Source organism: Aliivibrio sp. 1S175, assembly GCF_001690985.1.
Lineage (GTDB): Bacteria > Pseudomonadota > Gammaproteobacteria > Enterobacterales > Vibrionaceae > Aliivibrio.
Genome location: NZ_MAJS01000005.1, coordinates 1 through 57,671 on the forward strand (window position 1 = coordinate 1; position 57,671 = coordinate 57,671).

The following is a 57,671-nucleotide window of genomic DNA, read 5'->3' on the forward strand; positions in this document are numbered from 1 at the left end:
ACGCCACCGTAAATTTTAGCAAGTGTAGTACAGATAGCAGCAGTTAGAGTTGTTTTACCGTGGTCAACGTGGCCGATAGTACCAACGTTTACGTGCGGTTTCGTACGTTCAAATTTTTCTTTAGACACGATCGTGTTCCTTCCTAGTTATGATTCGCCTTATCGAACAGTGATAAGGCGCGCCAGAATTTGCTATTTTATGCGTCAATTGCTCTTGACGCAAGGATATTGAGTGTTTTATCCGCGTTCAGCGATGATTCTATCAGCAACATTCTTCGAAACTTCACCGTATTCGGAAAATTCCATAGAGTAAGATGCTCGACCTTGAGTCGCAGAACGTAGAGATGTTGCATAACCAAACATTTCGGAAAGTGGAACTTGAGCACGGATTATTTTCAAACCAGCGATGCCATCGTCCATACCTTCAATCATGCCGCGGCGACGGTTTAAATCACCAACAACATCACCCATCCAGTCTTCTGGAGTGGTTACTTCAACTTTCATCATTGGTTCAAGAATAACAGGTTGCGCTTCTAGTGCACCTTTCTTGAAAGCCATTGAACCCGCGATTCTGAACGCCATTTCATTGGAGTCCACATCGTGGTATGAGCCATCAAAAAGCGTCGCTTTAACGTCGAGTACAGGATAACCTGCCAGCACGCCGTTATTCATTTGCTCTTCGATACCTTTTGCTACTGAGCTGATGAATTCACGAGGAACTGCACCACCTACAATTTCGTCGACAAAAACGAAACCTGCATCATGTTCAGCTGGTTCAATTCTTAGCCATACATGACCGTATTGACCACGACCACCAGATTGACGAATGAATTTACCTTCCACTTCCGCGCTACCACGAATAGTTTCACGATATGCCACTTGAGGCTTACCAACGTTACATTCAACACTGAATTCACGCTTCATTCGATCAACGATAATATCTAAGTGTAGTTCACCCATACCAGAAATCAGTGTTTGTCCTGATTCTTTATCGGTTTCAACTTTAAAAGATGGATCTTCAGCTGCTAGTTTACCTAGCGCGACGCCCATTTTTTCTTGATCTGCTAATGTTCTTGGTTCAACTGCTATCTGAATAACCGGTTCAGGAAATTCCATACGCTCAAGAATTACTTTCGCGTTTTGATCACACAGTGTATCACCTGTAGTTACATCTTTAAGGCCAATCGCCGCTGCGATATCACCGGCACGTATTTCTTTCACTTCTTCACGCTTATTAGCATGAAGCTGAACAATACGACCAAAACGTTCACGCTTTTGTTTTACTGAGTTATAAACACCGTCACCAGTATTAACAACACCTGAATAAACACGCATGAAAGTCAACGTACCTACGAATGGGTCTGTTGCAATTTTAAACGCTAACGCTGCAAATGGTTCGTTGTCGTCTGCATGACGTTCAACTTCATTGTCGTTTTCATCAACGCCCTTAATTGCAGGAACATCGATAGGCGCAGGTAGGAACTCAACAACAGCATCAAGTACCGCTTGAACCCCTTTATTCTTAAATGCAGAGCCACATGTCGCAAGAACAATCTCATTATTGATAGTTCGTGTGCGTAATGCGTTTTTAATTTCAGCTTCTGTCAGTTCTTCACCTTCAAGATATTTATCCATCAGTTCTTCTGACGCTTCCGCTGCCGCTTCAACTAAGTTTAGGCGCCATTCGTCTGCAAGCTCTTGCATATCAGCTGGAATATCTTCATACGTGAAGGTCATGCCTTGATCGGCTTCATTCCAATTGATTGTCTTCATCTTAATAAGGTCGATAACACCTCTAAAATCTTCTTCTGCACCAATATTTAATTGGATAGGAACAGGATTTGCACCAAGACGATTTTTAATTTGTTCTACAACACGTAAGAAATCAGCACCTGCACGGTCCATCTTATTTACGAAGACAATACGAGGAACGCCGTACTTATTCGCTTGACGCCATACAGTTTCAGATTGAGGTTCTACACCAGATGAACCACAGAAAACAACAACCGCACCATCAAGTACACGCAAAGAACGTTCTACTTCGATAGTAAAGTCAACGTGTCCAGGGGTATCAATGATATTAATACGATGATCATCAAATTGTGCATCCATACCACGCCAAAAAGTCGTAGTTGCCGCAGAGGTAATGGTAATACCGCGCTCTTGCTCTTGTTCCATCCAGTCCATGGTAGCAGCACCATCGTGAACTTCACCGATTTTATGAGAAAGGCCAGTATAGAATAGAATACGCTCAGTAGTAGTAGTTTTACCTGCATCTACGTGAGCACAGATACCGATATTACGGTAGCGCTCAATAGGTGTATTTCGAGCCACGGTTGTATCCTCTTATCTTAGGGATTATTGCTATTTCCCAACGCAAATGCATTGAAATAGCGATAATGGCTAAGTGTTTTACTAAATGGGAAAGAAAGAAGTAAGGTGCAGCAAGGACTGCTGCACCTTCGGTATTACCAGCGGTAATGAGCGAATGCTTTGTTAGCATCAGCCATACGGTGAACGTCTTCACGTTTCTTAACCGCAGTACCTTTGTTCTCAGACGCGTCTAACATTTCGTTAGCAAGACGTTGAGCCATAGATTTTTCACCACGCTTACGCGCAGCTTCAACTAACCAACGCATAGCAAGTGCGTTACGGCGAACCGGACGTACTTCTACAGGAACTTGGTAAGTAGAACCACCCACACGGCGAGATTTAACTTCTACCGATGGACGAATGTTTTCAAGAGCTTCTTCGAATACAGCTAAGTGATCTTTACCAGATTTCTCAGCCATTAATTCTAGTGCACCGTAAACGATTTTTTCAGCAGTTGATTTCTTACCGTCAACCATTACGATGTTTACAAATTTTGCCAACAGCTCAGATTTGAACTTAGGATCTGGAAGGATCTTACGTTGGCCTATTACGCGACGACGTGGCATGGAATATCTCCGTTGTTGTCTTCAGGTTATCCAAAACTTTTCAGTTTCTTCAAATTACAAATATATAGTGTTTGGCCTTACTTAACGGATTCCATTAAGACTTAGGACGTTTCACACCGTACTTAGAACGACCTTTCTTACGATCGTTTACGCCTGCACAGTCAAGTGCACCACGAACAGTGTGGTAACGCACACCTGGTAAATCTTTAACACGACCACCACGGATAAGAACAACTGAGTGCTCCTGAAGGTTGTGACCTTCGCCGCCGATGTATGAAGTAACTTCAAAGCCGTTAGTTAAACGAACACGACATACTTTACGTAACGCTGAGTTCGGTTTTTTTGGAGTAGTAGTATATACGCGAGTACATACACCACGTTTTTGTGGACACGCTTCTAGCGCAGGCACGTTGCTTTTAACAACTTGCTTTGCACGTGGCTTGCGTACCAACTGATTAATAGTTGCCATTAAAATAGCTCCTGATTAGAGGTTCGAAAACTTTTGAAAAATCTATATCCCTATGGAAATAGGGACGCGAAATTCTAAGGCTGAACGTGATATGTGTCAAGAAATATACAGCACTATTAATAAACAATTTAAAAATAATTTAAGTTTCTCGAACATAACACACGATTACCAAGTAACTATAGGTGAGTTAACTTGGGTTAGAGTTACAAATAAGTCATAGCTAACCAGTTGAATTTTATTATCAATTAATAATTTAACCCCCCTAGCTTCTACATCTTCTTGTAGGATATAGCATTGTTTAAATGGAAGGATCAATAAATGATCCTTATGATCCGATATAGCTGCATAAACGCAATCTTGCGTGAGTAAAAGGACATCTTTCTCAACATTGACTGGTAATTCTTGATTACGGAGTGCTTGAAGGCTATCTGTTTTAGTTAAGACATGCAGCATAATTTAAAACACCATCACCTGATCACATTGCGATAACTGCTCATTAATTTGTTGATTAGAGATAACATCAACATCAATTAATAAATGACTTTTCTTGATACCACGATTTAATAAAGCTGTATTGCACACAAAGATTTCTTCAAGATCATACAGTGCTAACATTTTAAATCCTGCAATATAATCACGTGATAATACTTTCTCAGGCCGTTGATTTTCCAATAACTGTAATACCCCATCGCCAATAAAGAATATATGAATATCTTCACTGTACGCAGAAGCTGCAAGAATCGCATCTAATCCTTCCCTACCTTTTGTCGTAGAATGAGGTGAACTTTGAAATACAAATCCAATTCGATTCATAACTTACCTTTTAATTAAAAATCAATTTATTAAAACTGGATTACTCGGTCAAATGTTAATAATGCAGTAGCTAAACCACCTAAACCTGCTTGCTGAAATTCGGAAGCCAGATTATGTTGGTTCCGCTTATTTTGTTCCGCTTCCTCTTTCCCTATAACGCCACGACGTAATGCTGCAGCCACGCACGTTTCTAATTCAACATCATGTGCTTTTGCAAATTCTTGCCATGCTTTTGTTATATCAAATTCATCATTCGCAGGTAAGATTAATGACGAGGCGTTAAGTACTCCATCTTGATAGAAAAATACTTTTTTGAGCGTATGACCTTGCTCTATCAGTGCTTGGGCAAATTGAAATGCCTGTCTCGATGCTTGAGTTCCGTAAGCTGGCCCATTAACGACAAGCCCATAACATAAACTCACTTTTCACCATCCTCAATTTTTCTCTGGCGAATATAAAGATACACTGTATGTTTTGAAATATTTAACTGATCAGCTACACGATTAATTGCGTCTTTAATATCAAAGATACCTTTGTCGTATAAATCCATTACTATCTGTTTATTCTTAGCATTATTGCCTACTTCTTTATCTGCATTCACTTCATCAATAGTACGCTTTACTGTTTGATCAACTAATTCATCAACATCGCTAGCAAAGTTAACGCTTGATGCCGCTTCATTTGCTTCTTCACTTGGCATAAATGAATGTAATACTTGAGAAAAAGGCGCATCTAGATTGATGTTAATACATAACAAACCAATAATTCTTTCATTGCCATTACGAATTGCGACAGTAATCGACTTCATTAATACCCCACCCTTAGCTCGAGTGAAATATGAACGTGAAAAGTTACGCTCTGATCGCTGAATATCTTTCAACATTTGCAGAGCTAAATCCGTAATAGGCGACCCCACTTTACGCCCGGTATTTTCACCATTAGCAATTCGGATTGCCGATTTATTAATGTCTTCTAATGAATGCAGAACAATTTCACAATAGCTACCAATTAAACTCGCAATCCCATCAACTACCGCTTCATAAGAACGTAAGATGTGATGATCAAATTCAGTAAATGGCACTACCTCAGATAAGCTTTCTTCTGCGGCATTTTCAATATTCATATACACCAACTCAATATCCATTTATCCAACGAGCAGCAAAAGCCAGTTGCTTAAAATAATTCCATCAAGTTTATCAGAATATTTGCATGAAAATAAAAAACCCCAGCAAGTGCCGGGGCTAATTCAGTGATCTAAAACAAAGTTTAGATTATTTAATCTTCGTTAAGATTATTTTGCAGGTTTTGCTGCATCTTTGATTTCAAGCAATTCAACATCGAATACTAATGTTGAGTTTGCAGGGATCGCTTGGTTACCTTGAGCACCGTAACCTAATTCTGCAGGAATAACGAACTTGTACTTAGAACCTACGTTCATAAGTTGAACACCTTCAGTCCAACCAGGAATGACTGCATTTAATGGGAACGTTGCAGGTTGGTTGCGATCATAAGAGCTATCAAACTTAGTACCATCAATTAGTGTACCTGAGTAATGAACAACTACTGTATCTGTGTCTTTAGGCTTAGGGCCATCAGCAGGAGTAATTACTTTGTATAAAAGACCTGATTCAGTCTTCATTACACCGTCTTGTTTTTCAAACTCTGCACGATAATCAGCACCCGCTTTGATATTTGCTTCTGATTCAGCCGCTGCTTTTTGTTTTGCAATTTCAGCAACACGTTGATCCAGAGCTTGTAAAGCACCTTGAATTTCTTCGTCAGTTAGACGCTCTTTACCGTTAAATACATCTGTAACACCAGCCAGCACATCGGTTTTTTTCAGGTCTAAGCCAAGCTCTGTCTGTTTCTCTAGATTTGAGTTTAGGTATTTAGCCAATGATGCGCCGATTGCATAACCTGCTTTTTCATCTTCAGATGCAAATGTTGCTGCCGTAGCATTTTCTGCAGATGCTTCAATCTTAGCTGGCAACGTTGTAGCTTCTGTTTTTGGTGCTTCTTCTTTTTGACAACCAACAACAAATGCAACAGTTGCAGCAAGTAACGACACTTTAAAGATAGATTTCATTTCAAAACTCCGGTTATTTGAGGTCTTGCCTCAATTTCTTATTCAATTTTTTAGATAAAGATGTGAAATACTGTTCATCACAATATACTAGTACTTATAGACACATTACAAACGAGTAGTTCAATTTGATGCGCCTTATCTCTCAATACATTGTAATTTTTGTCATTACGTTGACATTAGTAGGTTGTTTCTTGAATAACTCTGACGTTCAACGATGGGAAATTGCCACACAAGGAACAACCAGTTTTGCTTTAAGTCGTGATGCTCGTTTTGGTCTTTTTTTTGTTAAAGAGGGATCCAATGCTGTAAATACTAATAGCAAAATAAAAAGCGGATTGCATTTTTGGGATTTAGTCGACAATAAAGAATTAACCTATTTTGGTGCTCAAGATCAGCATGACTCAACGGTTTCGCATATAACCATTTCTGATAATTCACGCTTTGCCATTACTGCTACCAAAACCAATTTCGCCGTGTGGGATTTAGGTATGGGTATCTCTGAAGGATTATGGTCTATTTCTGATGGCATTATTCGTGGTGTCGATATATCAAGTAATGGTCAACAAGTCTTGCTTGGCTTATCTAATGGTAAGGCTATTTATATTAATTTAGCAACAGGACGCAGGCTTGAATTTCTCGCTCATCGAGAAAAAGTAAATTCAGTTGCCCTATCAGCTAATGGAAAGTTTGCACTCTCTGGTGGTAATGATCACTTTGCTTATTTTTGGGACACACAGACAGGACAAATATTACACACCTTTGAACATGAGAAGCGCGTAAGTCGCATTGCACTGCAACGAGATGGCAAATACGCATTAACTGCCGACGGTGGTAATGAAGCTTTTATCTGGGATTTAAAAACGGGTGATAAAATTACAGAGTTAAGCACTTTCGCTCGTCAGCAAGTTTTCTCTAGTGCTCGCTTTAGTGATGACGGTTCTTATCTTATGACTGGTTCTCCATCAGGTACTATTATGTTGTGGGATACGCTCTCAGGTAAGAAAAAAGAACAATGGCGCGCCGAGCCATTAAAAGATGCACGCCCACCAACAGCGGTAGTGTATGATGTTGCCATTGATAAAAAACAACGAGTCATTTCAGCCACCTCAGCCGGAATAGCTCAAGCTTGGTTGATAGAATAATGACAACAGAAATTAAAAGATTAGAAGATAAAATTAGTGATTTAGAGTGCCAAATGGCGTTCCAAGAACAAACAATTGAAGAGTTAAACGATGCGTTATCTCAGCAACAATTACTGATCACTAATATGCAAGTTCAAATAAAGTTCATGGTGGGTAAAGTGAAAACCATGGATACGTCGAGCATGGCTGATCCATCAGAAGAGACACCACCACCGCATTACTAGAGGCTATACACTTCGCTAACTAGAGACTAGTAAGAGCGTGTATCACTGATGAAGTAAATAGAACTGCCAATTCCTAATACTTTTGCTTTTATAGACTCTAGCTAGCGCAGCGTATAGTTTCTAGTTAAAAAAACCGCAGATGCTTTCACACCTGCGGTTTCAAATTTATCATAGAACTCAAGCTCGTCCTCGCCCCTAAACTCTCGAGCGAAGCGTCTTCGTTCCTGCTCTTAAAAGATTACTTAGAACAGTTGCCTTTACCACAACATACATGCTCTTCTTCATGCTCGTGATCGTGAGAATGGCCTTCGCCACCACAACAACCGCCTTCATGATCATGGTCGTGTCCGTGGTCGTGACCACAGCCGCCTTCTTGATGTACATGACCGTGTGCTAGCTCTTCTTCAGTTGCAGCACGAACAGCAACAACTTCAACGTCAAAACCTAGAGTTTGGCCAGCAAGCATGTGGTTACCATCAACAACAACTTCGTCGCCATCAACTTCTGTTACTTCTACAGGGATTGGACCTTGGTCTGTATCAGCAAGGAAACGCATACCAACTTCAATTTGTTCAACACCTTGGAATACGTTTGCAGGAACACGTTGAACCATCTCATCCATGTGCTCGCCGTATGCATCTTCAGGAGTCACTGTGATGCTGAATTTATCGCCAGCGATTTTGCCTTCAAGTGCTTTTTCAAGACCTACGATTAGATTATCGTTACCGTGTAGGTAATCAAGAGGAGCTTCTACTGTTGATTGGTCAACAACTACGCCTTCTTCTGTTTTCACTTGGTAAGCAAGACTTACAACAACATTCTTTTCAATTTTCATTTTAACTCCGGATGCACTTAGCATTAGTGGATGGTATTCAGTATTGCAACATAATACTATTCAGGCTTAAAAACACCAATAACATCATCTTGCGCATGTTTGGTTTTTTCTATCGATTTTGGTGTTTTACGGTCTGTATGACCACATTCCACGCATTCGACATGTTCAATATTACTTTCTTCCCACCAGCGTAGCGTATCGGTTGTACTACACGATGGGCAAACCGCACCTGCAATAAATCGTTTTTTCACGGTTATTATCCTTGTGCTAATGATACTAATCCCAATGGTGTTGGGTTGATCGTTCGTTTTCCATCTCTAAGCCAAAGATCTCTTCTAACTCTATGCGAGCCGCTTTCGCTTTTGAAGCTAATGCTTTGTCATCTGAGTGCAATGGTAACAATTCTTTGAGCATAGCAACATCTAACTTTTTAAAATGAGATTCTGCACGCTTGGCTTGGTACGGGTGCATACCTAAAGATGTAAGGGTTTGTCGGCCTAAATCAAGGGCCCCATAAAAAGTTTCTCGTGAAAAATGATCAACGCCCTCACTTAACAACTCATACGCTTCTACTCGGCTACGAGCACGAGCTAATATTTTCAAATGAGGAAAATGCTGCTTACACAATGCCACCACATCCATGACTTTTTGAGGGTCCGTCTTACAAACCACTATTGCCTCTGCCTTCTCTGCACCAGCAGCTCGCAATAATTCAACTTGAGTTGCATCGCCGTAATACACTTTATAACCAAATTTTCTTAATAAATGAATTTGGCTTGGATCACTCTCTAAAATAGTTAGCTTAATCTTATTCGCAAACAATAAACGCCCAACAATCTGACCAAATCGACCAAAACCTGCGATGATCACCTGTGGTTGAGTGGCATGAGTAAAATCTGATTGTGGCATTTCTTCTTCGCTGTTCAGCGTTCTACCAAACCACCAATCTTGAGCAATCAAGAGTAAAGGAGTAGTCATCATTGATAAACTGACCACAACCAATAAGAATGCCGTTAATTCTCGACTCAACAATCCTTCCATTTGTGCGGCTGTAAATAATACAAACGCAAACTCACCACCTTGGCTTAATATCATTGCCATCTGGCTGCGAGCTTTTGCTCTTGTTCCAAATAAGCGAGCCAGACCATAAAGTAGAAACCCTTTTGAACTCACTAATAAAGTAACGGCGGCTAATATCTCTAATGGATATTGCAATAATAAACCTAGGTTGACCGACATTCCTACCGCAATAAAAAACAGACCCAGTAATAATCCTTTAAAGGGTTCTATTGCCACCTCTAATTCATGGCGAAATTCACTCTCCGCCAGCAAGACTCCAGCCAGAAAAGCACCTAGTGCCATTGATAATCCCAACTGTTTCATCGCAGCAGAAACACCAATAACCAAAAGAAGGGCAGCCACAGTAAATAGCTCTCGCGCCCCACTCTTCACTACATAGCTAAATAATGGACGAAGTAAAAAATGGCCTAACGTGAAAATGCCTACCACACCAACCAATATCCATAACCCATCAAGCCAATGACCACTTGCCCCACCAGCCAGTACTGGCAATATCGCAAGCATAGGAATAACCGCGATATCTTGAAACAGCAATACTGCGAAACCAGACTGCCCGCTTTCTGAACCCGACAATTTACGTTCTTCAATCACTCGTAATGCTATCGCAGTAGATGACAACGCTAATCCCATACCAATAACAACGCTCACTTGCCACGTTAAGCCATAAAACATCATAGCCGCAGTAATAACACATGATGTAAATACAACTTGGCTGCCGCCTAATCCTATTATTGGTTTTCTCATCTTCCATAATTTATTCGGGTTTAATTCTAAACCGATGAGAAATAACAGTAGCACCACTCCAAATTCTGAAAAGTGTAAAATAGCATCAACATCAGAAATCAATTTCAATCCCCATGGCCCGATCGCGATTCCTGCTAATAAATACCCAAGTACTGCACCTAATCCAAATCGCTGAGCTAAAGGAACCGTCACAACAGCAGCCGCTAAAAATATCGAACTGGTATGTAGCCAATCACCCGCCATTAGATCTCTCCTCTAGGATTTAATAACCATTCTTTATAGTCATCAATAAACTGCTGACGCTTTTCTAACGTGATTTTTCTAGCCCAATATTGCACCGATGGCGTAAGCCATTCCATCTGACATAAGGCCGCCGTGATCTTAAATGGGACTAATATTTCATCCATCGAATGTTGGTTATATCCGTTTACTGAAAAGGCTTCTTCAATACCTCCCGCAGTAATAACACTACGCCATTTTTTACCTTTTAGAGCATTGCCTTCACCATAGGCAAAGCCCTTTCCTAGTACACAATCCATCCATTCTTTTAATAACGAAGGGCACGAATAAAGATAAAGAGGATGCTGAAAAACAATAATGTCATGCTGAGCAAGCAGTTCATGCTCATAAATAACATCAATAAAAAATTCAGGATATTGAGCATAAAGATCATGCACAGTGACATGAGATAACCCTTGATAGGCAGATAATATCGCCTTATTGGCAATAGAACTCTCAGGGTCAGGATGAGTGAGGATTACTAATATTTTAGGCAACTGAGTCATAAATTCCTTTCTAGACTTCTCTTCTTATTCTCTTAGATTAGGGAGGATCGGCCTTTCATAATTAAAAATCATCACAAAATATCAACACACCCTACTATCCTCTCATCATACAGACTATTTCTATATCGACAATCTTCGCTCTTCCGCCTACTATGCTCCCCGTATTCTACATTTTGCCAACAAGAGAAGAACACCACAGCATGATTACGTTTTCAGACATTCAATTACTTCGTGGCGGAAAGCCATTACTGGAACAAGCCTCTGCCACTATACATCCTGGTGATAAAGTCGGCTTGGTAGGAAAAAATGGCTGTGGTAAATCCACTCTTTTTGCCTTAATTAAAGGTGAGTTAAGTGTTGATGCCGGTTCAAACCGCGTTCCCCACAACTGGGAAATGGCGTGGGTCGCACAAGAGACCCCAGCGTTAGAGCGTAAAGCTCTCGATTATGTTATTGATGGTGACCGTGAATACCGCAACTTAGAAGCTCAACTTATCGAAGCCGAAAAAGCAGATAACGGCACGTTAGTGGCTGAATTACACAGTAAGATCGACATCGTAGGCGGCTACACCATTAACTCCCGCGCGGCTGAATTATTAAATGGTTTAGGCTTTTCACAACAACAGATGGATTGGAACTTAACCCAATTCTCTGGTGGTTGGCGTATGCGTTTAAACTTAGCACAAGCATTACTTTGTCGCTCAGACCTATTATTACTCGATGAACCTACCAACCACTTAGATTTAGATGCGGTAATGTGGCTAGAGCGTTGGTTACAAAACTACCCTGGCACTTTAATGCTTATCTCTCATGACCGTGATTTTTTGGATCCAGTAATTAATCGCATCATTCATGTAGAAAATCAGAAATTAAACGAATACACCGGTAACTACTCATCATTTGAAGTGCAACGTTCTGAGAAATTAGTGCTGCAACAAGCGAAATACCAAAAGCAGCAAAAGAACATGTCGCACATGCAGTCATACATTGACCGCTTCCGCTACAAAGCATCAAAAGCACGTCAAGCACAAAGCCGTATTAAAGCGTTAGAGAAGATGGAGAAAGTGCTACCTGCACAATTAGATAACCCATTCAGCTTTAATTTTAGAGAACCAGACGCATTACCAAATCCAATTCTAATGATGGATGAAGTAAGTGCCGGTTACGAAAATAATACGATCCTTGAGCAAATCCGTTTAAATTTGGTTCCTGGAAGTCGTATTGGTCTATTAGGTCGAAATGGTGCGGGTAAATCAACCTTAATCAAATTACTATCCGGCGAATTAGCACCACAAAGTGGCGTGTTCAACTACTCTCAAGGTGTGAAAATTGGTTATTTTGCACAACATCAATTAGAAACGCTGCACATAGAAGAAACGCCACTACAGCATCTAATGCAAATTGCCCCTAATCACACAGAACAACAACTGCGAGATTACTTAGGCAGCTTTGGTTTCCAAGGTGAAAAAGCCTTAGACAAAGTAGGCCCATTCTCGGGTGGTGAAAAAGCCCGTTTAGTATTAGCACTTGTTGTGTGGCAAAAACCAAACATGTTGCTACTCGATGAACCAACCAACCACCTTGATTTGGATATGCGCCAAGCCTTAACCATGGCACTACAAACCTTTGAAGGCGCAATGGTTATTGTAAGTCACGATAGATATTTACTTCGTGCGACTACTGATGATCTGTATTTAGTTCATGATCGCCAAGTGGTTCCTTTTGATGGTGACTTAACGGATTACTACAAATGGCTAACAGAACAAAACAAGAACGAACGAAAAGAACAACTGCAACAAGATAAACAAGACAGCCCAAGCACCTCTACCAGTTTAAGTGCCGCTGATAAAAAAGAGCAGAAACGTAAAGAAGCAGAATTCAGAAAACAAATAGCACCGCTGCGTAAAGAAGTAACGAAGCTTGAAAAGAAAATGGATAAGCTCAATGAAGCACTAAGCCAATCAGAAGAAGAACTTGGTGACGTTTCTTTATATGAGGCAGAAAACAAAAAACGTTTAACTGAAGTCTTGGCCATTCAAGCCTCTTCTAAATCAGAACTAGAAGACGTTGAGATGGAATGGATGGATCTGCAAGAACAGATTGAAGAAAAAGAGAATGCAGCTCAACTGTAACGCTCCTCTTAATCAACAACAAAAGGCTTTGCTGACTTGCGAAGCCTTTTGGGCCTTCTCACTAGAACACTACAAAAAATCGGAAGTACAACAAGCTGCTCTCATCTTACAAGATAAGCATAATGGTAACGTTAATCTTGCCATGCTGTTAATTTGGCTTGATTCTCTCGAGATTCGATTCTCTCAACTACACCTTCACACTCTTAAGCTCGCCCTATCACCGACTGATACCTTACTATTTTCTTACCGAGCACTAAGAAAAAAAATCAAACAAACGAATGATCGTCCTCTTTATCAACACGCCCTTAATTTTGAGCTCCAATTAGAAAAACAGCAGCAAGCTGATCTTATCGATACACTATCACGTATTGAATTGTTATCAGTCGCTAATAATATCGATGGCTTATTATACTCTTACTGCTGCTCGCTCAATGCCGAATCATTACTCTTTTCTCTACAAATAAAAAAGGGATCCTAATTCATGATGGACTCATTTATTCCTGCCTCAGGATTATCAAACGCACATATTCAAACGTTATTGCCGCGCTTACTGCGTAGAAACCCTTTATTTAATGGGTATTGGCAGCGGCTTGAATTACCTGATGGGGATTTTGTTGATTTAACATGGAGTGAAAGCCCAAATAAGGCCGGGGACAAACCGATCTTTATTTTATTTCATGGATTAGAAGGCAGTTTTGAAAGTCCATATGCAAATGGACTACTCGCCGCAGCCAAAGAACAAGGTTGGCTTGGGGTCATGATGCATTTTCGTGGTTGTAGCGATGTACCAAACCGCCTAGCCAGAGCGTATCATTCAGGTGAAACCGAAGACGCTCGTTTCTTTATTGAAATGCTCGATAACCGCTTTCCAAATCGAATTAAAGTCGCTACAGGGATCTCCCTCGGTGGCAATATGTTAGTCAATTATCTCGCTAAATACCGTACAAATACATTATTAAAGGCGACAACCGTTATTTCTGCCCCCTTAGATTTAGGGGCTTGTTCTGAACGTATTCAACAAGGGTTTTCTCGTGTTTATCAGACGTATTTATTACGGTCATTGAAAGCCAGTAGTATCCAAAAAATCAATAACAACAGAAAAGCGATTGTCGGTTTAGATAAGGCAATGATTGCAGCTATTCCTGATTTACTACAATTTGATAATTTACTCACCGCCCCTATGCACGGTTATGAAAACGCACACGATTATTATAAACAATGCAGCGGTTTACAGTTTTTAGACAGCATCGACATACCAACACGGATCCTTCATTCTAAAGACGATCCTTTCATGACAGCGGCGGTGATACCTACTCATCCTTTGCCTAACTGTGTACACTATCAGCTAACAGAAAATGGCGGTCATGTTGGCTTTATTAATGGGTCATTCATCAAACCAAATTTTTGGTTAGAGACAACTGTAAATCAGTGGTTTCAAACTATTATCTAAATTAAAGCGATTGTCTTATTTGAACAATTGCCGAATTACGAGTGCAGTAAGCAGTATGATCATTCCTTGGCAAGATATCGCACCAGAAACCCTAGAAAACTTGATTTCAGAATTTGTTCTTCGTGAAGGCACCGATTACGGTGAAATGGAATGCAGCCATCAGGATAAAATAGAGCAGATTGCCTTGTTATTAAAAAATGGTGAAGCGATGGTGGTTTTCTCTGAACTACATGAAACCGTTGATATTCAAACTAAAGCACGCTTTAACCCTAATCTAACCAATCATGAGTTTGAATAATCACTTTCAATCACTCACAAATTTCAAACGATAACGTATCATTTACAACAGCCCTGTTATAACATCTTTGCTATCAAGGCTTGATGCCAAGAATAACAGACAGGGTTTGTCATGTCCGCTAAACATCCAATTATTGCCGTTACCGGATCCTCTGGTGCAGGTACCACCACCACCTCTGAAGCCTTCCGTAAGATGTTCAATATGATGGACATCAAAGCATCATGGCTTGAAGGTGATAGCTTTCATCGATTTACGCGTCCTGAGATGGATGTCGAAATCCGTAAAGCGAAAGAACAAGGGAAACACATCAGTTACTTTGGTCCTCAAGCGAACGATTTTCCCGCTCTCGAGCAATTCTTCCATCAATACGGTATTGATGGCACAGGGCAATATCGTCGCTATCTACACACTTTTGATGAGGCGGTTCCATTCAACCAAATGCCAGGCACCTTTACTCCGTGGCAAGAACTTCCTGATAATACCGATGTTCTTTTTTATGAAGGACTGCACGGCGGTGTAATGGATGGCGAGATTGATGTTTCTCAGCATGTTGATTTATTGATAGGCATGGTGCCAATCGTAAATCTTGAATGGATACAAAAGTTCGTACGAGACACGCGTGATCGTGGTCATTCACGCGAGGCCGTAATGGATTCGATTGTTCGTTCAATGGATGATTATCTAAATTACATTACACCGCAGTTTTCACGTACTCACATTAACTTTCAACGCGTGCCCACCGTAGATACTTCAAATCCACTCAATGCTAAAGGTATTCCAAGCTTAGATGAAAGCTTTGTGGTGATCCGCTTCCGAGGCATACGTAATGTTGATTTTCCTTATCTGCTAGCCATGATTGATGGATCATTTATGTCTCGTCACAATACCCTTGTTGTTCCCGGAGGGAAGATGAGTTTTGCGATGGAATTAATCATTCGTCCATTACTTCAACAATTGATTGATACCGGAAAAATAGGCTAATTTCGCCCTTCTTTTGCTTTCAAATTTGGGGTTCTTCCAAAAATAGTGAATAATAGAGAGTCTATTCACTATTTTTGCGATGCTATGAAAACTTCTCCTTTTGCTATTTGGCTCAGTGCTGCTCGTCCCAAAACACTTCCTCTTGCGCTTGCATCGATTATGACAGGCTCTGCATTGGCGTATTGGAACAATCATGCCTCAGCTACTATTACTCTCATGGCATTTGTTACTGCAACTCTATTACAAATTTTATCTAATCTCGCAAATGATTATGGGGATGCGGTAAAAGGCACAGACAACGATGAACGTCTTGGGCCACAACGTGCTATGCAGTCAGGATTGGTCACTCAAGAGACCATGAAAAAAGCCATTGGTATTAATATCGTTTTGACCATTATTAGTGGTTTAACACTGGTCTTCATTTCACTTCATCAAACCATGGATATTATTGGTTTTATCATTCTTGGTTTATTAGCGATTGGTGCAGCTATTGCTTATACCATGGGAGATAAACCTTATGGCTACCGTGGTTTAGGTGATATTTCAGTCTTTATCTTCTTTGGCTTACTTGGTGTTGCCGGAACGTATTATCTACACACTGGACATTTATCTTCGGCGTTATTTTTACCCGCTATTGCCTGTGGGTTATTAGCCGTTGCTGTTTTAAATATTAATAATTTACGAGACATTGAAAACGACGAAGCGTGTGGAAAAATGACACTCGTTGTCCGCATGGGTGCGACTTGGGGGCGTAAATATCATGCCATCATTATGGCTGTCAGTTTTATTAGCCTTGCGACCTTCAGTGCCACTCAAATTCACTCATTAACCGGTTGGTTATTCTTAGCTATTGGTCCGTTTGTTTTTAATCACGTACTCTCTGTTATGCGAGCACCAAACGGTGAAGCGATTCGGCCAATGATGGGGACGGTGGTTCAGTGTGCTTTATTTACTAATATTTTATTTTCAATTGGTCTATATCTATCAATTTAATTCACTCCATTTAATCCGTAATCGATTACATAATTGTGTAGCAAGCTCGGTATAACTTGTTATTCATCATAGTAATGACTTAATAAGCCCGTATATTAATAAGCACTCAAGGCAAATTGATATAAACAAAAAAGGTAAACATCATCATGGAATACAATACTTCTGCACTTTGTGACATCTATTTAGACCTCGTTGATGTTGTTGAGCCAATGTTCAGCTCCTATGGTGCTAAAACCTCATTTTCTGGACAAATTACAACCATAAAATGCTTTGAAGATAATGGGCAGATCAGTCGACTACTTGATGAAAAAGGCGAAGGCCGAGTGCTATTAGTTGACGGCGGTGGTTCATTACGCCGCGCATTAATTGATGCAGATTTAGCAGCTAAAGCCGCTCATAATGGCTGGGAAGGATTGGTTATTTATGGTTGTATTCGTGAGGTCGATTACCTAGAGGAAATCAATATTGGTATTCAAGCCCTTGCTTCTATCCCTGTTGGTGCTGCGAAAAAGAACATTGGTGAAATTGATGTTGCAGTGAACTTTGGTAGCGTAACCTTTTTACCTGAAGACTATCTTTATGCTGATTCAACAGGAATTATCATTTCTCAAGAGCCGTTAGAAGAGATGGGTGAAGAAGAGATTTAAGAGCTATACCCGCTCTTACAGTTTCTAGTTAGCGAAGCGTATAGTTTCTAGCATCCAAAAAAAACCGCAGGTGCTTTCACACCTACGGTTTCAAATTTATTCGTTAACCAATTCTAAATTTTGGCTAAATAGATTCCATTAGTTCAAGGCGGAGACGCGGAGCTTACGATAGTAAGTAAGCATCGACAACGCAGAAATAATGGAAGCTATGACGACAAAAGTAGAATTACTCTACTTCTTCCATCTTACCTAGTAAACCACGGATGCGAGCTTCAAATTGAGCTTGCTCATCACGTGCTTTTTGAGCTTCTTGCTCAACTTCAGAACGACCGTTATTTGCTTGCTCAAGATTTTGAGTTAGCTCAGCGTTCGTTTCTTTTAATTCTTCAACTTCCATTTGTAGCAGTGCGATTGTATCTACTGCCATCTGAACTTTAGCTTCTAGTTGTTCTAATATTTCTAAAGACATTCCTGCCACCTTAACTGTAATCTTCATTGAGATGCAGAGAGTGTATTTTTCTCTGCTGACTTATTTTCTATTCTACTCAGCAATTGTAATTCTGCCATAGTGTTCTTCATTAAAATGCATCACATGGACAAAAAAACAACAACTTTTACCAACATCTGACTTACTTTCTTAAGATTAAAACGAACTTCATACCAAAACTAGAGATTTCAATGCATTATTTGAATTAGAGCATGAGCTACCTTCTATAACGTAACCTAATAAATTTGAAAATATAAGATTACCGATCCAAAAAGCAAACGTTTCCCTTTCTGTTGTGATAAAATCCTTGCGATTTTTAAATTCATCGATTTATTCGGAGCAAATATGAAACGCGATTTGGCAATGGCTTTTTCTCGAGTTACTGAAGGTGCCGCACTGGCTGGTTACAAATGGCTTGGTCGTGGCGATAAGATCGCTGCTGATGGCGCTGCTGTAGAAGTAATGCGTACACTGCTGAACAAAACTGACATCAGTGGTGAGATTGTTATTGGTGAAGGTGAAATCGATGATGCACCTATGCTTTATATTGGTGAGCACGTAGGTTCTGGCGGTGATGCTGTTGATATCGCGGTTGACCCAATTGAAGGCACGCGCATGACGGCTATGGGTCAATCAAATGCACTTGCTGTTCTTGCTGCTGGTGAAAAAGGAAGCTTCCTAAAAGCGCCTGATATGTACATGGAAAAATTGGTTGTTGGTCCTGGCGCAAAAGGCGCAATCGACCTTAACCTTTCTCTAGAAGAAAACTTAGAAAACGTTGCTAAAGCACTAGGCAAAACTCTAGATACATTAGTGGTAACGACTCTGGCTAAACCACGCCATGATGACATGATTGCTAATATGCAAAAAATGGGTGTTCGTGTATTCGCAGTGCCTGATGGTGATGTTGCGGCTTCAATCTTAACATGTATGCCTGATAGCGAAGTTGACGTAATGTACTGCATCGGCGGAGCTCCTGAAGGGGTAATTTCTGCTGCCGCTATCCGCGCACTAGATGGCGACATGCAAGCGCGTCTTCTTCCTCGTCACGAAGTGAAAGGCGATACGCCAGAAAACCGTGCTTACGGTGAAGATGAGCTGAAACGTTGTAAAGAAATGGGCGTAGAAGCGAACGTTATCTTAAAAATGACTGACATGGCTCGTAGCGATGATGTTGTATTTGCAGCAACTGGGATCACTAAAGGTGATTTGCTAGAAGGCATTACTCGCCAAGGCAATATCGCAACAACGGAAACACTTCTTATCCGTGGACGCTGTCGCACCATTCGTCGCATTAAGTCTATTCACTACCTAGAGCGTAAAGACAAAGAAGTTAGAGATATTATTCTTTAAGAGCAGGAACGAGAGGCGAGGACGCTTCGCTCGAGGAGCGAGGAAGAGCTGAATGTTGTTAATAATTTTAAGCCGTAGGTGTAAAAGCATCTGCGGTTTTTTTATACTAGAAACTATACGCTGCGCTAACTAGAGACTATAAGTGCATATATAATTGACTTGAGATCGAATATATTAAAACGTAAGTGCTTTTGATTTTATAGTTTCTAGAGCGAAGCGTTCTAGTTAGCACATAGATGTTTCACAAACGAGATAAACCTTCAATATCCCCATTCCACTTTCTCAAAACCTGAAAACGCCAACTAAGCTGAATCTATTGTTATAAAAGACAAGGAGTCAGCCAATGCCACATTCATATCATCACACCGCCTTACCTTCATTTGACGAACTCAAAGTATTAGCAGAAAAAGATCCTGAACAATTAGAAGTATTGCGTCATCAACTCAGCATGGAATTTATTGAGAGTGTGCCTAAAGATCATCAAGGCCCATTGCTAGCACAACAGAGCCATATTGACCGAATTATTGAACGAGGAAACAACCCTAATCACATCAACATATTATTAGGCCATGAACTAGGAAAGCAATTTGTGCGTTTTGCCAACTCATTGAACAAGCCAATCAATGAACACCAAGCAGCAGAAGTCATACAATTTCCGAGCGCCAATAAACACACAAAACATTAGTCATATGACCTAAATAAATCAGGAACTACCCTATCTTCTGAAAGCTCTCTTGTTCCATATCTCGCACATTGATAGTTAAACTGTCAATGTGACTCGCTTGTTCTGCTAAAACGTCCATCAAGGCACGGCTTAACTCTCTTTTTTGCTCTGAGCTTCGCCCTGATAATAATTCCAAAGTCAGATGAATAAAATCAACACTGTTTCCCTTATCTCCCACTAACCAAGAATGAACTCTAATTGCTCTGGATTTCACATCTTTCGTTGAGAACAATTCAGAATCAATCGCCACCTGGTGCAAGTCTTCCAGCAACCCTTGCATATTTAAACGTTCTTCGGCTGAATTTGAATATTCCATGACTAAATGCGGCATCGTTACTTCCTTTTATACGGCTGATTAAGTGATTACTTTTCCATCATTAAGGTAAAAGGAATAAGTTACAATATCCTCAATAGAAAAGTGCCTAATGAATCACACTTAACAATAGTCATAAATACCTCTTATTCAGTTAATAATCTTTCGCACTTCGAAATAAAAGCATTAAAATTATGCATAAAAATGATTTTAGACACTAAATCTGTCGTAAAATCTGTTATATTTTTACGCAAGTTTTTTACATTAATTTGAATTGGAGAGAATCCTATGCGTCATCCTGTAGTTATGGGTAACTGGAAACTAAACGGCAGCAAAGAAATGGTTGTTGATCTACTAAACGGTCTTAACGCTGAACTTGAAGGCGTAACAGGCGTAGACGTTGCAGTTGCTCCACCAGCACTTTTCGTTGACCTTGCTGAGCGTACGCTTACTGAAGCAGGCAGCGCAATCATCCTAGGTGCTCAAAACTCTGACCTAAACAACAGCGGTGCATTCACTGGCGACATGTCTCCAGCTATGCTGAAAGAATTTGGTGCTACTCACATCATCATCGGTCACTCTGAGCGTCGTGAATACCACAACGAATCAGACGAGTTTGTTGCTAAGAAATTTGCATTCCTAAAAGAAAATGGCCTAACTCCTGTTCTTTGTATCGGTGAATCTGATGCACAAAACGAAGCTGGCGAAACGATGGCTGTTTGTGCACGTCAACTTGACGCTGTTATCAACACTCAAGGCGTTGAAGCTCTTGAAGGCGCTATTATCGCTTACGAACCAATCTGGGCTATCGGTACTGGTAAAGCGGCTACAGCTGAAGATGCACAACGCATCCACGCTCAAATCCGTGCTCACATTGCTGAGAAATCAGAAGAAGTTGCTAAGAACGTTGTTATCCAATACGGCGGTTCTGTTAAGCCTGAAAACGCTGAAGCTTACTTCGCACAACCAGACATCGATGGTGCTCTAGTTGGCGGCGCAGCACTTGACGCGAAAAGCTTTGCAGCTATCGCTAAAGCAGCAGCTGAAGCAAAAGCTTAATTAAGATTCGAGAACCGAGGACGCTTCGCTCTAGGGGCGAGGAAGAACTTGGTTCTGTGAACAATTTGAAACCGTGGGTGTGAAAGCATCTGCGGTTTTTTTTGTTTTGAAACTATGCGCTGCGCTAACTAGAACGCTTTGCTCTAGAGGCGATAAGATCAAAAGCACTAATTTTGAACTCCATCGAAATTCTTTACTGTTCATTATCTTTTACCATTTACGACTTCTATGGTTTATAGCATTTACCAATATAACTCTAAATTCTAATGACACTTATTTATAATAAATCAAAACACAAAACACTCAGGCAAAAGCTTAGATCTGAGGTACCTACAGCAGAACGAATATTGTGGAATAAGCTTAGACGAAATCAACTCAAGGTTAAATTTCGGCGTCAATATGGTATTGGAAGGTATGTTTGTGATTTTTATAATGCTGAATATAAATTAGTAATTGAGCTTGATGGTGATAGTCACTTTAATCCAGAGGCCGCAGATTATGATGCTATACGAAATGAATACATGCGTAATCTAGGAATGTCAGTATTGCGTTTCACAAACCAAGATATAATGAGCAATACAGATGGCGTTATAGCGTTTATTTTAATGCATATAGATCAATTAAAATCCGAATAACTTCTACCATCATCGCAATAACCCCTCCCTAACCCTCCCCTTAGTAAAGGGAGGGGACTGTTTTGTATCCGCTGAAATTGCAACAACTACAATCGGCTCCTCCCCCTTGGTAAGGGGGAGGCTGGGAGGGGGTGCTCTTAAAACACACATAAAAAAACCGAGGCACTTACGAATAAGTTAATCTCGGCTCTCAATATGAACGCTTGTCTATTTAGACAATAGGCTCATGGGATGATTACATCATGCCGCCCATTCCACCCATGCCACCCATATCTGGCATAGAAGAACCTGAATCTTGTGGCTTATCAGTGATCATTGCTTCAGTTGTGATCATAAGACCAGCAACAGATGCAGCGAATTGAAGTGCAGAACGCGTTACTTTAGTTGGGTCAAGAATACCCATCTCGATCATGTCACCGTAAACGCCTGTAGCTGCGTTGTAACCGTAGTTATCTTCACCAGCGCGAACATTGTTAGCAACCACTGAATCTTCTTCACCTGCGTTTTTAACGATTTGACGAAGTGGTGCTTCCATTGCACGAAGTGCTAAACGGATACCCACAGTTTGCTCTTCATTGTCACCTTCAAGGCCAACAACTTTAGATGCAGCGCGGATAAGTGCAACACCACCACCAGCAACAACACCTTCTTCAACGGCAGCGCGAGTTGCGTGAAGTGCATCTTCAACACGGTCTTTCTTCTCTTTCATCTCAACTTCAGTTGCCGCACCCACTTTGATTACTGCAACACCGCCAGCTAATTTAGCTACACGCTCTTGAAGTTTTTCTTTATCGTAGTCAGATGTCGCATCTTCGATTTGTTGACGAATTTGAGAAACACGGCCAGAGATAATAGTCTCTTCACCAGCACCATCAATGATAGTTGTTGTTTCTTTCGTGATCGTTACACGCTTTGCTTGACCAAGATCTTCAAGAACTACTTTTTCAAGGTCTAGACCGATCTCTTCTGAAATTACAGAGCCCGCAGTTAATGCCGCGATATCTTGTAACATTGCTTTACGACGGTCACCAAAACCAGGCGCTTTAACCGCTGCAACTTTAACGATACCGCGCATGTTGTTCACAACTAGAGTAGCAAGCGCTTCGCCTTCAACGTCTTCAGCGATGATAAGAAGAGGACGAGATGCTTTCGCTACTGCTTCTAGAGTTGGAAGCAATTCACGGATGTTTGATACTTTTTTATCAACAAGCAAGATGAATGGGCTGTCTAAATCAACAGAACCGGCTTCTTGATTGTTGACGAAATATGGGGATAGGTAACCGCGATCGAACTGCATACCTTCAACAACGTCTAATTCGTCTTGAAGTGCTTGACCTTCTTCAACAGTAATAACACCGTCACGACCTACTTTTTCCATTGCTTCAGCAATAAGATTACCAACAGTAGAATCAGAGTTTGCAGAGATTGTACCCACTTGCGCGATAGCTTTTGTATCAGCACATGGTACAGACAGTTCTTTAAGAGCTTCAACTGCAGCAACAACTGCTTTGTCGATACCACGTTTAAGATCCATTGGGTTCATGCCAGCAGCAACGGCTTTTAGGCCTTCAGCAATGATAGCTTGAGCAAGAACGGTTGCCGTTGTTGTTCCGTCGCCCGCTGCGTCATTCGCTTGCGAAGCCACTTCTTTAACCATTTGTGCGCCCATGTTTTGGAACTTGTCTTCAAGCTCAATCTCACGTGCAACAGAAACACCATCTTTAGTGATCGTTGGTGCGCCAAATGATTTATCTAAAACAACATTACGGCCTTTAGGACCTAACGTTACTTTAACCGCGTCAGCCAGAACGTTTACACCTTCTAGCATTTTGATTCGTGCGTCATTACCAAATTTTACGTCTTTAGCAGCCATCTTTAATTTCCTTTTTAAATTCTTTTCTTAATATCGCTTACTTAGTATCGAAAATAGCAAAGTTCGAAAATCGAATTACTCAACGAGTGCTTATTATTCAACAATAGCCAGAATGTTGTATTCAGACATGATCAACACTTCTTTACCGTCGATCTTCTCTGCTTTGATGTTACCTTCTGCGAAGATCACTGAATCGCCTACTTTTACGTCTAATGGCTGTACAGAACCATTCTCTAAGATGCGGCCATTGCCAACAGCTAGAATAATACCGCGAGTTGATTTCTCAGCCGCTGAACCTGTTAATACAATGCCGCCTGCAGATTTTGATTCAGCTTCTTGGCGTTCAACGATCACTCGGTCATGTAAAGGACGGATATTCATTGCTCGTATCTCCTGATAATGTTCCATTAAAGAATAAAGTGCCATGATTTGGCTTTGGTTTATTAATGGGGTTTTTAGGGAGGGATTGCAAGGGTTTATGGCTAAATTTTTGAAGAAAGCGCAGAGTTCAGATCGGTCGCAAGCTCCCTTGCAGAATTCAGAGGTGATCGTTGTGGTTACAGCGAATGATGCACTGTCCCCTCCCTTTACTAAGGGGAGGGTTAGGGAGGGGTTATTGCGCTGAAGGTAAAATCGAATACATAGTTAACTTAATTTATACGCTGCAAGTTCTTGACCCCCTCCCAGCCTCCCCCTTAGTAAGGGGGAGGCGCTAAAATCAAAAGCATTCACATCTGAAATCTGCAAACGTAGCGATCTGAACTCTGCTCTTCTTAGCTCTTAGCCTTTCCTCGAATCTCGTCCCTATTTCCGCTACACTATCCATCCCACCACCACTCGAGAAAACCATGCTAGATAAACACGGTTTACTAACCCAACCTATCGCCGACGTATTACAAAAACTCACCACCCCAATGGTGTTTGGCATGGTGGCGATTCTTCTATTCAATTTGGTGGACACCTTCTTCATCTCACTCTTAGGTACCGATGCCCTTGCTGCGGTGAGCTTTACCTTCCCGGTTACCTTTGCGGTGAACTGTATTACCATGGGGATAGGGGTTGGATTATCTGCCTCTATTGGACGCCTACTCGGACAAGGTAACAGCAAGCACGCGGCTCAATTAACGACACACGGATTAATCTTAGCGGTCATTCTTATTCTTATCGCTTGCAGCATTGGCTTTTTCACCATTGAACCTCTGTTCAGATTATTAGGTGCAGAAGACAAACTGTTACCTCTTATCCATGAATATATGTCCATTTGGTATCTCACCATTCCGCTTCTTGTTATTCCAATGTCGAGCAACAGCGCGATTCGAGCAACAGGTGATACCACCACGCCAGCGAAAATCATGATGCTGGCAGGGTTGATCAATGGCGTACTCGATCCTTTACTTATCTTTGGGTATGGGCCTTTTCCTGAGCTAGGGATCCAAGGTGCAGCTATTGCCAGTGGCATTAGTTGGTTTGGTGCTTTATTCGCTTCTTTCTATGTATTAACTCGAAAAGTAAAATTGCTTGCTCCACCAAAACCATCAGAGATAAAACAAGATTGGCATCAGATCTTAAAAATCGGTTCTCCCGCAGCACTATCAAACGCATTAAACCCGATATCCGGAGCCATTTTAATGATGATGCTTGCCAGCCAAGGTACGGTTGCCGTTGCCTCTTATGGTGCAGCACAACGAGTAGAGTCATTAATGTTATTGGTGATGATGGCACTCACCTCTTCGTTAAGTCCTTTTGTCGCGCAAAATCTCGGAGCTAAACAGCCAGAGCGAGTGAAAGAGGCCATCTTCTTGGCGATGAAATTCTCTGTGTTATTCCAACTGTTTCTTTATATTTTGATTGTGCCACTCAGCATTCCGCTATCTCATCTATTTAGCCAAGATGATGCCGTACAACATGGCCTATGGATGTACTTGATTTGTGTGCCATTCAGTTATGGATTCCAAGGCATTGTGATGGTGCTTGTAAGCAGTTTAAATGCGATGCAAAAACCGTTACATTCTTTCAGTTGGAGTTTCATGAGATTGTTTGTGTTTACTTTGCCGACAGCATGGATTGGCAGTCACTTTTATGGCATGGAAGGGTTGTTTGTAGGGATTGCGATTGGGAATGTGATGGGTGGAATAAGTGCATGGGTGTTTGTGAAGCATAGTAAGTTATTGGAGACTATACGCTTCGCTAACTAGAATCTAGAGCGCTTCGCTCCTATAAGAACAGCACCATACTCGCTTTTGATCTTATAGTCTCTCGTTAGCGCAGCGTATAGTTTCTAGTTCTATACTTACCAACCCCTCCTAACCTCCCCTTATATCAACACTTCCAATCTCAACAATACATCTATCAAGGGGAGGAACAGTATTGCGAACGCTGTTACCACAACGATCACCTCTGAAATCTGCAAGCGAAGCGATCTGAACTCTTTGCTCTTAGCTTTTGCTTTTATAGAAGCGAAGCGGTCTAGTCTCTAGTTAGCGCAGCGTATAGTCTCTGGCTCCTTTACTCACTTTGTAGTAAAATTACACAAAGTTATTTATTAGAATTTATTAAGTTATTGACGAGGAACACCTTTATGTCAGCTAAAAAGCCTATGGCGCTAGTTATTCTTGATGGTTACGGTCACCGTGAAGCTCAAGCAGATAACGCAATCACAAACGCAAACACTCCTGTTCTTGATGGCCTAATGGCTACTCAACCAAACACACTAATTTCTGCATCTGGTATGGACGTTGGTCTACCTGATGGTCAAATGGGTAACTCAGAAGTTGGTCACACTAACATCGGCGCTGGTCGTGTTGTATATCAAGATCTTACTCGCATCACTAAAGCAATCTCTGATGGTGAGTTCCAAGAAAATGAAACGCTAGTTAACGCTATCGACAAAGCCGTTAAAGCAGACAAAGCGGTACACATCATGGGTCTTATGTCTCCAGGTGGCGTTCACTCTCATGAAGACCACATCTACGCAGCAGTAGAAATGGCAGCAGCACGTGGCGCAGAAAAAATCTACCTACACTGCTTCCTAGACGGACGTGACACTCCACCTCGTTCAGCTGAAAATTCTTTGAAAAACTTCCAAGAGCTATTCGCTAAACTAGGCAAAGGCCGTGTTGCTTCTCTAATTGGTCGTTACTACGCAATGGACCGTGACAACAACTGGGATCGCGTACAAAAATCTTACGATCTAATGACAGAAGCAAAAGCAGTATTCACTTTTGATTCAGCGGTTGAAGGTCTTGAAGCGGCTTACGCTCGTGAAGAAAACGATGAGTTTGTACAAGCAACTGAAATCAAAGCAGAAGGCGAAGAATCAGCAGCAATCGTTGATGGCGATGCTGTCATCTTCATGAACTACCGTGCTGACCGTGCTCGTGAAATTACACGTGCATTCGTTCCTGATTTCGATGGTTTTGCTCGTAACGCATTCCCAGCAATCGATTTTGTGATGTTGACTCAATATGCAGCAAACATCCCTCTTCTTTGTGCGTTCTCTCCTGCGTCTCTAGAAAATACCTACGGCGAGTGGTTATCTAAAGAAGGTAAAACTCAACTACGTATTTCTGAAACTGAAAAATACGCACACGTTACTTTCTTCTTCAACGGTGGTAAAGAAGACGAGTTTGAAGGCGAAGAACGTCAACTTGTTGCTTCTCCAAAAGTAGCAACTTACGACCTACAACCTGAAATGAGCGCACCTGAGCTAACAGAAAAATTAGTTGCTGCTATCAAATCTGGTAAGTACGACGCTATCGTTTGTAACTTCCCTAACTGTGACATGGTTGGCCACACTGGCGTATACGAAGCTGCTGTTAAAGCAATGGAAGCTCTAGATGAGTGTATCGGTAAAGTAGTTGCCGCTATCAAAGAAGTTGATGGTCAAATGCTTATCACTGCCGATCACGGTAATGCTGAAATGATGATCAACCCTGAAACAGGTGGCGTTCACACAGCTCACACTAACCTTCCTGTTCCTCTTATCTACGTTGGTAGTAAAGAGATTGAATTTAAAGAAGGCGGTAAACTGTCTGATCTAGCACCAACTATGCTAGCGCTAACTGGCACAGCGATTCCTGCTGAAATGTCTGGTGAAGTTCTTTTTAAATAAGAACTATACGCTTTGCTGACTAGAAACTAGACCGCTTCGCTTCTATAAAATCAAAAGCAGCATTGTGTTCACTTTGTTCTTATAGTCTCTAGTTAGCGCAGCGTATCGTTTCTAATCTCTGAAAATAGTAAAATGCCCACAGGCTTTATAGTCTGTGGGCATTTTTTGTTTTGGTCGAAAAAGAGTTCAGATCGCTTCACTGGCAGAATTCAGCTCTTACATCTCTACTCTGACAATAAAAAAGTGACCGCCTTCTCCGTAAAATCAGCAAGAGCTTGATAATGACCTTCACGTAAAATATCTTCAACAATAAGTAAATCAATATTTAAATAATCATGCACTAGACCATTTCGCATACCAATAATCTGTTTCCATGTACGCAACTCATTGCTAGAAATCAGACCATGCTCTTTTAACAAAGAGAATGATTGATAGGCTTCCGTTGGACTTTTATTTTGGATTTTCTTTACCATATGCTTAGATAACCCAATACACATCTCAGTAAATACTTGCAATAAACGCTCGGCAGCTAAATAGTCACGACTTTTTAAACTCGACTGATTTAGGTCAAAACGAAGTTCATTTAACTCTTTGAGATATTTCGCTTTATGGGACTCAACTTCCGCTAGATATAATTCAAGACCTTTATTCATACGATGCACTTCTTTTGCTTTCAATCAATTGATACTCAAACATTGAGTTAATACGATTCTGCTCTTTATAAAACAGAAGAGGATTATTGTTATAAATAAGCTTCCCGTACTCTATAACATTAAATGCAAGAGCTATCGGTATATGATTGATATCAACGATACTAACTTTATCTAAAGGTAGCTCCAAATGCTCCGCCCATTCCATAGCCAAACACTCCGGCCGAGTTCGCAAAGCAAAAGCAGATAACGAATGATCATTAAATGCCACAGCTAAATCAAAATCACTTTCTTGATGATGAGTACCTTGAGCCCGTGAACCGTATAACCATACCAGTTCAATACTCTCATCCATTTTGGCCAAACTAACGATAGAATCAATCATACTCAATCCATTACTGCTGTCTATTTGGATACTATAGCAGGGTTAAGGGCGCTGCGCTTAACGGTTTCAGGATTCAGGAAGAGCAAGTGCAGAGTTCAGATCGCTACGCTGGCAGAATTCAGAGGTGGTCGTTGAAATAGCCGCGACCACAATATAGCTCCTCCCCTTTATCGATATAGTCACTTGGCTAAAAATATCAATATAAGGGGAGGCTGGGAGGGATTGGTTATATATAACTAGAAACTATACGCTGCGCTAACTAGACCGCTTCGCTTCTATAAAATCAAAAGCAGCACTGTGTTCACTTTGTTCTTATAGTCTCTAGTTAGCGCAGCGTATCGTTTCTAATCTCTGAAAATAGTAAAATGCCCACAGGCTTTATAGTCTGTGGGCATTTTTTGTTTTGGTCGAAAATAATTCAGAGGTTGCACTGGACTATACGCTTCGTTAACTAGAGGCTAGAACGCTTCGCTCCTATAAGAGCAAGAGCTAACAACGCATAAATCAAGTTAATTATGTACTCGCTTTTACTTTTGATCTTATAGTCTCTAGTTAGCGCAGCGTATAGTATCTAGTTCTCCCCTTCCAACAAACTCAACAACATTACCGGATCCAACGTCTTACTGGTTGAGCTTGCTGACAACACCTGATCGGCCAAGTCACGTTTATCATGATGCAGAGCGATGATCTTCTCTTCAATGGTATTTTTTGTGACTAATCGATAAACCGTCACTGGCTTTTGTTGACCCATACGATAGGCGCGATCACTGGCTTGATCTTCTACGGCAGGGTTCCACCACGGATCAATATGAATCACCGTATCTGCTTCGGTTAAGTTTAATCCTGTGCCACCGGCTTTCAAGCTAATCAAAAACACAGAGTTGGAGCCATCTTTAAACGAATCAATCGCCGCCTGACGTTGCTTAGTGGTTAACTTGCCATCCAAATAACTAAAACCGATATTTGACTCTGTTAACTGAGCAGAAAAACGTTTCAGCACACCGACAAATTGACTGAACACTAACACTTTATGGTCGCCATCTAACGCCTCTTCAATCAAACTCTGCGCTTCAGATAACTTGGTACTGTCTTCTCCTTTCATAGAATCAAACACCAAGCTAACATCACAACAGATCTGACGTAGTTTTGTTAATGCCGCAAACACCTCAACCACACCGCGACTTGATTCACTTTTTAAATTCGCTAATGATTCTTTTCGTACCGCTTCATACGCGGTTCGCTCTTTATTAGAGAGTTCAATATGATGAACGACTTCTGTCTTCGCTGGTAATTCCGTTAGAACTTCTGCTTTAGTACGACGCATAATAAACGGACTCACTAGGGTCTTTAATCGCAGCATATCTTGTTCTTGCTTCGCTGCTTGTGCGTATTTAGAACGGAACGATTTAAGATCGCCAAGTAAGCCAGGATTCAAGAAAGAGAACAAACTCCATAACTCAACCAAATGGTTCTCTACTGGGGTTCCCGATAACGCAAATCGATGCGCGGCTTGCAAACCAAACACCACTTTCGAGCGTTTCGCTTGCGGGTTCTTGATTTGCTGCGCCTCATCCAATACCGCACAATTCCAATCAATCTCATTTAAGGTTTCAGCCAATCGCGTCACCATGCCATAACTCATCACGATCACATCATTGGCACCTGCGGCATTAATAGTCGCAATACGATCACTGCTCGCTTCTAAATCAATCATGGTTAGCTGTGGTGTAAAACGCTCGGCTTCTTGCACCCAATTGGTTAATACCGATTTAGGACACACCACCATACTTGGGCCTTGCTCACGATAATGGCTCAACAACGTTAAACCTTGCAGCGTCTTACCTAAGCCCATATCATCCGCAAGACACGCACCAAAACCATGTTGAGAAAGATGTGCTGCCCACTCCACACTCTCTTTTTGGTAATCACGCAATGGCAATAATAAATCAGCATCTAGCTCAGGCTTCACTCGCCACTCTTCCACCAAGTTATCCCACGCATCATCACTGTTGGCCGACATCGACTCCACCAGTTTTTGCAACGGATACGCCATGCGTTGATCGACCAATTGATCATCATCTACCAGACTGTCGATTAAGCTTAATTGACGACGTAGCTGCTCTGAGATTAATAGCGTCAACGAAGAGTTATCAGCACTGACAAAACCCGTACGGTGATGCGCCAACAACTGACGTAAATCCATTTCTAAACTGCTATCAATATGAACTCGTCCATCGACTTCAAACCAATTCTGCTTTTGGTTAATCGACATTGAAAAATCTTCAACCCCAATCACTTTCACTTGTTGACTGTCTGCTTTCCAGTGCAGGTTTGCACCCAACTCACCATCAATTTGAGTGATGAACGTTAGCGCCGCTTCACCTTCAATCTGCCAGATAAAATTCTTGTTTTTTACTAACCCTAATTCATCAACCAACGCGTTAGCTTGACGCTTTTCATTAACAAGATCACGTTGATACCACACACCATCAAAACCACTTTCCCACTCACTGCCTTTTCCTGGTGACCAACTGACATTGTTATCGCTAGAGCCAAACTCAATCGCCACATCCAAAGACGCGCCATTCCAAGCAAGCCATAACTGAGGTTCAGCCACACTGTCACCCCGAGTCACTGTTCCTTGTTGTTTATCCATATCAAACCAATGCACTTGATCGCCCAGTACCGCTATTAACTCTGCCGTTTGGGTTACTGGAAAATGCGGGTCTCGAACTCTTAACTCTTCTAAAAAATCCGTGAGCGGTTCAGACGCATCAATGAAAGAGTAGATGCCATCGCCAGAGTGATACAACCAAGGCTGAGCACAAGTGTGTTGGTGATAATAAGGATAAGCATCAAACGCCAATTCATCCCCCACCGAGCGCCATACTAGCAACGGCGTCTCACGATAAAACGACACTTGTTCGCCATGATGATCATACACATTATCGGCATCACATAACGCATGAGCGACAGTTCGGGTGACTCTTGAGCTACTATCTCCCCAATCCATACCATCATAGGCGGCAGCAGAAAGGATCGCGGTATCACTTGGGCTGAGTATCTCTTTGTGTTTATGATTAAACTTATCCAGAGCTACTTTGCGTCCCTGAGTCCAACCACGTTTATTCTTCGCCTGTATTTTGGCATTCACCTTCATGGCCAACGGATCTAACTGCCAAATCAAACGCTCTTTATTGGCGACTTCGGTATTTAATACCCCATCAATGCGCGTTAGCCACTGCTGCCAAGGAGAAGAGACAAGCAGTAACGGATTGCTTTGGTCCACCAAGCGAGCCAAGGCGTGTTTTGCTATTTTAGCCAGCGCAAAATCATCAGGAAGTTCAAGTAAGGTGGTTACCACAGGGTTATTAGCCGATGTCATTAAGCCGACCCACACATCAGCATTATCACGTACACGATAAGCGACAATTGACTCAATCAACATTCGGCCCCATGCCACTTTGCCGTTCTTCTGAACTAGAGAAGTAAGCCAACGTTCAGGATTGTCAAAGTACCGAGCTAACACCGCATCACTCGCCGCAATAAAATCTACCGAGCGTTGCCAATATTGAGGTAAGTCTTGACCTGATTGTTCAAGGGCTACCTTTAGATTCTCTTTTGTTTTGTTTAATAAAGAAGGGTCTAGGACGCTCAACAAGGCGAGATCGCACAGTTGAGTAAAAGAGATTTTTTGATATTCAAGCTCACTAACGCTTTCTCGATGACGAAGATAATTACTATCAAACTGCGGCGCTGCCAATAAGTGATCTTTATCTACCTCTTGAGAAAAACACCATTTATCAAGCGCAACGTTAACCTTAAGGTAATTGACAGACCAATTCTCACTCTCTACTAACGCCGCGGTAAATTCAGCATGACGATCGCTTCCGGCCTGCATATTAGGCCCACAAAGCAAAGTCGCATAGAGTTCAAGGTAGTCAGAAGGTGGATGAGAAAGCATTGGTAAGCTCACAGGTAAATGGTTTATGACTCTGTGAGAGTAAAAGAAGTGTAAGGGGAATGCAATTTGATTAGGGAGGAATAGTGGAGAGTAAGGGCTTAGGGTTCAGATCGCTACGCTTGCAGGTTTCAGGGGTGTGCGTTGTTGCTCTTAGCTCCTCCCCCTTACTAAGGGGGAGGCTGGGAGGGGGTCAAGGGCTAACAGCGTATAATCAAGTTAGATTTGTATTCAATTCTACCTGTATCGCAATAACCCCTCCCTAACCCTCCCCTTATTAAGGGGAGGGAACTATGTGCAATTCGCTGCAATCACAACTATCACCCCTGAACCCTTTAAGGGAGCCTGCGACCGATCTGAACCCTGCTCTTGCTTAATACCCCTTCGGATTATTTGATTGCCAGCGCCACGTATCCGCCGTCATATCATCAAGAGACAACTTCGCTTCCCACTTCAACTCTTCACGCGCTTTAGCAGGGTCAGCCCAACACTCGGCAATATCACCAGGGCGGCGAGGGACGATTTGATACGGAACTTTCGCACCAGACGCTTTCTCAAACGCAGCGACCATTTGAAGAACACTGTTACCATTACCAGTACCCAAGTTATAAATATGCAGGCCGGCTTGTTGGCCTTTGTGTTCTAACGCCGCTAAGTGGCCATCCGCTAAATCCACCACATGGATATAATCACGGACACCAGTACCATCAACAGTTGGGTAATCATCACCGAATACTGATAAGAACTCACGACGACCAACCGCCACTTGAGAGATAAATGGCATCAAGTTATTTGGAATACCTTGTGGGTCTTCACCCATGGTGCCTGATTTATGAGAGCCAACAGGGTTAAAGTAACGTAATAGCGTCACACTCATTTCTGGATGTGCTTTTTGAATATCAGTTAGACACTCTTCAACCATCAACTTGCTGCGACCATAAGGATTGGTTGCTGAGGTTGGGAAATTTTCATTAATTGGCGTAGAAGCCGGATCACCATAAACCGTAGCAGACGAACTAAATACAATACTGTTCACGCCTGCTTTACGCATCGCTTCAACTAACACTAATGTACCTGATACATTGTTATCGTAATACATGATTGGCTTTTCAACCGACTCACCCACCGCTTTTAAGCCAGCAAAGTGGATCACGCTATCGATTTGGTTTTCAGCAAAGATAGTCGCTAAGATTTGAGGATCACGAATATCACCCTCATAAAATTTAGGTTTTACACCAACCAAAGCTTCAATGCGATCAAGCACCACTTCTTTACTGTTGTATAAGTTATCTAGAATGATCGGCGTTAAGCCCGCTTCAATCATTTGTACACATGTATGGCTACCGATGTAACCCATTCCGCCAGTGACTAATATTTTCATTTTGTTCTCTATTTATAATTTTTTAATGATAGAAAGAAGAGCCTATACGCTGTGCTAACTAGAACGCTCCGCTCTAGTATTTATTCTCAACCACTTCAATAAACTCAGCAACCAACGCTTTTGGCAGCGCATTAATTCCCGCCGCCGCTTCACGTCCACCACCCGTTTCAAACGAACTACAAATCTCACCCGCTCCTTGCTTATTATTTAATGGAGCACGAAGAGATACCATGTATGTAGCCGCCTCTGCATTTTCAATTAATACGGCATGTGCGGAGTTTGGTAATAAATTAGCCAAAATATTACCATATACTCCACTAACACGACGAGCCCATGCTTCATTTGGCAATTCAAATAAACTCAAGTTCTCACTTTTGTGTTGCGGCTTAATCGTTAATACATTGTCCATATCAGACTTATACGCCGCTTGAAGTTGATAAAAAAGCGACGCTTTATCAGTAATAACATCAAATGGTGATGGGTATTTTAACAGCGTTCGATATAAATCCACAGGATCAAAATGTAAATCCTCTACTGTCGCCCCATACCCATTATAATTGATTAAGGTACCCAGTTCTTTTAGCTGTTCTTTCTGAACGAAAGATAAACCTGCCGCTTTCGCCAACTCATCCGCTTTCGCAATTAAGTTGTCCCCATAAGCCGCCGTAATCGCCCACTCATGAAACTGACCACCTAATAAATTATCTATAATTAAAGCGGTACACGTATTCGCATCCAAATCGATATGCGCAGATAAATTCTTGTGGACAGGAATTTCACCAGACCGATGGTGATCGGCATAAAACACCTCTGCACCAGATTCTAAAGCGAGCTTTAGGGCTACCATGTTCTTTTCCATCGAGATATCAAGAACAGTCAATTTATCTTCTGGTTTAACATCGATTTTAGTCACTAAATTAATGTCACGTTTAACGCCCGTAATGAGTTGAGATTCTAAAGGGGAAGCAAGACGAAGCTGAAGAAGTGCGATGATGCCGTCAGCGTCACCGTTGAATATGTCGTAGTTCATGAAAATCCTTTTTTAAGAACGGGAAGAGCGGTCCTATGGTCCTGATTAGGAGTCAAGGTTATAAATAATTTGAGCCTATACGCTTTGCTAACTAGAAGCTAGACTGCTTCGCTCCTATAAAATCAAACGCAAACGCGGTACTCGTTTTTGATCTTATAGTCTCTAGTTAGTGCAGCGTATAGCTTCTAGCTAGCGCTGTATATAGCCAAAAACAAAAAAGCGGACACAACCAAACCAGTCATATCCGCTCTCTAAGCTCTTACTCGCCCCTCTAGGACGAAGTCCTTCCTCGTATCTAGCAGCGAAGCGCCCTGCTTTTAATCACTACCAAACAAATCACGGGTATACACTTTACCCTCAACATCAGCTAATTCTTCCATCATGCGATTGGATACGATCACATCAGACACTTGCTTAAATTCATTCAAATCTTCAATCACACGAGAATTAAAGAAATCCGCTTCTTTAAGTACAGGTTCATACACCACGACTTCAATGCCTTTGGCTTTCAAGCGTTTCATGATGCCTTGAATCGAAGACGCTCGGAAGTTATCGGAACCCGCTTTCATGATTAAACGATAAATACCCACCACTTTAGGGTTGCGCTTCATGATAGATTCAGCGATAAAATCCTTACGGGTACGGTTAGCATCAACAATCGCACCAATAATATTATTCGGCACTTCTTGGTAATTCGCTAATAACTGCTTAGTGTCTTTTGGTAGGCAGTAGCCGCCATAACCAAACGATGGATTATTGTAGTGATTACCAATACGAGGGTCTAAACCCACCCCTTCGATAATCTGACGGGCATTCAATCCATGAGCTTCAGCGTAAGAATCCAACTCATTAAAATACGCAACACGTAAAGCAAGATACGTGTTAGAGAACAACTTCACAGCTTCTGCTTCTGTAGAGTGCGTTAGTAATACTTCAATGTTTTCTTTAATTGCACCTTGTACCAATAAATTAGCAAAGACTTGAGCGCGCTCAGATTGTTCACCAACGATAATACGAGATGGATGAAGATTATCAAACAACGCTCGGCCTTCACGTAAGAACTCAGGCGAGAAGATAATATTATCGCAGCCTAATTCCTGCTTAATACGTTCGGTATACCCTACAGGAACCGTAGACTTAATCACCATAATCGCATTTGGATTAATTGCCATCACTTCTTTAATCACCGCCTCAACAGAACCTGTATTAAAGTAGTTTGTTGCTGGGTCATAATCAGTTGGTGTTGCGATCACCACGTATTCAGCATCTTTGTAAGCGCATTCTTTATCGAGTGTTGCAATCAAGTTTAGTTCTTTATTAATAAGAAAATCTTCAATTTCAACGTCTGATATCGGTGATTGTTTATTATTAATCAACTCAACCTTTTCAGCCATGATATCAACGGCAATCACTTCATTGTGTTGAGCTAATAGCACCGCATTTGAAAGGCCAACGTAACCTGTACCAGCAATGGCAATTTTCATTATTATTTATCCTGTAGGAATTTAACTGATTTGATTATAAGAGAAAAAGTAACGAGGTGCGAGAGTACTAGAAACTATACCCTTTACTAACTAGAAACTAGACAGCTTCGCACCTATAAGATCAAAGCAGGTGCAGTACTCACTTTTAATCTTATAGTTTCTAGTCTTGCAACGAAGTACTCGACTCGTGCTCCACCTTCCAAACTAAATCACCTATACCATCTACAGGAGCAAAGCCTGTCGGTGCATCAATTAATAATTGTCGAATAGTTGCATGATCAAATATATGACAAGCAGAATCTAAATTATTTAGTAGTTGGTTGTACTCACCTAAAGGTAAAAACTCTTCATTAGCCGTCATAATACGCTCATGAGCTGTTTTACCTACGTTGTCTCCAATCAATAACTCTTCATACAGTTTTTCACCTGGACGAAGACCAGTACATCGAATTTCAATATCACCATCAGGATTATCATCACTTTGTACTTGAAGGCCAGATAAATGAATAAGATTACGAGCAAGATCGGCGATCTTCACTGACTCCCCCATATCCAAAACAAAGACATCTCCGCCTTTCCCCATAGCTCCCGCTTGAATAACTAATTGAGCCGCTTCAGGAATCGTCATAAAGTAACGAGTTATATCTTGATGAGTTAATGTAATTGGACCACCTTGTGCAATTTGCTTTTTAAACAAAGGAATAACAGAGCCAGATGAGCCTAGTACATTTCCAAAACGCACCATACAGAAACGCGTACCATTCATTTTTTCATTTTCAACTTGAGCTAAAGCTTGCAAACCAAGCTCCGCCATTCGCTTAGTTGCGCCCATTACGTTTGTCGGTCGCACAGCTTTATCTGTTGAAATCAAAACAAACGATTCAACCTGAGCTTCAATCGCAGCTTGGGCAGTATAGTTTGTTCCAAAAATATTATTACGAACACCTTCAACTACATTATATTCAACCAACGGAACGTGTTTATAAGCGGCTGCATGATAAACAGTCTGTACCTTAAACGCCTTCATCGTTGCAGCGAGTCTATTTAGTCGCTGAACAGAACCAAGTAAAGGAACAACATTTATCGACAATTGTTCATTCGCAATTATTTGTGATAACTCATGCTCGATCTGATACAAACTAAATTCAGAAAGTTCAAATAACACCAAGGTATTCGGTCTATTTCTAATAATTTGTCGACAAAGTTCAGACCCAATAGAACCACCAGCCCCTGTAACCATGACCACTTTATCTTTAATATTCGCTTCCATTAATTCTGCTTGAGGTGTTACTGCAACACGCCCCAATAAATCATCAATAGATACTTCTTTAAGCTGCCCAATAGACAATTTCCCATTCACTAAATCATCTAAATTAGGAATGGTCAAAACCTCGACATGCAATTTAGCTAAAGACTCAATAATTACTTTTTTCTGCACTATAGAAGCCGAAGGAACGGCCAATAATATGGTTGATACACAGTGTTTTTTTATTAATCTTTCAAGATATTTATGCCTATAAATAGTAATACCTTGCATCGTGGTTTTATGTTTTTTTCTATCATCATCAATAAAAGCAACAGGATGAAATTCCTTTCCTTGGCGCAACATATTCGCCAACTGTAAACCAGCCGAACCTGCACCATAAATTAGTATTTTCTTTTTTTGTTTTCCCAAAAAATCTGAGACTAAAACTCGAACGATTAATCTTGACCCACCACATAATATAACCAAGTACGTTGCATAAATAACAGGTACCGAACGCGGCATATAGAGGTAATTGAAATAAGAAAACACTGCAATAAACGCAGACGAAAATATGGCAGAAACGCAGATACTCAGTACTGCATGCAAACTTAAATAGCGAAGAATTGCACGATATAGACCACTTTTAGTAAAAACTAATAATGTACATGGAATTAATATAGCCAACAATTTCCAATAAGAAACTTGCTGCATATAGATTTCAATACCATCCAACCGCGTAGCAAAAGCAGCCCAAAAAGCAAAGATAATAAATAAAATATCAACAACGACACTAACAAGACGCTTTAACGGCCTTGGCATACCCCAAATCGGTTGTAAAAATTGCATAATTATTCTCTTATTATTTAACTGCGTCACCAGAACCACTCCCCGTAGCAGTCATCAGAATATATTTAAAATAACTCTTTACTGTTAACGTATCGATCATTTCCCTATCTGTTTTAGCTAGTAGCTTGGGTGTAGACATGTCAATATTTTGAACTTGGGCTAAACCAGTAACACCTGGCAGAACATCATACACCCCAAGAGCATCGCGTTCTTTAATTAACTCATCTTGATTAAATAAATTTGGGCGGGGCCCAACCAAGCTCATTTCACCCTTTACCACATTAATTAACTGAGGTAGTTCATCAATTTTTGTTTTACGTAAAAAATTACCTAATTTAGTAATAGATGCGTTATTAGCTAAATGACTAGCAACCGACTTTGTCTCAACAGACATAGTGCGAAACTTAATCAAATTAAATGGTTTTTTATTACGCCCTACTCGCTCTTGGACAAAAACAGGAGACCCCGTATCAAATAAGCCTATAATGATAACTACCAATAAAATTGGCCATAAAAATAACAAGCCTAAAAAAGCAGCTAAAAAATCTAAAATACGTATCATTAATTATTCTCTAAAAGTAAATGCATTGCTTGTTGCATAGTATAAGGGGGAACCCATCCTAACACTTCTTGTGCATTTGATGAATCAACCTCAAGATTTCCTACAAGCTGCTCAACCATTACAGACTTACCAAGTAGTTTTCCTGCCAATCTCATGAGCCAAACAGGGATCGGTAACTGAATAAGTCGTTTATTTAAACCTTTTGCAATTGCATCCGTAAAATCTTTGATAGATACCGCTTTCCCATCAGAAGCTAAAAAAGTATGTCCCGCAGCCTTTGGATCGCTTGCACAAGTAATCAATAAATCTGCGAGATTTTGAACTGAAATAAAATCACGCTTATTATTTACTAGACCAAATGGTAATACTGATACTTTATTTACTAAACGCGTTAATGCCCCAAAGTTCCCAGGAGCATTAGATCCATAGACTAGCGTAGGTCTAACAATAACCACTTCCAACCCCGTTTCCTCTGCTATTTTTTTGAGGCCAACTTCAGCATCATACTTTGATTTAGTTTGTGCTGAAAATACGCTTTTATTTTCATAAATAGAAGCGGTACTAACAAAAATAAATCGTGTTACCCCATTAGCTACTGCGTCCCTTGCTAATTTCAATGTACCTAACGTATTAGTCTCAAATATCACATCTAAATTATCTGATTTATTATGAGCGATACCTGCAAGGTGTATCACTGCATCAATATTATTAAATGCATTTGTCCAAGACGTATTATTATTTATATCCTCAATAACAAATGTCTCACAGGGGGCATTGTTTTTATTCAACACCCTAACTACACAACGGTGAATACAATTCGCTTTATCCTGAAGCAACACTTGCTGCCCTATAAAACCTGTAGCACCAGATAATAAAATATTCAAACTAATTAACCTTTAATGCATCATTTAGAATTGCTTCTAATCGCATAACCAATTTTTCTTTATTAAAAAATGAATCCGCATATTGCTTTCCGTTTGCACCTAGGGTGTTTCTTTCAGACAACGGCATTTCGCTAATTTTTTTGATATTTTCATATAGCGAGTAAGCATCACTTGCTGAACAACTTAAACCACAATTAGCAATATCGATCAGTTTTTTACCTTCTCCATCAAGCATTGCCAAAATAGGCAGGGATGACAACATATATGATTGTATCTTCCCTGGTATTGTTCTTTCAAAAATATCATTTGGCTTTAAAGACACTAATGCGACATCAGCTTTTGAATAAAAAGCCGGCATCATATCTAAAGGATGCTGTCCATGTAACACAAATAAATCATCTAATTGGTATTTTTTTATTTCAGATTGGAGCCAATTAAACTTACGTCCATTGCCAACAATAGAAAAAACAACACTAATTTTATTTTCGTTCAATAATTTAGCGCATTCAACAATAGACTCAAAATCTTGAGCATCTCCAACATTTCCAGCAAAAAGAATTGTCAATATAGACTCTTCCTTATCTCTTCCACAGGAAATATTAAATTGGTCTTCAGCCCAATTAGGAAAAATCTCTAATTTAGTATTATCGCCACTACGTCGACGAACGGCATCTAAATAAGATTCAGATTGACCCAAAATAACATCACAATGCTTGTATATCCATGAGACTAAGCTACCTACAACATTCAATGCTTTTTTAGATTTAATCATCCCTACCGCCTCTAATGATTCTGGCCATAGATCTAAAGACCACATTACAATTGGTATGTTTTTAATGCATTTAAAGGAGATCGCAGGAATTGCAGCAGTTACAGGACTTAACTGACAAACAAGGATGACATCAAACTCTTCACCCTTTAGCTTTAATGGGCCATAGAGTGAACCCGATAATACAAACGACAGATAATTTAGTAATAAATTTATACTGCCTTTTTTACGAGTATAAATAGGCGTTCGGATAATGGGCATATCATGAAAGTGACTAAATGCTGCCGGCTCTTTTTTATACTCCTCAAAAAGAGCGCCTGAAGGATAGTTCGGTTGACCGGTAAATACCGTTATTTCATGACCACGATCTTTTAAGGCGACACATAAATCATTAATTCTAAAATTTTCAGGCCAAAAATACTGACTAACAACAAGAATTTTCACAAAAGCTCCAGATAAAAATTATGGGCTATTTAAGCCCATAATTTCTTTAATATTCTTTCCAAACAACACGTTTAACGTAATCTGTGTAAGAATGAATTATTCTTACCATTTTATCAGACACGTTTGGCATACTATAATCATATACAGGACGCAGTAAGCGCTCATCTCCACTTGGTTGAGATTCTAATATTTGCAGTGCTTGCATTACACGTTCAGCACTTAACCCTACCATCATGACTGATGCTTCTTCCATCCCTTCAGGACGTTCATGCGCTTCACGTAAATTAAGCGCAGGAAAATTCATGATGGAAGATTCTTCATTGATAGTGCCACTGTCAGAAAGCACGGCCTTAGCATTCTTCTGTAAATGGTTATAATCATGAAAACCTAACGGCTTCAATAGCTGAATATTTTTATGGAACTCAATACCTTGAGCTTCAATTCTATTACGAGTTCGAGGGTGCGTAGAAATAATTACTGGTAGGTTATAGTGTTCAGCAACACGATTAAGTGATTCCGCGAGTTTTGCTAATTGCTTTGGTGAATCAACATTCTCTTCACGGTGCGCACTAACTACAAAAAACTGACCTTTTTGTAAACCTAAGCGAGATAACACATCAGACGCATCTATTTGAGGCATGTAATGATTTAATACCTCAAACATAGGGCTGCCCGTTTTAATAACACGATCAGCAGGTAAACCTTCAGCTAAAAGGTAATCTCGAGCAATACTGCTATAAGTTAAATTAATATCAGCAGTATGATCAACAATACGTCGATTAGTCTCTTCCGGTACGCGCTGATCAAAACAACGATTTCCCGCTTCCATATGGAAAATTGGGACTTTACGACGTTTTGCAGGGATCGCAGATAGACAAGAATTGGTATCGCCTAGTACTAACATCGCATCAGGCTGAATTTCTTCTAAGGCTTGATCAACTTTAATAATCACCTGTCCAATAGTTTCAGCCGCATTTTTACCTGCAGCATCTAAAAAATAATCCGGCTTACGAACACCTAAATCATTAAAAAAAACTTCATTTAGTTCAAAATCATAATTTTGACCTGTATGAACTAAAATGTGTTCACAGTGCTCATCTAATTTAGCCAATACTCGCGATAAGCGAATAATTTCAGGGCGAGTACCCACTACTGACATCACTTTCAATTTTTTCATTGCTCTCTTCCTAAACTAAAGTGGTTTCGCAAACGTATCTGGTTTTTCTCGATCAAAGATCTCATTTGCCCATAACATAACAACAAGCTCAGACTCTCCTATATTTGTTACATCATGAGTCCAACCAGGTACGGTTTCAACAACCTTATAATCTTCACCCGTTACATCCAACTCATAACACTCACCCGTAGCTATATGCTCGAAACGGAATTTAGCCTCTCCTTTAATCACCAGAAACTTTTCATTCTTAGTATGATGATAATGGCCGCCACGAGTAATACCTGGATGCGCCGTAAAGAAGGAAAACTGCCCCGATTCTTTAGTTTTTAGCAACTCACAAAAAGAACCACGAGGGTCAGTATAAGCTGGAACGACATATGAAAACTGCTCAGGAGAGTAGTAACTGATATAAGTAGAATACAAGGCGCGTAAAAAACCAGTGCCTACATTTTCGGTCACTAAAGATGTCTTACTCGCTTTAAATGATTCCAGTGCCGTAGCAATATCACCTACCGTTGTCGGGTAAATAGGTTTAATTGATTGCTCCCCACCTTGCTCATCATTACTTAAGTGATGGATAAAGTGCTCACAAACCGTATCAATATAAACTAATTGCACTTTCGCTGACGGATCATTAATTGTTAGCGGTAAATCATTCACAACATTATGACAAAACGTAGCAACTACAGAGTTGTAGTTCGGGCGACACCACTTACCAAAAACATTAGGCAGTCGGTAAATATAAACTTTAGCTCCCGACTGCTCAGCATAGCTATTCAACGCATCTTCAGCTAACGCTTTACTAACACCATAAGGATTTGACTGCTCAGCTTGAATGGACGAAGTTAAGAGTATTGGAGTAGTTCGATTTAACTCTTCTAATTTAGATATAATATAAGAAGTTAAATCCGCATTACCTAGTTTAAATTCATTTTCATTTTTAGGACGATTAATGCCCGCTAAATGATAAATAAAATCAGCTGACTGTAATCCTTCATTTAGCTCTTCAGTTGAATTGCCACGATCTATTTTAATAATATCAGTAAAGCCCTGCTCTTCTAGCTGAAAGCATAAATTTTTACCAATAAAACCATTTGCGCCAGTTACAAGAATTTTCATTACACACCTTCAGGGACGATTAAGCTACCTGCTTCAATATCAGCAATAAAATCTAATTTATGAAGTAATTTAATCATACCTTCTACATCTAAACGATCTGTATTATGAGAATTATAATCTTCAATAGTAGATAAATCTTGCTCGCCTTCTTCTACATATTGTGAATAATTAAGATCTCGATTATCTGAAGGTACGCGGTAGTAGCCACCTTGATCTTCTGCTACAAACATCTCCTCACGGCTACATAACGCTTCATATAGCTTTTCACCATGACGAGTACCAATCACATTAACTTTATGATCAGGTTTTGACGTGATCACTTTTAATGCTTGAACTAAAACATCAATTGTAGCCGCTGGTGCTTTTTGAACAAAAATATCACCATTAATACCATGAATAAATGCATGCAAAACAAGATCTACAGCATCATTTAATGTCATCATAAAACGAGTCATATTAGGATCTGTAATAGTAATAGCATCGCCGTTCATTATTTGTCGTAAGAACAATGGAATAACAGAACCACGAGAGGCCATCACATTGCCATAGCGAGTTGCTGATATAACGGTTTTACTAGGATCAACATTACGTGATTTAGCAACAATAACTTTTTCCATCATCGCTTTTGAAATACCCATTGCATTGATTGGGTAGACCGCTTTATCAGTACTCAGACATACAACACGAGAAACTTCATTCGCAATACAAGCTTCAAGCACATTTTCGGTGCCTAGAACATTCGTTTTCACCGCTTCCATCGGATGAAATTCACAAGAAGGAACTTGCTTTAATGCTGCAGCATGAAAAACAAAATCAACACCACGAGAGGCAGATAGAATTGAGTTATAGTCACGTACATCACCGATATAGAACTTCAATTTAGGTGAGTTATATTTTTTACGCATATCATCTTGTTTTTTCTCATCACGAGAAAAAATGCGTATTTCTTTAATATCGGTTTCTAAAAAACGATCAAGCACCGCATTACCAAAAGAACCAGTTCCACCAGTTATTAGTAATGTTTTATTTTTAAAATGTTCTACTAACATATTTTCTCCGAGACAATCTGTATCTTATATTTTTTATAAACATAAGCTGAAATTATAATCATAAATAACAAAAACCAAAATGGGATCATATATTCAAGAAAACTAAAAACTTGGTTATTTGCAGGTAAATATAAAATCATTATAGCAAACAAAGGTAGTAATAACTTAGAAAAAATGTCATTAAAGTTAATGATCTTATATATTAGCAAGGCAAATAAATACCCCAATAAAAACATAACAACCACAACACCCTTAAAACTAAAATCATTTGCAAAATAGCTATATGCAGAATGCCAATAAACATTTTCATTCCATAAACTAGTTATTTTCCTTTGGTATGTATGCTCTCTAACATTAAACCCTAAATAATCTTCAAAAACTCTCTGTAAAAATATCGAATGTCCAGCACCGTATGTTGAATCAAAAGGATAATCCAATGATATAGACATTCCTTTATATCCTTGTACAAGGTATACCGTTATTTTTTCATAAAAGTCATACAAAACCGTTCTCTCATCATTATTCTTAAATAAGACACCTTTATCACCTAAATAATCAAACCTTTCTACACTGGTATCCTCAACAGTTAATTGATATAAATTAGCTCCTGATTTAACTGCATAAAATTGATAAAGAGAGAAAGTAAAAATGAAAATTAAAAAACAAATAATTGTGCGTCTACTCATTAATTCACGTTTTACATTTCTTATATTACTCTGTTGAAAAACAATAACTAATAATGTAACCACTATAATGAAGAAATAAGAGAAATTAATTGCACTAATACTCGATACCACACCACCAAGTAATGGTATTAAAGAAATAAATAATCCAGAAACCTTATATCTAGTTTTTAACTTTGGCCAAAAATACACTATACTCGGTAATAATATATATTTAAAAGGAGATAACAACAATAAGAAAGCGCTTATATATGGATTACCAAAGTTCTCCATATTAAGTATATTTTTAGCATAAATAATTCTTGCCTTTGCAGGCTCAACCAATCCAATATATAAGTCAGTAAAAAAAGAACTTGGTATTAAAGATTCTCCGAACGTCATATTCTTATAAGAAATAACTGACCCTAGAAATGAAAAAATCAATATATACTTATAATTATCAATTATAAACCCATCAACATAGAACGTAGACTTAGGTTTATTTTGGTCTTTCTTTTTATATAGAAAAAACACGTACCCGAAAACAAAAGAAAAATGATACATAAATAAATATGATGATAATTTAATACTATTGCTAATATTCCAATCTAAAGGACCAAAAAACAACAATAACACCGTAAAAATCAAGTACATTTCAACAAGTAAAATAGGGAAAATAAACTTCCACTTTTCCTTTAAAAAAACCAACACAAAATCTCCCTTCAAACTATTTTTTATAAAAGAACTTATTCCCCTATATTTTCAACTTACTTTTAATGGCTCTTATTATAAAAATAAAGGCTTTAAATCCAACCATTTTAAATCCCATAATTATAAAGTTCACCTTCCAATGTAAACTGTATTTATCTTTTGATAAAAGTTCACTAGAAATACCTCTTTCATTAAGGTTTATATTAAGATTGTATTTTTTTATCAAAGGAGATACCACACTTGATACCCACTTACCTCTTCTAATCCCGCCACCAAGCTCATGTTTATAATCAAAGATATGTTCATTATTTTTTTCAGTACAATAAAATCGATCTGTTAAAGTATAAGTTCTTGCCGTTCCAAAACACTCCCACGCCCATGGATCATCGTTTTCCCCAGTTAAACTGATTAACTTTTCTATACGCCATAATGCTGGTGCTGAATTAAGCTTATAGTCATTTCTCTTACCTATAAGCTCAAACCCATTAAATAAGTCATCCTTAATATTTTTACCTATATTATTAAAGAAATAAAAAACAGCTATATCATCATAATCTTCCATCCAATGAATACAACTATTAATTTGACTAATATCTACTTTACTTTCGATAAGAAAATCATCATATAAGCATATGGCATATTTATGCGTTATTAAATGTAAAACATCAATAAAACGACCACCCCAAGCCATACTTTCCCGGTTTTCATTTTCAATTTTAATTAATTTCAGATCTTTATATTCAAAACTTTCGCTTTCAGTATTTAAATAAATATCAACTGTACATTCAGGCCATTGCTCGTGGAGACAAGAAAAAAAAAGCGCCCAAATATCCTTGTATTTATCACATGAGTTAACAATTATTGAGCAGTTATCTGCTATATATTTATTCATTTCTTTCATAACATCACTTCATCAAGTATTGAGTATTATTTGTTATTTATCAGAATTAATAATTTCAATCTAATAGTCCATTAATCGAATAAGCAGAACATTCGTAGCATTTTGACTAAACGTAGATACTAAAAAAATATAGCTTGGACGAACAATGCGTTCTAAATAAGATCCAATTAGTTAAGTAACTTAATCATACTATCTATATCTCAACAATCTATGATTATGAAAAAAGTACGTATTTATTCTCTATTTTTAAACAAATACCAAGTACCACAAGTGAACAATAATTATTTATTTAAAAAAGCGTTACATTAACTTATCTTAATTATTTAATTTACATTATATTTTTGAGATCGTTTATTTATTAAATCAAAATGCAGTTTGTGATTATCAATATCACTATCTGACATGACACTTCGATATTTAACAAAAATAGTTTTTACATTTAAAATTAGTCTTAATAAATATAAATAGATACCTAAGTTAAATATTTTCTTAAGAACTCTATTTTTTTTAAGAAAAGAATATTTCCTACTCTTTAAGATTAACTTATCAAATATATTGTTTTCTTTATCTATCAAATAATCGAAAATTTTAACCTGATCATTTTTAAATCGGTCATTAGCTATTATGTATGTAGAACCTTCAGTTCTTCTATAATATACATATGTTTTATAATCTTGAATGAATTTAAAATCATTGCTTTCAGCTAAATTAATTTGAATAGGTAAGTCTTCAACAACATCATAGTTACCTAAGAAACGTTTAAGACTATCACTTTTTAATTTTGTTAAATTATAAATTATATTAGGAGCGTTATTAAAGCTTAAACTCTTAAATCTTTTATCATGTCCTACCTTAGAATAAATAACATCTGATGCTACAATATTAAACACATCAGCATGGTTAAAATCTAACTTATGGTTAATTAAACCAATCGGAAGTCCAGATATTATATCTCCCTTATTATATTTAACTGCAAAAGAAAAAATATTCTCATAAGAAAAAACATCATCACCAGCAGTGATTTTAATATAATCAGTATTACAATTATTGATTATATTCAACGTCGATTTGCAAGTACCCAAATTAACATCATTGTATATTTTCAATACTCGTTTAAAAATATTTTCATTATGACAAAGCCATAAATCAATTTTATCTCTAGTATTATCTTTTGAAAAATCATCATTAATAATCAAATCAACATCTATGTTACTAGCATATTTATCAACTAAAAATTTAATACTTTCCAAATGTTCTATTATATACTTACTATGATTGTAAGATAATAGTGCAAATGTGAATGAATTTCTATCTTCCATAAACTTTACTTCTAATTGCATTAAATACAAAAAACAATGACTTAAAACCAACCATTTTATACCCTAATAATAAAAAATTAATTTTCCACATTAACGTTCTTTTTTCTGGTACAATTTTTGATGTGGCTCCTCTAGTTGTAATATCAATATTTAATTGATATTTTTCTATTTTGGGAACAACAACATCTTCAACCCATTTACCACGGTATATTGCTCCACCTTTTCTATAATCATATGGAAATAAATTCCGAGATATAGATGGAACGGAATAAAAAGTTTTTTTGTATGTATACGTTCGATAAGAGCCAAAAACTTCCCAAGCCCAAGGGTTATCTCCTTCCCCAGTTAAAGCGATTAAGTCTCTTCTTCGCCATATTGCTGGTGCTGAATTTAACCTATAGTCAACGTAATTTTTCAAAACTCTGTAAGGTAAATTAGGTTCATCTTTATGCGTCTGATTACAAACTGAATTAAGATAATAAACCGCAGCATCTTTATTATCATCTAAAAATGATATTATTTTTTTGATAGCCTCATCATCAACTTCAGATTCTAGTATATAATCATCAAATAATAACAAAACATACTCAGAAGAAATAGAATTTAACGTTTGTAATAAGCGAGAACCCCAAGCGTCATCAATATTATTAACATTGTGTATATCAATGTTTTTATCAATTACTTTCAGATTGTCTTTTATAAATTCAGTATTTATTATTATTGGATATTCACAACCTGACCAATATTCTCCAAAAGCGGATAAAAACAAAGGCCATACATCACTATAAGAATCACAACTATTTATAACAATTGTAATATCTTTATTATTTTCTTTTGTCATTATTTAATCCTGGCCTTGAATAACTATCTATAAGTGAATAGTTAGACATATTTTTGATTTTGCATTTTTTTGAAATTGAATAAGATTCTAATATTTCATGTGCTCTAAACGTTTTATATGTTAATTCTAAAAATTCAACCATAGTAAAAGGTTCTATCTTTTCAGGATTTTTATTAAATTTTTCAATATGAGATTGGTCATTAAAATGAGTGAACTTTATAATTAATTCATTACTACTTTGATCGACGTCTACATTTTTATGAAAACTCATATCTGCGCCATAAATTTCTATTTCGGAATACTTCGCCCAAATAGATATATAAATAGCATAAATTAAAACGTTAACCTGATAAGGACCAAAAAAACCAGTATTATAAACTAACTTATTAAATGCGTTTGCTCCTAAATCAATACCCGCAACACGAAGTTTAATAATTTTAACAAGAGGGTTTTTTATTATACTTTTTATCGCATCTAAATCTGCAACTGCAGGTACAAATATTGTCATATCCCAAGTGGTAAACTCATTTATATGCTTAAATGTCGTTGTCCGCTGCTCCTTCCATGAAACATGAGCATTAGGTGAAAAATAATATTCATCAATTAGTACATATTTTGATGGTTTTAGCATTACAAAATATTCTGAACATGCAAAATTATTCACACAAACCACATCAAATTCATTCGTAGTTACTTTACTTAAAATAGCCTCCATATCAGAAGATAAACTAGGGCCATTCCCTAGCGCTATAATTTTATTCTTTTGCTTACCAAACTTAAGAAAGCTTAATGGTATTGACCGATTGATTGAAAAAATTCTTTTTATTATAATAAAAAAGTTCCAAATTATTTTTGGCGTAACTCTTCTAAAGAAAATTTTAATTTTGTTCATATTTACCAACAAATTTAATTTTATATTTTTAAAAAGTAAACAATTACATATATGCATATGACTTTATTTCAAGTCAAATATTTACCTTAATATATTTATTAATTTAACCATTATTTACACATTCACTATTACTTAGCTTTAGTATTTACATTTACCATATTATGAAAGCTTTCACTCGTAGCCAAAAGATGGTTATAATTCCCTTCACACTCTATTTTTCCTGAACTCATCAAGAATATATTATCGCATGTCTCTACTGTTTTTAATCGATGTGCAATCATAATGATAGTTTTACTCTTACCTAAATTTTTAATCGAATCCATTATTAATGTTTCAGTAATTCCATCTAATGCGCTAGTTGCTTCATCAAAAATAATAATACTAGGATCATGATAAAGAGCTCTTGCTATGCCGATACGCTGTTTTTGCCCACCAGATAACCTAACACCTCTTTCACCAACTTTAGTTTCTAATTTTTCAGGCAATGAGTTAATTACATCTTCAAGACCAGCCATCTTGATTGCTTTATCAAGCATCTCTGGAATAACATCCTTCGCATTAATTCCGAAAGCTATATTATCTTGTATATTACCATCAACTAGAAATATATCTTGAGGAACATATCCTATTGTCTTCTGCCATTCCTTCCGGTTGCTATTTTCAATAATAATATCACCAGCAAGCATACTTCCTGAGTTTGGCTCTAAAAGCCCTAAAATAATATCAACTAACGTAGATTTTCCAGAGCCTGAGTGCCCAACAATACCAACAGTGGTATTTGATTTAATTGAAATATCTATGTTAGAAAGTGCATTACTTTTTCCATCATAGCTAAAACTGATATCTGAAAGAGTTAATACATCAAATGAATTAATCTTTTGTATACTTGTCTCTAATTTTTCATTTTCACTTTCCAATTTAGCATCTTTCAAATCTTCTTTTATTGATTCAAAAGCGAACACATTTCCTTTTATTTGTGAAATACTGCTATAAATTTGCTGTAAAGCAGGTAATAATTTAAAAGCAGCCAACCCATAAACAGCCAATAATGGTGTTATTTGATCAATTGATTCTGGTTTAGCTTTAATAAAAAATAAAACTAATAAAATCATACTTCCAAACGCTATAAGCTCCATGAAATAACGAGGAACTGTCGACATAGCATGATTATTACCTCTAGATGAGGAATATATTTCCCCTGCATTCACAAATGATTTAATAAAATGAGATTCATTGCCTGAAACTAAAACACTTTTAATCCCACCAAAACAATCATTAATTAACTTAAATCTTTCACCAATAACAGAGGATAGTTCCATACCATTTTTAGTTAATCTGTTTCTAACAATAAAAAATAATGATAAGTAAGAAATTAAAAAGATACACAAACCGACTAAGGCAATCTTATAGTCATAAGCGAGAATGAAAATTGACATAAAAATTGAAGATATAATCTTAGCATTCATTAGCAATAATGGATTAAGTACTAAATCAGTGACTCTTGTACACTCCGATGAGAGTTGTTTAGTTATATCAGAAGTACTCGTATTTATATGAAAGATCCAATTTTTCTTGCAATAGTATATATAAAGTCTATCCGCTAACTCTGTACCCACGCGAGCAGCAAATGTAGCTAGTTTCCAAACTGTGAACATGGATAATAAAGACGATAAAATCAAAACTGATAAAACAATAACGCCTATAAAAAATAGAAAATCATAGTGACTTTCAAATTTAAAATACGTATATATTCCATTTACAAACGAATTAGATTCAATAATACCATTATTTACTACCAACGAAAAAAAAGGACCAATAAGAGCAATACCAAACACTTCAAAAAAGCCCATAATAATAACTAAAGCTTGAAGTTGTAAGAAATTTTTTCTTTGCTCGTTAGATAATGTTGAATATAGTTCTTTTATTAAAGAAAACATATTATATAACCACTTTTTAAAAAAATATAAATTAGACAAAATATAAGGATAAATAAAATAACTTTATTTATCCTTACTATTCCATATATATTCAGCCATCTTAAAATCCTCTGGCCAATCAATATCTAACGCACATTCTTCACTCTGAACATATAAATAAGGGCAAGAACCAATCCTATCATTAAGTGCAATATAATTTGATATGTTACTTAAAAATACTGAACTATCTACTTCATAAAGAGATTCGATTGTCTGTGTTCTTGGCCACTTTTCAATGCTACGATCATAACTAATCGGCTTATCTTTATTCCAAATAAAGCCTCGAAGCTCTTTTACAGTCATTAATGAATCATATCCTTTACTCAACATTTGATAATATTGAGCAATAATCGCCTCATAACCTGATTCATTCAAAAATGGTGACGTCACATGAGTCCAAAGTACATCTCCCGACTCAATTATAGTTGGTAAATATTGAATTAGTTCATCGGTACTTGTTGTACTTAAACCTAAATAATCAGGCCTTTCATCTATCTTAATACGAGAATCTTTATAGTTTGAGCTATAATCAAGCACTACTTCATCGTTAGATGAAATCACAATTGAGTCAACCGATGATAAACGAGTTAATTGATCTAACTTAATTTTTAACAACCCACCACTAACCCCTGCAAAATCTTTAGTATTCTTATTTGGAATTCGTTCACTGCCTTTACGACAAGGTAAAAAAACTGTCATAGACATATTATTACCATCCTTCTATTAAAGTGAAATTTTCTGTCAAAGATAGCAATTCCAATTCTTCTTTTACATTAGAGAAAGGAGTATAAGCAATAAACTCAATACCATTTTCTTTTGCTGCATAAAAGTCAGATAAAGCATCACCCACCATTACCGTTTTACCCGTATTTTGTTGAATAATTGAACGAACATTTTCTGATTTTGATGTGGGAGAACCAAGAATATCTTGAAAGTAATGATAAAGTTCTCGCTTTTTGAATACTTGACGCAATTCACCTTCAGCAGAACCACTCGCAACATATAACTTAGCGTTACAGTTGTTAATCACTTCCATAAAACCAGGTGTTATCTTGGCACTCAAGTATAGTTCTTCACACTTAATTGAATAAATATCTAACACTTGAGCATAAAGATCTTCATTAGCATTTTCTATTATATTATCAATAAAATACTGGACATGATGATAACGAGACTTACCAAAATTATTTTTAAAATAATCGCAACATAATTTAATATCATGAGGAATAACATCTGATAAATATAAAGCATCACGCATAGCTTCAATTTTTAAATCATTTGAATCTAAAATTACGCCATCACAATCAAAAATAATAGTGTCGTACTTTTTAAAAATTGGGTGCATAAATTGAACCATTTTTTACTGGGTAAGTCGTTGGTGTCAACGCTTGAATAGATACATTATTAAAATGACTATTTAGCATAGAGAAAATATCATTCATTTCCATTTGACGACGATCTGTCATATCGTAACCATCAAAACCAATAAGAGAGATCTTTTCTGCTTGCCCTATAACAGCAATACTTAGCGCATAAGCGGCTGTATTATCGTATGGCAACATGCAGTAATTTGAGTATATAGAAAACTGATTTTTATCAATGACAATCCCATAATCTACAAAATCTAGATTTTTTAAGCTCTTTAACTCTTCATCATCAAATCTATTTTGAGGTAAAAAAACCGGTTTTGTGATGTTACTGTATCCACGGCTTTCAGATAAAAATTTAGAATTATGAGAAACAGCAAAATAGTCAAAATAGTCAGAATCAATACAATGTGTACTATTTACACCAATAACAATTGGTTTGCGCGTTTTAATATAAGTTTCTACTGCTATTTTATGTTTTAACGTATTCGGCGTATTCGTAATTAATAAAACTTCTCTTTTTGCAAAGATACCTGAAAGATCAGAGTTACTTTCTGTTGGTTTATTAATAGATCCAACAGTCAGGGCTTCCTCCAATACATCACCATTATAACTTGTTGTACCCTCTAATTTCTTAAGGTGTTCTATTGCTCCAACAATTTCTTCTGTACCATAATTCGGATTTGATAGCATATTTTGTATATACGTCGGATGAATATCATTCTTAGCACCAAGATAATATAATAGACTAGAACCCCAACCATACTTTCTCTGCATTGGTTCAAAATGACGAATAACTAATTCATAAACTGCATTTGGCAAATATTTACTGTTTCCATCAAACTCTGCAAGTAAACTTTCAGTTTGTGCATTACCCGCTCCGCGTCCCATACCGGTAACGGTTACATCTAGCCAAGCAACGTCATTAGCATAAGCGGCCATTGTATTTGACATTGCTTGTCCCATATTATTATGAGTATGAATACCAATATCTCCACACCAATTATCCTTAATAATATTGGCAATACGAGTTACTTCGTCAGTATTCATATTTCCTAATGAATCAGCAAAATAAATAACATCCGGTTCAGATTTAGATACAAATTGAACCTTACTTGCAATAAGTTCAGCAGGCTTTCCACCCGCTTGCATCAGATTTAAACCAACGATATATCCCATATCTTTTAAAAGACATATGATCTCATTACATTGCTCAGCTTCAGCGAAATGAGCAGCAACTCGAACTAGAGCAATCTTACTTTCAGCCGCGGGAATAAATAAATCATTAATCGAATCACAGACTGATTTACCAGAATCAAGGATAGTTTTAGCATCAACCATTACACCATATATTGGACCTTCAGGAAGGTGAAGAGTAGCTAAAAATTCTTCCGTTGTGTAAGCAAATGGGCCACTGTAAATCGCATTTGGATAATTACGTAAACCTAACTCCACATAATCAATCTTTGCCTTAGCTACCGCAGTAAGATACGCATCAACAACTTCTGATGAAAAATCCCAGTGGTTATAGTATCCACCATCACGAAGTGTACAATCTAAAATTTTTTGCATAATCGGACCAACTATAAATTTAATGATTAATTTAAATCTTCACTATTAATTTAGATTCATTATTTCGGTAACCTAATTTAATATTAAAGACATTTACTCCATATAAAGACTTAATAATTATTTATCGTCTAGTAGTCATTATATTCATTAATTACTTTAACTATCATATTCACAGATACATCGTCCATCGTTGGCGCAATTGGCAAACTTAATACTTGTTGATGTATCTTTTCTGTCAATGGAAGATCGATCATATTCAATTCATCATAAGCGGCTTGTTTATGAGGTGGGATTGGATAATGAATAACTGTCTGAATACCATTTTCAATTAAATATTGTTGCAGCGCTTCACGTTTATCTGTTTGAATGACAAACAAATGAAAAACATGTTGAGCATCTTCTTCCCATATAGGTAATTGAATTAATGGGTTTGTGATTTCGTTACGATATCTATTCGCTATTGCTTGGCGGCGAGACGTTTCATCATTTAAATACTTTAATTTCACTCGTAACATTGCTGCTTGAATTTCATCTAAACGAGAATTTACACCCTGATATGCATTTTCATATTTTTTATGAGACCCATAATTACGTAAAGCTCTCAATATGTTAGCAAGTTCATCATCATTTGTCGTAATAGCACCTGCATCACCTAATGCACCAAGGTTTTTACCTGGATAAAAACTAAATCCTGCGGCATGTCCCCAGTTACCCACTTTCTTCCCATCAATATTCGCACCATGAGCTTGAGCACAATCTTCAAGAACTAATAAATTAAATTCTTCAGCTATCGCCATTAATTCTGGCATTGGTGAAATTAAACCATAAAGATGCACAGGTAAGATTGCTTTCGTTTTTTCGGTAATGGCCTGACGTACTATTTCTGGATATAAATTATATGTTTCAGGATTAGGTTCAACCAAAACAGGAACTAAATCATTTTCAGTAATGGCTAATACAGAGGCAATATAGGTATTCGCGGGAACGATCACTTCATCACCCGCTTGTAACTTGCCTAATTCTTTCCAAGCTCTCAATACTAAAATCAACGCATCTAAACCATTTGCGACACCAATGGCATATTTAGTACCACAATATTCTGCAAATTCTTGTTCAAACGCCTCTAACTCAGAGCCCATAATATACCAACCAGAGTCAATCACTCGTGCGCAGGCATCTTTTAATTCTTGTTGATACTGATTATTAATTACTTGAAGATCTAAAAAATTTATCATCATTTATTTCTCTAAAAAACGTACAAACTTAGCCGGATTACCAACAACAAGTGCATAAGCTGGGATGTCTTTAGTGACTACTGAGCCCGCCCCCACCATACAAAACTCACCCAAAGTAATGCCAGGTAAAATAGTGGCATTCGCTCCAATTGATGCGCCTTTCTTTATTACTGTCGTTAAAAACTTTTCAGGATATTGCTTTGAGCGAGGGGCATTGTCATTTGTAAAGGTTGCATTAGGACCAATAAAAACATCGTCTTCAATACGAATACCGTCCCAAATATATACACCAGATTTAACGGTGACGTTATTACCAATAATGACATCGTTTTCAATTAATGTATGAGCACAAATATTGCAATCGTTTCCAATTACCGCATCTTTTAGAACAACAGAAAACTGCCAAATACGAGTGTTTTCACCAATATTGGTTGTTTGAACATCACTTAATGAATGGATTTTCATCTATTACTTACTCGCCATTAAGAATTCATTATAATCACGAATATAATCGGCTTCATCGTAATGGTGACTCGCCAAAACCATCAAAACACAGTCTTCGCTAAAATCATGCATTTCTCGCCACTTCATGCTGTCTATATACAAACCAACATTAGGTTTATCTAAAAGAACATCTTCTTTTTTCTGACCATCATCTAAAATAAAACGGCAGCTACCCTTCATGCAAATAGCAACTTGCTGTAAATCTTTATGCGCATGATAACCACGAGAAACCCCATCTTTAGTATCAAAAATGTAATAAACACGGTTAATATCAAAAGGGATATTATTATTGCCTTCAAGAGAAACTAAACCACCTCTATCATCCCCTAAAGACTTAAATTCAATTAAATTAATTAAACTCATGCAATTTACTCTTTAATTAATTTAGATAAATATTGACCGTAACTGTTTTTCTTAAATAAATTCGCGATATTCTGCACTTGTTCTTTCGTCATCCACCCTTGACGGTAAGCGATTTCCTCTAAACAAGCGATTTTGAACCCTTGACGCTTTTCAATCGTCTCTACAAAAC

58 protein-coding genes (1 of these 58 running past the window's edge) are annotated in these 57,671 nt (G+C 38.3%); 15 read left to right on the plus strand and 43 right to left on the minus strand.

Annotated features, from left to right (window positions below):
• The 9 genes from A6E06_RS19485 to fkpA all read right to left on the minus strand — a co-directional run.
• Positions 1-128: GTP-binding protein (locus A6E06_RS19485; protein ID WP_238933831.1), on the minus strand; the 128-nt coding region annotated here is incomplete at its 3' end.
• A gap of 108 nt (positions 129-236) precedes the next feature.
• Positions 237-2,333 carry an elongation factor G gene (gene fusA, locus A6E06_RS00700; RefSeq protein ID WP_065594352.1) on the minus strand — a complete coding sequence of 699 codons (2,097 nt, stop codon included), beginning with the start codon at positions 2,331-2,333 and terminating at the stop codon, positions 237-239.
• Between the two features lie 134 nt (positions 2,334-2,467).
• Entirely contained in the window at positions 2,468-2,938 is a 471-nt protein-coding gene (rpsG, locus tag A6E06_RS00705) for a 30S ribosomal protein S7 (protein ID WP_065594353.1), read from the minus strand.
• Positions 2,939-3,032: 94 nt separating this feature from the next.
• Positions 3,033-3,407, minus strand: coding sequence for a 30S ribosomal protein S12 (rpsL, locus tag A6E06_RS00710; protein ID WP_005417208.1), 375 nt, complete (start codon positions 3,405-3,407; stop codon positions 3,033-3,035).
• A gap of 165 nt (positions 3,408-3,572) precedes the next feature.
• The gene (tusB, locus tag A6E06_RS00715) at positions 3,573-3,860 is read right to left on the minus strand and encodes a sulfurtransferase complex subunit TusB (RefSeq protein WP_141676856.1); all 288 of its coding nucleotides are present in this window, start codon (positions 3,858-3,860) and stop codon (positions 3,573-3,575) included.
• Positions 3,861-3,863: 3 nt separating this feature from the next.
• Positions 3,864-4,220 carry a sulfurtransferase complex subunit TusC gene (gene tusC, locus A6E06_RS00720; protein ID WP_065594355.1) on the minus strand — a complete coding sequence of 119 codons (357 nt, stop codon included), beginning with the start codon at positions 4,218-4,220 and terminating at the stop codon, positions 3,864-3,866.
• Between the two features lie 29 nt (positions 4,221-4,249).
• Positions 4,250-4,642 (minus strand): sulfurtransferase complex subunit TusD, encoded by a 393-nt coding sequence (gene tusD / locus A6E06_RS00725; protein ID WP_065594356.1) that lies wholly within the window; start codon positions 4,640-4,642, stop codon positions 4,250-4,252.
• On the minus strand, positions 4,639-5,343 hold the full coding sequence (locus tag A6E06_RS00730; RefSeq protein ID WP_083190264.1) for a transcriptional regulator: 705 nt from the start codon (positions 5,341-5,343) through the stop codon (positions 4,639-4,641). Before A6E06_RS00730 ends, tusD begins: the two co-directional genes overlap by 4 nt.
• Before the next feature lie 168 nt (positions 5,344-5,511).
• Positions 5,512-6,306, minus strand: coding sequence for an FKBP-type peptidyl-prolyl cis-trans isomerase (gene fkpA, locus A6E06_RS00735; protein WP_065594358.1), 795 nt, complete (start codon positions 6,304-6,306; stop codon positions 5,512-5,514).
• Between the two features lie 128 nt (positions 6,307-6,434).
• On the opposite strand from fkpA, the gene A6E06_RS00740 reads away from it, so the two are divergent.
• Together A6E06_RS00740 and A6E06_RS00745 are read left to right on the plus strand one after the other, a co-directional pair.
• On the plus strand, positions 6,435-7,448 hold the full coding sequence (locus tag A6E06_RS00740) for a WD40 repeat domain-containing protein (protein WP_065594359.1): 1,014 nt from the start codon (positions 6,435-6,437) through the stop codon (positions 7,446-7,448).
• Positions 7,448-7,672, plus strand: coding sequence for a SlyX family protein (locus A6E06_RS00745; protein ID WP_065594360.1), 225 nt, complete (start codon positions 7,448-7,450; stop codon positions 7,670-7,672). Before A6E06_RS00740 ends, A6E06_RS00745 begins: the two co-directional genes overlap by 1 nt.
• Before the next feature lie 238 nt (positions 7,673-7,910).
• On the opposite strand, the gene slyD is transcribed toward A6E06_RS00745, so the two are convergent.
• The 4 genes from slyD to kefG are packed head-to-tail and all read right to left on the minus strand — an operon-like array spanning position 7,911 to position 11,116.
• Positions 7,911-8,507, minus strand: coding sequence for a peptidylprolyl isomerase (gene slyD, locus A6E06_RS00750; protein ID WP_065594361.1), 597 nt, complete (start codon positions 8,505-8,507; stop codon positions 7,911-7,913).
• 56 nt (positions 8,508-8,563) lie between these two features.
• Positions 8,564-8,764 carry a YheV family putative zinc ribbon protein gene (locus A6E06_RS00755; protein WP_174213438.1) on the minus strand — a complete coding sequence of 67 codons (201 nt, stop codon included), beginning with the start codon at positions 8,762-8,764 and terminating at the stop codon, positions 8,564-8,566.
• Between the two features lie 19 nt (positions 8,765-8,783).
• Complete coding sequence (kefB, locus tag A6E06_RS00760) at positions 8,784-10,574, minus strand: glutathione-regulated potassium-efflux system protein KefB (RefSeq protein WP_065594362.1); 1,791 nt, start codon at positions 10,572-10,574, stop codon at positions 8,784-8,786.
• Positions 10,574-11,116 (minus strand): glutathione-regulated potassium-efflux system ancillary protein KefG, encoded by a 543-nt coding sequence (kefG, locus tag A6E06_RS00765; RefSeq protein WP_065594363.1) that lies wholly within the window; start codon positions 11,114-11,116, stop codon positions 10,574-10,576. The genes kefB and kefG overlap by 1 nt, the downstream gene beginning before the upstream one ends.
• A 200-nt stretch (positions 11,117-11,316) precedes the next feature.
• On the opposite strand from kefG, the gene A6E06_RS00770 reads away from it, so the two are divergent.
• From A6E06_RS00770 to rraA, 7 genes are all read left to right on the plus strand, one after another.
• A complete protein-coding gene (locus tag A6E06_RS00770) occupies positions 11,317-13,248 on the plus strand; it encodes an ABC transporter ATP-binding protein (protein WP_065594364.1) in 1,932 nt (643 codons plus the stop codon).
• The gene (locus A6E06_RS00775; protein WP_065594365.1) at positions 13,232-13,726 is read left to right on the plus strand and encodes a TIGR02444 family protein; all 495 of its coding nucleotides are present in this window, start codon (positions 13,232-13,234) and stop codon (positions 13,724-13,726) included. The genes A6E06_RS00770 and A6E06_RS00775 overlap by 17 nt, the downstream gene beginning before the upstream one ends.
• A gap of 3 nt (positions 13,727-13,729) precedes the next feature.
• Entirely contained in the window at positions 13,730-14,698 is a 969-nt protein-coding gene (locus A6E06_RS00780) for a hydrolase (protein ID WP_083190260.1), read from the plus strand.
• 55 nt (positions 14,699-14,753) lie between these two features.
• Positions 14,754-14,996, plus strand: coding sequence for a YheU family protein (locus A6E06_RS00785; RefSeq protein WP_065594366.1), 243 nt, complete (start codon positions 14,754-14,756; stop codon positions 14,994-14,996).
• Between the two features lie 111 nt (positions 14,997-15,107).
• On the plus strand, positions 15,108-15,977 hold the full coding sequence (locus A6E06_RS00790; protein ID WP_065594367.1) for a phosphoribulokinase: 870 nt from the start codon (positions 15,108-15,110) through the stop codon (positions 15,975-15,977).
• Between the two features lie 84 nt (positions 15,978-16,061).
• The gene (locus A6E06_RS00795; protein WP_065594368.1) at positions 16,062-16,970 is read left to right on the plus strand and encodes a 1,4-dihydroxy-2-naphthoate polyprenyltransferase; all 909 of its coding nucleotides are present in this window, start codon (positions 16,062-16,064) and stop codon (positions 16,968-16,970) included.
• Between the two features lie 146 nt (positions 16,971-17,116).
• Positions 17,117-17,617 (plus strand): ribonuclease E activity regulator RraA, encoded by a 501-nt coding sequence (rraA, locus tag A6E06_RS00800; protein WP_065594369.1) that lies wholly within the window; start codon positions 17,117-17,119, stop codon positions 17,615-17,617.
• A 226-nt stretch (positions 17,618-17,843) separates the two neighbouring features.
• On the opposite strand, the gene zapB is transcribed toward rraA, so the two are convergent.
• Positions 17,844-18,086, minus strand: a complete 243-nt coding sequence (zapB, locus tag A6E06_RS00805; protein WP_065594370.1) for a cell division protein ZapB — start codon at positions 18,084-18,086, stop codon at positions 17,844-17,846.
• 363 nt (positions 18,087-18,449) lie between these two features.
• Here zapB and glpX point away from each other — a divergent pair, with 363 nt between their 5' ends.
• A complete protein-coding gene (gene glpX / locus A6E06_RS00810) occupies positions 18,450-19,457 on the plus strand; it encodes a class II fructose-bisphosphatase (protein WP_065594371.1) in 1,008 nt (335 codons plus the stop codon).
• Positions 19,458-19,800: 343 nt separating this feature from the next.
• Positions 19,801-20,142, plus strand: coding sequence for a DUF3135 domain-containing protein (locus tag A6E06_RS00815; protein WP_065594372.1), 342 nt, complete (start codon positions 19,801-19,803; stop codon positions 20,140-20,142).
• Between the two features lie 25 nt (positions 20,143-20,167).
• Here A6E06_RS00815 and A6E06_RS00820 read toward each other — a convergent pair whose 3' ends face one another.
• The gene (locus tag A6E06_RS00820) at positions 20,168-20,512 is read right to left on the minus strand and encodes a 5-carboxymethyl-2-hydroxymuconate Delta-isomerase (RefSeq protein ID WP_065594373.1); all 345 of its coding nucleotides are present in this window, start codon (positions 20,510-20,512) and stop codon (positions 20,168-20,170) included.
• Positions 20,513-20,782: 270 nt separating this feature from the next.
• Here A6E06_RS00820 and tpiA point away from each other — a divergent pair, with 270 nt between their 5' ends.
• Entirely contained in the window at positions 20,783-21,553 is a 771-nt protein-coding gene (gene tpiA / locus A6E06_RS00825) for a triose-phosphate isomerase (protein ID WP_065594374.1), read from the plus strand.
• A gap of 266 nt (positions 21,554-21,819) precedes the next feature.
• Positions 21,820-22,188 (plus strand): endonuclease domain-containing protein, encoded by a 369-nt coding sequence (locus tag A6E06_RS00830; protein ID WP_065594375.1) that lies wholly within the window; start codon positions 21,820-21,822, stop codon positions 22,186-22,188.
• 235 nt (positions 22,189-22,423) lie between these two features.
• On the opposite strand, the gene groL is transcribed toward A6E06_RS00830, so the two are convergent.
• Both groL and A6E06_RS00840 read right to left on the minus strand, forming a co-directional pair.
• The gene (gene groL / locus A6E06_RS00835; protein ID WP_065594376.1) at positions 22,424-24,061 is read right to left on the minus strand and encodes a chaperonin GroEL; all 1,638 of its coding nucleotides are present in this window, start codon (positions 24,059-24,061) and stop codon (positions 22,424-22,426) included.
• Positions 24,062-24,154: 93 nt separating this feature from the next.
• Positions 24,155-24,442, minus strand: coding sequence for a co-chaperone GroES (locus tag A6E06_RS00840; RefSeq protein WP_017022481.1), 288 nt, complete (start codon positions 24,440-24,442; stop codon positions 24,155-24,157).
• Between the two features lie 467 nt (positions 24,443-24,909).
• Between A6E06_RS00840 and A6E06_RS00850 the strand changes: the two genes are divergently transcribed.
• Positions 24,910-26,256 (plus strand): MATE family efflux transporter, encoded by a 1,347-nt coding sequence (locus A6E06_RS00850; RefSeq protein WP_065594378.1) that lies wholly within the window; start codon positions 24,910-24,912, stop codon positions 26,254-26,256.
• Positions 26,257-26,639: 383 nt separating this feature from the next.
• Complete coding sequence (gpmM, locus tag A6E06_RS00855; RefSeq protein ID WP_065594379.1) at positions 26,640-28,172, plus strand: 2,3-bisphosphoglycerate-independent phosphoglycerate mutase; 1,533 nt, start codon at positions 26,640-26,642, stop codon at positions 28,170-28,172.
• Between the two features lie 224 nt (positions 28,173-28,396).
• Here the strand turns inward: gpmM and A6E06_RS00860 are convergent, their stop codons facing one another.
• From A6E06_RS00860 to rfbA, 26 genes are all read right to left on the minus strand, one after another.
• Entirely contained in the window at positions 28,397-28,825 is a 429-nt protein-coding gene (locus A6E06_RS00860; protein ID WP_065594380.1) for a DUF86 domain-containing protein, read from the minus strand.
• Positions 28,818-29,207 (minus strand): nucleotidyltransferase domain-containing protein, encoded by a 390-nt coding sequence (locus A6E06_RS00865; RefSeq protein WP_065594381.1) that lies wholly within the window; start codon positions 29,205-29,207, stop codon positions 28,818-28,820. The genes A6E06_RS00860 and A6E06_RS00865 overlap by 8 nt, the downstream gene beginning before the upstream one ends.
• A 571-nt stretch (positions 29,208-29,778) precedes the next feature.
• Positions 29,779-33,171, minus strand: a complete 3,393-nt coding sequence (locus A6E06_RS00870) for a DEAD/DEAH box helicase (protein ID WP_065594382.1) — start codon at positions 33,169-33,171, stop codon at positions 29,779-29,781.
• A gap of 370 nt (positions 33,172-33,541) precedes the next feature.
• On the minus strand, positions 33,542-34,549 hold the full coding sequence (galE, locus tag A6E06_RS00875) for a UDP-glucose 4-epimerase GalE (protein WP_065594383.1): 1,008 nt from the start codon (positions 34,547-34,549) through the stop codon (positions 33,542-33,544).
• A 73-nt stretch (positions 34,550-34,622) separates the two neighbouring features.
• Positions 34,623-35,579 carry an acetyltransferase gene (locus tag A6E06_RS00880; RefSeq protein ID WP_065594384.1) on the minus strand — a complete coding sequence of 319 codons (957 nt, stop codon included), beginning with the start codon at positions 35,577-35,579 and terminating at the stop codon, positions 34,623-34,625.
• Positions 35,580-35,896: 317 nt separating this feature from the next.
• Positions 35,897-37,063, minus strand: a complete 1,167-nt coding sequence (locus A6E06_RS00885; protein ID WP_065594385.1) for a nucleotide sugar dehydrogenase — start codon at positions 37,061-37,063, stop codon at positions 35,897-35,899.
• 160 nt (positions 37,064-37,223) lie between these two features.
• Positions 37,224-39,155, minus strand: coding sequence for a nucleoside-diphosphate sugar epimerase/dehydratase (locus A6E06_RS00890; RefSeq protein ID WP_065594386.1), 1,932 nt, complete (start codon positions 39,153-39,155; stop codon positions 37,224-37,226).
• 13 nt (positions 39,156-39,168) lie between these two features.
• A complete protein-coding gene (locus A6E06_RS00895; protein ID WP_065594387.1) occupies positions 39,169-39,717 on the minus strand; it encodes a sugar transferase in 549 nt (182 codons plus the stop codon).
• Positions 39,717-40,601: an NAD-dependent epimerase/dehydratase family protein gene (locus A6E06_RS00900; RefSeq protein WP_065594388.1), complete on the minus strand. Its 885-nt coding sequence runs from the start codon at positions 40,599-40,601 to the stop codon at positions 39,717-39,719. Before A6E06_RS00900 ends, A6E06_RS00895 begins: the two co-directional genes overlap by 1 nt.
• A gap of 1 nt (position 40,602) precedes the next feature.
• On the minus strand, positions 40,603-41,814 hold the full coding sequence (locus A6E06_RS00905; protein WP_065594389.1) for a glycosyltransferase family 4 protein: 1,212 nt from the start codon (positions 41,812-41,814) through the stop codon (positions 40,603-40,605).
• Positions 41,815-41,860: 46 nt separating this feature from the next.
• Positions 41,861-42,991: a non-hydrolyzing UDP-N-acetylglucosamine 2-epimerase gene (gene wecB, locus A6E06_RS00910; protein WP_065594390.1), complete on the minus strand. Its 1,131-nt coding sequence runs from the start codon at positions 42,989-42,991 to the stop codon at positions 41,861-41,863.
• A gap of 15 nt (positions 42,992-43,006) precedes the next feature.
• Positions 43,007-44,110: an NAD-dependent epimerase/dehydratase family protein gene (locus tag A6E06_RS00915; RefSeq protein ID WP_065594391.1), complete on the minus strand. Its 1,104-nt coding sequence runs from the start codon at positions 44,108-44,110 to the stop codon at positions 43,007-43,009.
• Positions 44,110-45,159 (minus strand): polysaccharide biosynthesis protein, encoded by a 1,050-nt coding sequence (locus A6E06_RS00920; RefSeq protein ID WP_065594392.1) that lies wholly within the window; start codon positions 45,157-45,159, stop codon positions 44,110-44,112. The genes A6E06_RS00915 and A6E06_RS00920 overlap by 1 nt, the downstream gene beginning before the upstream one ends.
• Positions 45,153-46,532: an O-antigen polymerase gene (locus A6E06_RS00925; RefSeq protein WP_065594393.1), complete on the minus strand. Its 1,380-nt coding sequence runs from the start codon at positions 46,530-46,532 to the stop codon at positions 45,153-45,155. Before A6E06_RS00925 ends, A6E06_RS00920 begins: the two co-directional genes overlap by 7 nt.
• A 43-nt stretch (positions 46,533-46,575) precedes the next feature.
• Positions 46,576-47,433, minus strand: coding sequence for a hypothetical protein (locus A6E06_RS00930; protein WP_065594394.1), 858 nt, complete (start codon positions 47,431-47,433; stop codon positions 46,576-46,578).
• A gap of 323 nt (positions 47,434-47,756) precedes the next feature.
• The gene (locus A6E06_RS00935) at positions 47,757-48,752 is read right to left on the minus strand and encodes a glycosyltransferase family A protein (protein ID WP_176713266.1); all 996 of its coding nucleotides are present in this window, start codon (positions 48,750-48,752) and stop codon (positions 47,757-47,759) included.
• Positions 48,742-49,593: a hypothetical protein gene (locus A6E06_RS00940; protein ID WP_065594396.1), complete on the minus strand. Its 852-nt coding sequence runs from the start codon at positions 49,591-49,593 to the stop codon at positions 48,742-48,744. Before A6E06_RS00940 ends, A6E06_RS00935 begins: the two co-directional genes overlap by 11 nt.
• A complete protein-coding gene (locus A6E06_RS00945) occupies positions 49,577-50,485 on the minus strand; it encodes a hypothetical protein (protein ID WP_141676857.1) in 909 nt (302 codons plus the stop codon). The genes A6E06_RS00940 and A6E06_RS00945 overlap by 17 nt, the downstream gene beginning before the upstream one ends.
• Before the next feature lie 128 nt (positions 50,486-50,613).
• Positions 50,614-52,422 carry an ABC transporter ATP-binding protein gene (locus A6E06_RS00950; protein WP_065594398.1) on the minus strand — a complete coding sequence of 603 codons (1,809 nt, stop codon included), beginning with the start codon at positions 52,420-52,422 and terminating at the stop codon, positions 50,614-50,616.
• Between the two features lie 63 nt (positions 52,423-52,485).
• Entirely contained in the window at positions 52,486-53,166 is a 681-nt protein-coding gene (locus A6E06_RS00955) for a cytidylyltransferase domain-containing protein (protein WP_065594399.1), read from the minus strand.
• 4 nt (positions 53,167-53,170) lie between these two features.
• Positions 53,171-53,806: an HAD family hydrolase gene (locus A6E06_RS00960; RefSeq protein WP_065594400.1), complete on the minus strand. Its 636-nt coding sequence runs from the start codon at positions 53,804-53,806 to the stop codon at positions 53,171-53,173.
• Entirely contained in the window at positions 53,790-55,400 is a 1,611-nt protein-coding gene (locus tag A6E06_RS00965; RefSeq protein WP_065594401.1) for an aldolase catalytic domain-containing protein, read from the minus strand. Before A6E06_RS00965 ends, A6E06_RS00960 begins: the two co-directional genes overlap by 17 nt.
• 128 nt (positions 55,401-55,528) lie before the next feature.
• Positions 55,529-56,635 carry a DegT/DnrJ/EryC1/StrS aminotransferase family protein gene (locus tag A6E06_RS00970; protein WP_065594593.1) on the minus strand — a complete coding sequence of 369 codons (1,107 nt, stop codon included), beginning with the start codon at positions 56,633-56,635 and terminating at the stop codon, positions 55,529-55,531.
• Between the two features lie 3 nt (positions 56,636-56,638).
• Positions 56,639-57,100: an acyltransferase gene (locus A6E06_RS00975; RefSeq protein ID WP_065594402.1), complete on the minus strand. Its 462-nt coding sequence runs from the start codon at positions 57,098-57,100 to the stop codon at positions 56,639-56,641.
• Between the two features lie 3 nt (positions 57,101-57,103).
• Positions 57,104-57,502 carry an FdtA/QdtA family cupin domain-containing protein gene (locus A6E06_RS00980; protein WP_065594403.1) on the minus strand — a complete coding sequence of 133 codons (399 nt, stop codon included), beginning with the start codon at positions 57,500-57,502 and terminating at the stop codon, positions 57,104-57,106.
• A 5-nt stretch (positions 57,503-57,507) separates the two neighbouring features.
• Positions 57,508-57,671: the end of a glucose-1-phosphate thymidylyltransferase RfbA gene (gene rfbA, locus A6E06_RS00985; RefSeq protein WP_065594404.1), read on the minus strand. Its footprint extends 703 nt past the window's final position; only the last 164 of its 867 coding nucleotides appear in the window; the start codon falls outside the window, past its right edge; its stop codon occupies positions 57,508-57,510.

Excerpts from the sequence above, each read along its gene's own strand:
- A6E06_RS00780 (WP_083190260.1), top strand. The coding sequence starts at position 13,730 with ATGATGGACTCATTTATTCCTGCCTCAGGATTATCAAACGCACATATT.
- A6E06_RS00785 (WP_065594366.1), top strand. The coding sequence starts at position 14,754 with ATGATCATTCCTTGGCAAGATATCGCACCAGAAACCCTAGAAAACTTG.
- A6E06_RS00815 (WP_065594372.1), top strand. The coding sequence starts at position 19,801 with ATGCCACATTCATATCATCACACCGCCTTACCTTCATTTGACGAACTC.
- A6E06_RS00965 (WP_065594401.1), bottom strand. The coding sequence starts at position 55,400 with ATGCAAAAAATTTTAGATTGTACACTTCGTGATGGTGGATACTATAAC.
- A6E06_RS00820 (WP_065594373.1), bottom strand. The coding sequence starts at position 20,512 with ATGCCGCATTTAGTCATGGAATATTCAAATTCAGCCGAAGAACGTTTA.
- galE (WP_065594383.1), bottom strand. The coding sequence starts at position 34,549 with ATGAAAATATTAGTCACTGGCGGAATGGGTTACATCGGTAGCCATACA.
- A6E06_RS00935 (WP_176713266.1), bottom strand. The coding sequence starts at position 48,752 with ATGGAAGATAGAAATTCATTCACATTTGCACTATTATCTTACAATCAT.
- A6E06_RS00975 (WP_065594402.1), bottom strand. The coding sequence starts at position 57,100 with ATGAAAATCCATTCATTAAGTGATGTTCAAACAACCAATATTGGTGAA.
- rraA (WP_065594369.1), top strand. The coding sequence starts at position 17,117 with ATGGAATACAATACTTCTGCACTTTGTGACATCTATTTAGACCTCGTT.
- gpmM (WP_065594379.1), top strand. The coding sequence starts at position 26,640 with ATGTCAGCTAAAAAGCCTATGGCGCTAGTTATTCTTGATGGTTACGGT.
- A6E06_RS00850 (WP_065594378.1), top strand. The coding sequence starts at position 24,910 with ATGCTAGATAAACACGGTTTACTAACCCAACCTATCGCCGACGTATTA.
- A6E06_RS00745 (WP_065594360.1), top strand. The coding sequence starts at position 7,448 with ATGACAACAGAAATTAAAAGATTAGAAGATAAAATTAGTGATTTAGAG.
- kefG (WP_065594363.1), bottom strand. The coding sequence starts at position 11,116 with ATGACTCAGTTGCCTAAAATATTAGTAATCCTCACTCATCCTGACCCT.
- A6E06_RS00890 (WP_065594386.1), bottom strand. The coding sequence starts at position 39,155 with ATGCAATTTTTACAACCGATTTGGGGTATGCCAAGGCCGTTAAAGCGT.
- A6E06_RS00955 (WP_065594399.1), bottom strand. The coding sequence starts at position 53,166 with ATGTCTATGACAGTTTTTTTACCTTGTCGTAAAGGCAGTGAACGAATT.
- kefB (WP_065594362.1), bottom strand. The coding sequence starts at position 10,574 with ATGGCGGGTGATTGGCTACATACCAGTTCGATATTTTTAGCGGCTGCT.
- A6E06_RS00950 (WP_065594398.1), bottom strand. The coding sequence starts at position 52,422 with ATGTTTTCTTTAATAAAAGAACTATATTCAACATTATCTAACGAGCAA.
- A6E06_RS00830 (WP_065594375.1), top strand. The coding sequence starts at position 21,820 with ATGACACTTATTTATAATAAATCAAAACACAAAACACTCAGGCAAAAG.
- tusB (WP_141676856.1), bottom strand. The coding sequence starts at position 3,860 with ATGCTGCATGTCTTAACTAAAACAGATAGCCTTCAAGCACTCCGTAAT.
- A6E06_RS00880 (WP_065594384.1), bottom strand. The coding sequence starts at position 35,579 with ATGAACTACGACATATTCAACGGTGACGCTGACGGCATCATCGCACTT.
- rpsG (WP_065594353.1), bottom strand. The coding sequence starts at position 2,938 with ATGCCACGTCGTCGCGTAATAGGCCAACGTAAGATCCTTCCAGATCCT.
- glpX (WP_065594371.1), top strand. The coding sequence starts at position 18,450 with ATGAAACGCGATTTGGCAATGGCTTTTTCTCGAGTTACTGAAGGTGCC.
- wecB (WP_065594390.1), bottom strand. The coding sequence starts at position 42,991 with ATGAAAAAATTGAAAGTGATGTCAGTAGTGGGTACTCGCCCTGAAATT.
- A6E06_RS00865 (WP_065594381.1), bottom strand. The coding sequence starts at position 29,207 with ATGATTGATTCTATCGTTAGTTTGGCCAAAATGGATGAGAGTATTGAA.
- A6E06_RS00930 (WP_065594394.1), bottom strand. The coding sequence starts at position 47,433 with ATGAAAGAAATGAATAAATATATAGCAGATAACTGCTCAATAATTGTT.
- A6E06_RS00860 (WP_065594380.1), bottom strand. The coding sequence starts at position 28,825 with ATGAATAAAGGTCTTGAATTATATCTAGCGGAAGTTGAGTCCCATAAA.
- rpsL (WP_005417208.1), bottom strand. The coding sequence starts at position 3,407 with ATGGCAACTATTAATCAGTTGGTACGCAAGCCACGTGCAAAGCAAGTT.
- A6E06_RS00920 (WP_065594392.1), bottom strand. The coding sequence starts at position 45,159 with ATGTTAGTAGAACATTTTAAAAATAAAACATTACTAATAACTGGTGGA.
- A6E06_RS00840 (WP_017022481.1), bottom strand. The coding sequence starts at position 24,442 with ATGAATATCCGTCCTTTACATGACCGAGTGATCGTTGAACGCCAAGAA.
- A6E06_RS00940 (WP_065594396.1), bottom strand. The coding sequence starts at position 49,593 with ATGACAAAAGAAAATAATAAAGATATTACAATTGTTATAAATAGTTGT.
- A6E06_RS00740 (WP_065594359.1), top strand. The coding sequence starts at position 6,435 with ATGCGCCTTATCTCTCAATACATTGTAATTTTTGTCATTACGTTGACA.
- tusC (WP_065594355.1), bottom strand. The coding sequence starts at position 4,220 with ATGAATCGAATTGGATTTGTATTTCAAAGTTCACCTCATTCTACGACA.
- A6E06_RS00790 (WP_065594367.1), top strand. The coding sequence starts at position 15,108 with ATGTCCGCTAAACATCCAATTATTGCCGTTACCGGATCCTCTGGTGCA.
- A6E06_RS00915 (WP_065594391.1), bottom strand. The coding sequence starts at position 44,110 with ATGAAAATTCTTGTAACTGGCGCAAATGGTTTTATTGGTAAAAATTTA.
- A6E06_RS00960 (WP_065594400.1), bottom strand. The coding sequence starts at position 53,806 with ATGCACCCAATTTTTAAAAAGTACGACACTATTATTTTTGATTGTGAT.
- A6E06_RS00980 (WP_065594403.1), bottom strand. The coding sequence starts at position 57,502 with ATGAGTTTAATTAATTTAATTGAATTTAAGTCTTTAGGGGATGATAGA.
- A6E06_RS00970 (WP_065594593.1), bottom strand. The coding sequence starts at position 56,635 with ATGATAAATTTTTTAGATCTTCAAGTAATTAATAATCAGTATCAACAA.
- A6E06_RS00730 (WP_083190264.1), bottom strand. The coding sequence starts at position 5,343 with ATGAATATTGAAAATGCCGCAGAAGAAAGCTTATCTGAGGTAGTGCCA.
- A6E06_RS00945 (WP_141676857.1), bottom strand. The coding sequence starts at position 50,485 with ATGAACAAAATTAAAATTTTCTTTAGAAGAGTTACGCCAAAAATAATT.
- slyD (WP_065594361.1), bottom strand. The coding sequence starts at position 8,507 with ATGAAAATTGAAAAGAATGTTGTTGTAAGTCTTGCTTACCAAGTGAAA.
- A6E06_RS00870 (WP_065594382.1), bottom strand. The coding sequence starts at position 33,171 with ATGCTTTCTCATCCACCTTCTGACTACCTTGAACTCTATGCGACTTTG.
- A6E06_RS00795 (WP_065594368.1), top strand. The coding sequence starts at position 16,062 with ATGAAAACTTCTCCTTTTGCTATTTGGCTCAGTGCTGCTCGTCCCAAA.
- zapB (WP_065594370.1), bottom strand. The coding sequence starts at position 18,086 with ATGTCTTTAGAAATATTAGAACAACTAGAAGCTAAAGTTCAGATGGCA.
- fkpA (WP_065594358.1), bottom strand. The coding sequence starts at position 6,306 with ATGAAATCTATCTTTAAAGTGTCGTTACTTGCTGCAACTGTTGCATTT.
- A6E06_RS00770 (WP_065594364.1), top strand. The coding sequence starts at position 11,317 with ATGATTACGTTTTCAGACATTCAATTACTTCGTGGCGGAAAGCCATTA.
- A6E06_RS00885 (WP_065594385.1), bottom strand. The coding sequence starts at position 37,063 with ATGAAAATTGCCATTGCTGGTACAGGTTACGTTGGCCTTTCAAATGCG.
- A6E06_RS00895 (WP_065594387.1), bottom strand. The coding sequence starts at position 39,717 with ATGATACGTATTTTAGATTTTTTAGCTGCTTTTTTAGGCTTGTTATTT.
- tpiA (WP_065594374.1), top strand. The coding sequence starts at position 20,783 with ATGCGTCATCCTGTAGTTATGGGTAACTGGAAACTAAACGGCAGCAAA.
- A6E06_RS00775 (WP_065594365.1), top strand. The coding sequence starts at position 13,232 with ATGCAGCTCAACTGTAACGCTCCTCTTAATCAACAACAAAAGGCTTTG.
- groL (WP_065594376.1), bottom strand. The coding sequence starts at position 24,061 with ATGGCTGCTAAAGACGTAAAATTTGGTAATGACGCACGAATCAAAATG.